Consider the following 57,238-nt stretch of genomic DNA (forward strand, 5'->3'; position numbering starts at 1 on the left):
CGGCTGGTCATGATCGAGCACTCGATCTTCGCGCTGCCGTTCGCGTACCTTTCGGCGCTGGTCGCGATCGACCGGGACGGTAGCGGGCGGCACTGGGGCGACCTGGTGCTGGTCACGATCGCGATGGTGTCCGGGCGGACGTTCGCGATGGCCGCGAACCGGATCCTGGACCGCAAGATCGACGCGCTCAATCCCCGTACCCAGAATCGCGAACTCGTCACCGGTGCGGTGAGCGTCCGGACCGCCTGGACCGGCGCGGTCATCTCGCTGGTGGTCCTGGTCGTCGCGGCCGGCCTGCTCAACCCGCTCTGCCTGGTGCTGTCGCCGCTCGCGGTGGTCCCGCTGGTGATCTACCCGTACGCGAAGCGGTTCACGAACTTCCCGCACTACGTGCTCGCGCTCGCCCAGGCGGTCGCCCCGGTCGGCGCCTGGCTGGCGATCACCGGCACGTTCAGCGGCTCCGGCCCGGCCTGGGTGCTCGGCGTCGCGGTCGGCCTCTGGATCGGCGGCTTCGACATCATCTACGCCTGCCAGGACGTGGAGGTGGACCGGAAGATCGGTGTGCACTCCACGCCGGCCCGGTTCGGGGTGGCGACCGCGCTGCACATCTCCACGGTCACGCACGTGGTCACGTTCGCGCTGTTCGTCACGTTCGGGCAGCTGGTCGGTCTGGGTTGGCTGTGGTGGATCGGGCTCGCGGTGACCGCGGCCGGCCTGATCTACCAGCACGTGGTGGTGACCGCGAATGATCTCTCCAAGGTCAATCGGGCGTTCTTCACGGCGAACGGCTTCATCGCCATCGCGCTGTTCGGCTTCGCGTTGCTCGATCTGATCCTGCTGTAACCGGATCGACGATCGCCTCCGTCTTATCCGCGTGAGCGATAGAGAGGCCGACTTCCGGACGTTCGTCGCCGCGCGGATGGAACCGCTGCGTGGTCTGGCGTTCCTCACGTGCGGCGACTGGCAGGCCGCCGAGGACGCGGTGATGTCCGCCTTGTCGAAGCTGTACGTGAAGTGGAACGGCATCGACAACCATGACGCCTACGCGCGTACGGCGGTGGTCCGCGCGGCGATCGACGAGACCCGCCGTCCGTGGTGGCGGCGGGAGCGGGCGCACAGCCACGCCATGCCGGACCGCACGGTGCCGGACGGCACGCACGACGTCGACGACCGCCTCCGGATGCGCGAGGCGCTGAGCCATCTGCCGGCCCGTCAGCGCGCCGTGATCGTGCTGCGCTTCCTGGAGGGTCTCAGCGTCCAGGAGACCGCGATGGCTCTCAAGTGCCCCGAGGGCACCGTCAAGGTGTACACCTCGCGGGGTCTCGACACGCTCCGGCAGATGTTCGGTACCGAGCTGGAGGCTCGTCATGAAGCAGCTTTCTGACCTGCTGTGGGAGGCGAAGGCGGACGCGCCGCCGATGCGCTACGACGTCGACGACGTGGTGGCCGCGGGCCGCCGGAGAAGGTATCGCCGGACCGCGACGTGGGCGGTCGCCGTGGCGGTGGTGGTGGCGACGGCCGGGGTGGCGCTGGTCGTGCCACGGGGGCCGGCCGCCGTCCCCACCCCGCCGGTGGCGACCTCGCCCGCGCCGTCCGCGGTCGGGTCGTTCTACGACTACTCGTTCCGGGGTTTCAGCGCGGCCGGCTACCAGGTCACTCCCGATCGACTGCTGTTCGGCGTCAACATGGCGGAGATCTACACGGCCGGATCGCACGATCTCGCGGGATTCATCCTGGCCTACCAGCCCGGTGTCGAGCCCGGGAAGGGCGAGGGACCGATCACCGACACCGAGCCGATCAACGGCCATCGGGCGTACTGGGTGGGCAGCGTGCTCCACTGGGAATACGCGGACGGCGCGCTGGCCGTGGTGGCCAGCGGGCATCGCGGGGCGACCGACGAAATAATCTCCCGGGCGGATCTTCGGAGCCTCGCCACCGCTTTCGTGCCCGGAGGCGGGCCGTCCTCGCGGGTGGCGATGCGGGTCGGCTACCTGCCGGCGAAATACCGACTGGTTACGGTCTGGGAGCCGAGCAGCGGCTCCTGGGTGGAACTCGTGCCCGAGTCGGATATCGGGACGCCGTCGGGTCTCCAGACTCCGGCCATGTCCGCGGTGAACGTCCCGGGCGTCATCACGATCACCGTCATGAGGCCGGATGGCCTGCCCCATCCGAAAAAGCTGACCTGTGGCGGCAGGAATAGGTGCGAGGTTGTGGTGGGCGGTGGCTATCACCTGACCGTGCAGGGGCCCCGCGTGGCGATGGCGGAGATCGAGAAGGTGGCCAAGGCCGTTACCACCGTCGCCGATCCCGGAAACAGGGACACCTGGCTCACCCCAGGTGAGGCGTTCCCCACCTCGGCGCTGCTCACCGGTATCAAGTAGCACACTTGACGCATGCGCGAACCCTGGATCGTCGGCGTCTCCGGAGCCTCCGGCACCCCGTACGCGAGAGCGGTCATCACCGCCCTGCTGGACGCCGGTGAGTCCGTCGACCTGGTCGTCTCCCGCGCGGCCAGGTTGACGCTGCTGGACGAGACCGGTGCCACGATCCGGGACGCGCACTGGAAGGACGACGTCGCCGCCTGGCTGGGCCGTGACCTCGGCGATCTGGCCTACTGGCCGGCTGGTGACCTGGCCGCCGGCCCGAGCAGCGGGTCGTACCCGGCTCGCGGGATGGCGGTGGTGCCGGCCAGCACGGCCGCCTGTGCCGGGATCGCCATCGGGCTCTCCAAGGATCTGCTGCAGCGGGCCGCCGAGGTCAGCCTGAAGGAGCGCCGGCGGACCGTGGTGGTGCCGCGGGAGACCCCGGTGACCCGAAGCCACCTGGAGCATCTGATCGCCCTGCACGACGCCGGTGCGGTGGTGCTGCCGGCCAGCCCCGGTTTCTACGGGTCCGGGGCAGACGCCACCGCACGGCAACTCGTCGACTTCATAGCGGGCAAAGTGCTGGACTCGCTGGGCGTTGAACACACCCTGATGCGGCGATGGAACGGACGGCTAGGTGAACGCTAGCGAAGTGAGCGTTAGCGCAGACCGTTCGGCGGGCCGTAGCCCGCGCCCGGGTTGGCCGGGCCGTTGTTGCGCGGCTTGTTCGCCGCGTCGTCCTCGCGCATCTCCTCGATCACGCCGTCGCCCTCAAGAAGGGCCTTGACTTCGGATTCGCGGAATCGGCGGTGTCCACCCGGAGTACGGATGCTGCCGATACGCCCGGCTGCAGCCCAGCGCGTGACCGTTTTCGGATCGACGCGAAACAATGCGGCTACCTCGCCCGGCGTCAGCAGACGGTCTCCAGTGTCCACAACCCCCTCCTCGGTTCTGTTTTCTGGAGCGGCCGGTGGTCACACTGAGTGTCGGCATGCTCGATCGGGACGTAAAGCCATTAGAGCACCGCCCCTGAACCAAGTCCGTGAAATGCGGAAAAAGCCCCGATTGCGACAACGATCATTATCCTGCCCCCCATTCGCCGCTACCGGGCGTGAGTAGCGGCGAGCCACCCGATTAGGGTTTCAGACATGGACTCCATCGACCTCCGCCTGATCGACCTGCTACGGGAGAACGCGCGCTCGTCGTACGCCGAACTGGCCCGCAAGGTCGGGCTCTCCGCCCCCGCGGTGCACGAGCGTGTGGGTAAGCTCGAAGCCGCGGGCACCATCCGGGGCTACCGGGCCGACGTCGACCACGAGGCGGTCGGGCTGGGTGTCACCGCGCTGATCGGCATCATCGAGGATTCCGGCGCCGACACCGACGACGTGCTCGCCGCGGTGCGGGCCATGCCCGAGGTGGAGAGCTGCTATTTCATGGCCGGCGTGGAGTCGTATCAGCTGATCGTCCGGGTCGGCACGATCGCCGAGCTGGAGCAGTTGATCGTCCGGATCAACCGCACCCCCGGGGTCGCCTCCACCCGGACCGCCATCGCCCTCTCGACGAAATGGGAGAACCGGCCGCAGCCCGGCGTAGGCTGACCGTCGGCGGGGGTGGCCGGCATCGACGCGCCATGATTAGATCCCGCGCGTGGAAGATCTTTCGCCTTCGGCGATGCCGGAAGCGGCGCTTGGAGCGGTGCCGGAAGCGGCGCTTGGACCGGCACCCGAACCAGGCGCGATGCCGCCGGAGCGATCCCGGAAAGTCCTGCTGCTCGCCGCCTTCGTAGCGCTTCTGCTCGTCGCGGCCGGCGGTGCCGTGGTCTTCTGGCCGGCCCGGAACGAGCCGGGCGTGGACACCGCCACCCCGAAACCGAGCCGCCCGCTCACGCCGTTCGAGCAGACCCTGCAACTGCTGGAGGCCCAGGCCGCGGCGTTGACGAGCGGTGACGAGAAGGGCTGGCTCGCCCCGCTCGACCCGGCGAACAGGAAGATGACCGCCCGCTACAAGATCATCTATCGAAACCTGCGCGCGCTCGAGATCAGCCACGCCGAGTTCCACGCCGAGAAGCAGCCGGAGGCGAGCTCCGGCGACACCGTGGTGGCCGACGCCGCACTCGCCTACTGCCTCAGTGGCGTCAGCTGCCCCAGCTGGCGACGGAGCTCGTGGGTCGAAGGGCCGCCGCAGGCCGCGTACCGGGTGACGGTCAAGCGGGTCAACGGTGCGTACCGGATCACCGCGATGACCGACAAGGGCGCCGCCGACGACAACTACCTGCAGCCGGCCCCGTGGGACAACCGGGCGCTCACCGTGCTCAAGGGCAAGCGCGTGATCGTGGCCGGCCCGAGCAGCCAGGCGAAGCGCCTCAAGCAGGTGCTCGCACTGGCCGAGAAGGCCGCCAAGGCGGTCGACAAGTACGCGGGTTACATCAGGAACCCACAGCGCCGCTACCGCGTCTACGTCGCCGACGAGAGGGGCTGGAAGGACTGGTACGGCGGCGTCGACGAGGACTGGATCATCGGATACGAGATCCCGTTGAACGCCACCGGCGGCGACGTCATCCTGCGCGCCAAGTCCGCCGGCGACCTGCGCCAACTGGCCGTCACCGTCAAGCACGAGCTCGCGCACGTGGTGACCCTGGCCAGCGGGCACTGGGAGACCGGCGACGATCAGTGGCTGGTCGAGGGCATCGCCGAGTACATCGGCGCGCTGCCGCGCAAGCCGCAGGAGACCGGCAACCACGACGTGCTGGCCGAGACGTTCCGCAGGCGTGGCGTGCCCAAGAGCATCGCCGTGCCGTCCCTCACGGCGAAGGCGGACGATCTGACGGTCAACACGCTCTACGCGATGGGGCATTACGCGACGGCGTGCATGGCCGACAAGTTCGGCGAACGCAAGCTGATGAGGTTCACCGACATGGTGCTGCGCCAGGCGAAGAAGCCGGACGAGGCTTCGCGGAGCGCGTACGGCAAGCCGTTCGCCACCGTCGACCGGGACTGCCTCAGCTGGATTCGGAAGCGGGTCTGAGATCCGGATCGATCCGCCGGGCGAGGCCCGGGTAATCGAGCACGAGGCCCTCGGCGTCGACCGTCAGGTCAGCGGCGAAGGTCTCGCTCGCATACCGGATCCGGTTGTCACCCAGCGGCGTGTAGATCTGGTCCGCCTGGATCACCTCCAGGCTCGGGACCAGGACCCACGCCACGCTCAGCCGGTGTGACAGGCCGGTCTCGCTGTTCAGCAGCCCCAGGCGGCGGATCGGCAGCGTATTGGTCAGCGGCGACCCGCTGAGGTCCACGTCGAACGCCCCGTAGAGCAGGTCCGGGTCCTCGATGCCGGGCAGCCCGGCCCGGGCGTGTCCGGCCGCCACCAGCGCCGCGTCCAGGTCACCCTGCTCGGAGGTGGTCGCCCGCCAGCGCCCGGCGGCCAGTTCCAGCCGGACCCCGCGAGCCCAGCCGGCGCCCTCGGTTCGCACGTCCAGCCGCGCGGTCGTCCAGCCCGGATCCGTCTGGATCTCATATCGGCACACGTGACCCACGGGCTTGGCCGCCAGCGTGGTGCCCTGGGCATACAGCCCGTTCCGTATGTCCAGGCGCACATACTCACTACCGGCGACATCCCGGCGTTCCCAGAACAACCCCGCGGAAAGAACGCCCATACCGGCAAGCTACTCGGGTTTGCCGCCGCGGTGACGCGGGTTTCGATCCGCGATCACCGGTCTTCCGCGCGACGCGGGCCTCGGTCCGGGCCGCTACCGCGGCTCCCGGCACGTTCATTTTTCCCTCAGTACGACCTACGCGCCCCCACCACAGGCAGAGCCAAGCCCCGCCCGCCGGGCGGTCATCCTGTGGACGTGCCTGTGGAAAACCACCGGCGAAAGCCGGGAGGTCCCCACCGCGGAAACGCCGAAGACCCCGGCTCGCGGCAGCGAACCGGGGTCTTCGATCAATCGTCAGTAGCTACGAGCCGGGCGGGACGAGTTGAAGCGTCCACCCGGGCCCTCACGGCGCTCGGTGCGCTGCCCGTCCCGGCGCTGTCCACCGGACGGCCGGTCACCGCTGCGGACCGGACGGTCGCCGAAGTGGCGCTCGCCCCGCGGCCGGTCACCGAACCCGCGGCCGGCCGGCTCACCCGTGCGCTCACCCGTGCGCTCACTGGGGCGCTCGCTCGTGCGGTTCTCGAAGGTTCCACGCTCGCGGTTCGGGCGGTCGAAACTCCGCTCACCCGCCGGCCGGTCACCACGGTACCCACCCCGGTCCGACCGGTCGCCGAAGCGCTCGTTCCGGTCGCCGTAGGAACGCTGCGGCCGGTCGCCGTACCGCGGCCGGTCGCCGAAGCGGCCACGGCCACCACCGGACCGCTCACGGCGCGGCTCCGGCTCCTCGACCACCGGCACGCCGCTCGGCTCCTGGGCGCCGGTGATCTCCGCGAGCTTCTCGTCGCCGACCCGGACCCGGACCTCGGCCGGCGCCACGCCCGCCTTGGCCATCATCGCCTGGGTGGTGCGGCGCTGCTTCGGCAGCACCAGGGTGACGACCGCGCCGGACTCGCCGGCCCGCGCCGTACGCCCGGCCCGGTGCAGGTAGTCCTTCGGGTCCTTGGGCGGGTCCACGTGCATGACCAGGGAGACCCCGTCGACGTGGATGCCACGGGCGGCCACGTCCGTGGCGACCAGGACGTTCGTCCGGCCTTCCTTGAACTCGGCCAGGGTCCGGGTGCGCACCCGCTGGGTCTTGCCGCCGTGCAGCGCGCCGGCCCGCACACCGACCGCCGCGAGCTGCTCGGCCAGCCGGTCCACGCCCATCTGGGTGCGGGCGAAGACGATGGTCTTACCGGCCCGGTTGGCGATCCACGAGGTGATCGGGAACTTGTCGGCCGGCGGGATCAGCAGCAGGTGGTGATCCATCGTGGACACGCTGGCCTCGGCCGGCGCGGTGGAGTGGGTCACCGGGTCGTGCATGAAGCGCTTGACCAGCGCGTCGACGTCACCGTCCAGAGTGGCCGAGAAGAGCAGGCGCTGCGCGTTCTCCGGGGTCTTCGCGAGCAGGTCGGTGACCTCGGGCAGGAAGCCCATGTCGGCCATCTGGTCGGCCTCGTCGAGCACGGTGATCTCGACGTCGTCGAGGCGGCAGGCGCCCCGCTCGATCAGGTCGGCGAGCCGGCCCGGGGTGGCCACGATGACCTCGACGCCGCGGCGCAGGGCGTCCATCTGCCGGTCGTACGGAACACCGCCGACGGCGGTCTTCAGGAAGACACCGACCGCGCGGCCGACCGGCATCAGCGAGTCGGCGACCTGCATCGCCAGCTCACGGGTCGGCACCAGGATCAGCGCCTTGGGGTAGTGCGGGCGGGCCTTGCCACCCTGAGCGATGCGCGCGAGGACCGGCAGGCCGAAGGCGAGCGTCTTGCCCGAACCGGTCTGGCCACGGCCCAGAACGTCGCGTCCGGCCAGGGCGTCCGGAAGGGTCGCGGCCTGGATCTCGAACGGGGTGGTGATGCCCTCACGGTTGAGGACGCGCACGATCTCGGACGGCAGGCCCAGAGCGGCGAAGGTGGGAACCGGCGCGGCGGCGGTCTCAACCGCGGCGGTCTCAACCGCGGGGGTCTCCGCTGCCGCGGTGTCCGTCACGACGGTGGTCTCGGCCGCCGGGGTTTCGGTCACGGGGGTCTCATCGGCGACGGTGTTGTCGAAAACGGACGGGAACGTGCTGGGGTCAGCGAAAGTGGTCAAGAGAACCTCTCTACGGGGGCGCATGCTCGCGAATGGCCCGCCGCGGAGGTGATGTTGAAACCGCCCGCTGAAATGCCCGCAAGAACGCCCATGGCGCGCACCGGGTGGGCGCGCCGCTTCAATAACTGCGATAAGTGTACGGGTGAACGCCGGGTCCACCGACCGCATTCCCGTCGGGTAGTGGGCAGGCTCACCTCAGCGCACAACCTCGCCAGCTTAGGGCACTCTCGGCCGAGCGGCAACGACGCGGGGCCGTGGCCGCCCGGTCCCTGGTCAGCCCGAGACGCCCTTGAGCATGTCGGTGAAGCTGCTGCCGACGGTCAGAACGAAGACCAGGCTCACCGTGACCAGCAGTCCGAGAACGACCAGCATGGCCAGCACCACTTTGAGGTTGCCGCGCCGCTCGTCCACCGGCGCGTCGTGCCAACCCTGGGCCAGGATGTGCCCGGTGAGTGAGCCGGAGTTCTCCACCGGGTCATTCACCGGCATGGTCATGTCGATCGCCGGGTAGCCGCCGGTGCTGCCGTAGAGCTGGCCGCCCGAGCCGCGCTGCGGGGACGTTGGCCCCGGCTGCGTCGGCACGACGTTCACCGGCATGGTCGCGTCGATGTTCGTCGCGGTCGCGAGGTTCACCGCGATCGTCACGTCACCGGCGCCGGGCGCGGCGAGGTTGACCGGCATGGTCAGGTCACTGCCGTCCGTCAGATCGATCGGCATCGTCCGGTCGCTGCTGGCGTCGTTCGCGATTGTCAGCGGCGCGGTCAGGTCGACGTTCCCGGCGGCCGTGATGCGGACCGGCTGGGTCATGTCGGAGTCTCCCGGTGCTGGTGGAAAGCCGGGGGTGCCGTAGGACATGGGCGGAAGGACTCCCGTCGGGCCGCCGCTCTCCGGCGGCATCGTGTACGAAGGCAGACCGTTCCCGATCACCGGGGGTGGCGGGAACACCGGGCTCGGTGCCGGCATCGGCGGCACCGGTGAGGGACCGGGACCAGGGGGAATGGGGCTCGGCGGGTACGGATCCGGCAGGGGGCCGGGAGGCGCGGGGACCGGACGCGGCGGGGGCGTCGGCGTGGGGAACGGCCCGGGCTGAGGCCCCGGGATCGGCCCCGGTGCGGGCTTGATCGGCCCCGGAGGTACCGGCTCGGGCTTCTTCGGCTTCGGCTCGCCGGGCCTCGGTTCCGCAGGCTTCGGTTCGTCCGGTTTCGGCTCGTCCGGCTTCGGTTCGTCAGGCTTCGGTTCGTCGGGTTTCGGCTCCGAGGGCTCGGCCGGCTTCGGGTCGGCCGGTTTCGGGTCGGCGGGCTTCGGGTCGGCCGGCTCCGGGGTCGGCTCGCCGGCCTTCGGCTCGGACGCGGTGCCGTAGACGGTCGACGACTTCCGCTCGGCACCGCTCGTCGGCGCCGGCACACTGGCCCGCGCCACGCCGCCGCCCGGAGAAACCGGCACCGGCGCGGGGGAGACGGAGGCGGAGACCTTCGCCGGCTGCGGGTCGGACCCGGCCCACAACGCTCCCGGTGCGGGAGGTGGGGGTGGCGAGTAACCCTCGGCGTCGTCCGCGGGCGGCCGGACGGCCGGCGACGTGGAACTATCGCCGTCCCTGGTCGCCTGCTGCTCGTCCATGGATCCTCCCGACCGCCGCTGCCGACGGGTCTGGACGTCGGTGCTGACCTAACCGTGCCACATCAGGCGGTAGGAGCACACCCGACATCGAGCCGATCAGCCCTTCGACGAAAGGGCCGAGGGGCTGATGACCGGTTCGGATCGTTCCCTATTCCGTCCCGCCCGATTTCCAGACTAGAGGTCAGTTGCCATCGGACGAGGCCGTGGACGAGGCGGAGGCCACGGACGACTTCGACGTCGTGGCCGTCTCCGAGGCGGAGTCGGTCACGGTCGCCGAACTCGAGGTCGAAGTCGAGGTCGAACCGCCGGTGGGAGTCTCCGAGGTGGTCTCCACCGGGTCCGGCGACTTGCTCGTGGCCGTCGGGTCCGGGGTATTGCTCGGGGTCGTCGGCGCCGTCGAGGTCGGTGTGCTCGGCTGTGTGCTGGGCGGCGTGGTCGGAGTGCTCGGCTTGGTGCTCTTGGACGGTGACGGCGATGCCGGCGGCTTGGTCGTCTTCGTCACGGTCGGCTTCGGCGTCTTGGTCGGCTCCACCTCGGAGTCGGGGGTGCCGAGATCGATGTCGTTGGTGCCGCCCGGGACCGCGCCGTACACCCGGGTGGCGCCGAAGAGCGTGCCCCACCGGACCGGGACGAGCCGCACGTTCAGGCCGGTGCGCGGCGCCTCGACCATCATGCCGTCGCCGGCGTACATGGCGACGTGGTGGATGCCGGTCCAGCTGTTGGTGTAGCTCCAGAACAGCAGGTCGCCGGGGAGCAGCGAGTATCGGTCGACAGCCTTGTTGCGGGTCTGCCAGTACTGATCGCGGGAGACGCGGGCCAGCGGGAAGCCCGCGCCGGTCGAGCGGTACGCCCGGTACATCAGGCCGGAGCAGTCGTACGCGTCCGGGCCCTCCTCGGACCAGACATACGGATCGCCGCGCTGGGCGAGCGCGAACTGCAGCGCCAGGATCGCGTTCGGGTCGGCGCCGCGGCCGTTCGTACCGTTCAGGTACTGCTGGCCGAGGGCCTGGTCGGCCGCGTTCGCGAGGGCCTCGGCGGCGGCCAGCTCGTCGGCGTGCTCCGCCTCGAGCTTCGCCTGGGCGGTCTGCTTCGTCGTGAGCTGGGTGTTCAGCTTGCCGTATCGCGAGACCAGGCCGGTGTACTTGTCGGCGGTGAGGGTCTGCTCGTCGAGCGCGATCTGCGCGGCGATCTGCGCGGACTCCAGGTGGTTGATCGCCGAGGCGTCGGTCGGCCGCTCACCACGCTCCAGGCGGGCGAGCTGGTCGAGGCCGAGGAGACCGGAGTCGAGCGCGCCGGGCGGGACCGCGGCGGCCTGCTGCATCGCCTGGCTGGCGGCGGTCACCGCGTCGGTCTGCGCCGTCTGCAGGTTGGCCTGCGCGTCGGTGACCTTCTGCTGGGCGGTGGTGACCTGGGTCTGGGCGAGGTCGCGGTCGGCCTCCAGCATGAGCAGCTGGTCGCCGAGCTCGTCGACCGCGATGCGGCCCTTCTCGATCTGCTGGAGCACCGGGTTGGTCGCGGAGCCGGGGATCGTGCTGACGGTGGTCGTGTTGACCGGGGTGTTGGGCAGCACGAGGGCGCCGAGCTGGGTGGGGCGCGAGCCGGAGTCCGGCACACCCGCGGCCGCCGGCTGACCGGTGGGCGGTGCCGCCAGCGCCGGGACAGGCTGGAAGAGCGCGGCCAGAGCCGCTGCGACCGCCGCCGACAGGGTGAGGGGTCGCAGTCGGGCATACACGGATCGTGATGTAGCCGGTCCGTGTCGTGACGCCATCGACATGAGCTCCCCGTCCGGGACGATCGATCAGACCGTCACTAGTCGTTCCCAAAGGTTCATACCCCAGGCGGCCTACCGCTGTCGATCGAAAGAAGATGAAAGGACGCTGAGAGTTTCTCGACCTGTCGGCGCCTGGGATCGTACGAGCTGGTCAACCTAGTGCCGGCGGGTGGGTTGGGACACCCCGGCGCCCCACGTCGTGTTCGCTGTCATAGCCGGCACGTAGTCTCGACGGCGAGCACAGGAAAGGGGCGCACATGGACGCCGGACTGAAGCGTGACCTCGAGGCGAAGGTCTACGCGGGTGAGCGGCTCAGCCGTGAGGACGGCATCGCGCTCTACGCGAGCGACGATCTCGCGTGGCTCGGCCGGCTGGCGCACCACAAGCGCACCGAGCTGAACGGCGACCGGGTGATGTTCAACGTCAACCGGCACCTCAACCTGACGAACGTCTGCTCCGCCAGTTGTGCGTACTGCTCCTTCCAGCGCAAGCCGGGGGAGAAGGACGCCTACACGATGCGCATCGACGAGGCCGTCCGCAAGGCCAAGGAGATGGAGGACGAGCACCTCACCGAGCTGCACATCGTCAACGGCCTGCACCCCACCCTGCCCTGGCGTTACTACCCCAAGGTCCTGCGCGAGCTGAAGGCCGCGCTGCCCGGCGTCAAGCTCAAGTGCTTCACCGCCACCGAGGTCCAGTGGTTCGAGAAGATCAGCGGACTCTCCGCGAGCGAGATCCTCGACGAGCTGATGGACGCCGGGCTGGAGTCGCTGACCGGCGGCGGCGCCGAGATCTTCGACTGGGAGGTCCGGCAGCACATCGTCGACCACGCCTGCCACTGGGAGGACTGGTCGCGGATCCACCGGCTGGCCCACCAGAAGGGCATGAAGACGCCGGCCACCATGCTCTACGGCCACATCGAGGAGCCGCGGCACCGCGTCGACCACGTCCTTCGCCTGCGTGAGCTGCAGGACGAGACCGGCGGCTTCGCGGTCTTCATCCCGCTGCGCTACCAGCACGACTTCGTGGACTCCCAGGATGGCAAGGTCCGTAACCGGATCCAGGAGCGCACGACGATGGCCGCGCCCGCCGAGTCGCTCAAGACGTTCGCCGTCTCCCGGCTGCTGTTCGACAACGTGCCGCACGTCAAGTGCTTCTGGGTGATGCACGGCCTGTCGGTCGCCCAGCTCTCGCTGAACTTCGGCGCCGACGACCTGGACGGCTCGGTCGTGGAGTACAAGATCACGCACGACGCCGACTCCTACGGCACGCCGAACACCATGCACCGCGACGACCTGCTGCACCTGATCTGGGACGCGGGATTCCAGCCGGTCGAGCGCGACACCCGCTACGACGTCGTTCGGGAGTACGAGCAGCCGCCCATCCTGGCCGAGCGGCGCAGCGAGCCGCAGCAGGTCTGGGCCTGAGGCTCGGCCTAGGGTTGTCGGATGACCCAGCAACGGAGCAAAGGCGGGCTGCGGCCGGACCGCGGTCCGGTCACGAGCGTCGGTGACCTGCTCGGAGCGGCGTTCGCCGGCCTGGCGGTGGGCATCGCGGTGGTGCTCGTCCTGGACGGCATCCTCGCGCTGACCGGGACGGCCGAGTTCGGCCGGACCAACGGCTGGATGATCGTGATCCTGCCGGTGTGGCTCTTCGTCGAGCAGTTCCGGGCCGAGGGGTTCGGCGCGGAGCGGGTGCTGGCGGCGGTGCTCGGCATCGGGTTCTGCGTCGCCGCCGGGCTGACGATCGCCGGCCTGGTCGCGCCGTACACTCCTGTCCTGGTGAGCGGCGGTGCCGGCGCCCTCATCGGTACGGTCGTGTACTGCTTCGTCTGGTTCTACGGCCTGCGCTGGCTGCGTCAGCGCGCGGGCTGAGGGAGAGAGATCATGAGTCCCGCCGTCAAGTACACGCTGGGCCGGTTCGGCCTGTTCGTGGTGGTGTTCGCCGCGCTCTTCCCGACGCCGCTGAACATCCTGGTCAAGGCGATGATCGCGTTCGTGGCCTCGGCCGGTTTCGCGTTCTTCCTGCTGCGCAAGTGGCGCGACGAGATGGCCGAGCAACTCGGCTCGGCGGCTCAGCGACGCTCCGCGGAGAAGGCGCGGCTGCGCTCCGCCCTGGCCGGCGACGACGATGCCGCCGAAGCCGGTGACCGGGTGGCCGCCGCCGACGCGAAGAACGAGGCCGCTGCCGACGTGACGGACGCGGCCGCCGCCGATGTGAAGGAAGCGGCCGCCGCCGATGTCAAGGGCGAGGCCCCGGCCGACGTGAAGGACGAGGGCGCCGCCGCGGGCGAGCAGGAGGCCGAGAAGAAGAGCGAGGCCGGTAAGTGAGAGGCTGGGCGAACACCTGGTTGACCGTGGGATAGCGTTTCAGTGACCGGCCCTGTCGGCATAAGCACCGATATCTGACCGACAAGAGGACCTCTTGATGAAACGCGTGTTCTTCGCCGCCACGACGGCGGCCCTCCTGCTGCTCGCCGGTTGCGGCGAGAAGACCGACGAGACGTCGACGACGCCGAGCGCGGCAGCGACCGGCTACCCCGTCACCGTCGGCACCCTCACCCTTGCCGCCCGGCCCGAGAAGATCGTCTCGCTGAGCCCGACGGCCACCGAGATGCTCTTCGCGATCGGCGCGGGCCCGCAGGTCACCGCCGTCGACAGCGAGTCGGACTACCCGGCCGACGCGCCCAAGACCGACCTCTCCGGCTTCAAGCCGAACGCCGAGGCGATCGCAGCCAAGGACCCCGACCTGGTCGTGATCTCCGGTGACACCGACCAGATCGTCGCCCAGCTGGGCAAGCTGAAGATCCCGGTGCTGCTGTCCCCGGCCGCCACGACCCTGGACGACACCTACCGGCAGATCGGCGAGCTGGGTGCCCTGACCGGGCACACCGCCGAGAGCACCAAGCTCAACGAGCAGATGAAGACCGAGATCGACCAGATCGTCAAGGCGGTCCCGGCGCGCACCAAGCCGCTCAGCTACTACTACGAGCTCGACCCGTCGCTGTACTCGGCCACCTCGAAGACGTTCATCGGCGGCGTCTTCAACCTGTTCGGGATGACCAACGTGGCGGACGCCGCGGACGCGGACGGCAGCAAGGGCGGATATCCGCAGCTCTCGGTGGAGACGCTGGTCAAGGCGAACCCCGACACGATCTTCCTGGCCGACACCAAGTGCTGCCAGCAGTCCGCCGAGACGGTCAAGGCGCGCAAGGGCTGGTCCTCGGTCACCGCGGTGCAGAAGTCCCAGATCTACGCGCTCGATGACGACATCGCGTCGCGCTGGGGCCCGCGTACGGTCGATCTGGTCAAGGCCGTCGCCGACGCGGTCAACAAGGCTTCATGAGGCCGGCCGGGCTGCGCCCGGCCTGGTTCGTGGCCGGTGTGCTGGCCGTGCTGGTCGCGGTCACCGCCGGCCTCGCCTTCGGCTCGATCTCGATGCCGCCCGGCGACGTCGCGATCGAGCTGCTCAACCTCATTCCGGGGGTGCACCTGCGGAGCGGCCTCTCCGAGCGTGAGGTCGCCATCCTCACCGAGCTGCGACTTCCCCGCGTCGTGCTCGGTCTGCTGGTCGGCGCGATGCTCGCCCTGGCCGGCGCCGCGTACCAGGGAGCCTTCCGCAACCCGCTGGCCGACCCGCACCTGCTCGGCGTGGCCGCCGGGGCCGGGCTCGGGGTGACCGCGGTGATCGTGCTGCGGCCGGCCGGGGAGGCCTCGGCGGGTCTGCCGATCGGCGTACCGATGGCGGCTTTCGTCGGCGCCCTGGTCGCGGTGGCCCTCACCTGGGTGCTGGGCGCCGCCGGTGGCCGTGACCGGTCACCCGCCGCACTGATCCTGGCCGGGGTCGCGGTCGCCGCGTTCCTCTCCGCGCTGCAGACCTTCCTGCTGCAACGGCACGTCGAGTCGCTGCGCGAGGTGTACTCCTGGCTGCTCGGCCGCCTGGGCACCGCCGGTTGGCACGACGTGCTGGTGGTACTGCCGTACACGGTGCTGACCGCCGCGATCATGCTCACCCAGCGCCGCGAGCTGGACGTCCTCACCGTCGGCGACGAGGAGGCGGCCAGCCTCGGCCTGCATCCGCAGCGCAGCCGCTACATCCTGATCGTCGCCGCTTCGCTGGGCACCGCCGCGGCCGTCTCGGTCTCCGGCCTGATCGGCTTCGTCGGCATCATCGTGCCGCACACGTTGCGCCTGCTGGCCGGTCCGAGTCACCGGTCACTGCTTCCCCTGTCGCTGCTCTTCGGCGCGGCTTTCCTGGCGTTGACCGACCTGCTGGCCCGGGTCGTGGGCGGCGCGGCGGAGATTCCGATCGGCGTGGTCACGGCGTTCCTCGGTGCCCCGTTCTTCATCGTGGTGCTCCGCACCACCCGATCGGCGGTGACATGAGCTCCGAGCCGGCTCAGGGTCCCGGAGCCACCCCGGCCCGGGCCGGCGTGGCTGTCGCGGTGGCCGATCTGACGGTACGACTCGATGGCGCCCTGATCGTCGACAGCGTCGACCTCGACGTGGCCGAGGGCGAATGGGTCACCGTGATCGGCCCGAACGGCGCCGGCAAGTCCACCGCCCTGCGCGCCGTGGCCGGCCTGCTCCCCTTCCAAGGCTCGGTCCACCTGCACGGCCACCCGCTCGACAGGCTGCACCGCCGGGAACGAGCCAAAGCGATCGCCGTGGTCGTGCAGAACCCGGTCGTACCCGTCGGGATGACCGTTTTTGACTACATCCTTCTCGGGCGTACGCCGTACATCCCGCCGCTCGGCCGGGAATCCGCCACCGACCTGGCGGCGGTCGACGAGGAGCTGACCGCCCTCGACCTGGTCCCGTTCGCCGGCCGGCGCCTGGACACGCTCTCCGGCGGCGAGCGGCAGCGGGTCTTCCTCGCCCGGGCCCTGGCCCAGGGCGCGCGCATCCTGCTGCTCGACGAGCCGACCAGCGCCCTGGACATCGGCCACCAGCAGGAGGTCCTCGAACTGGTCGATCACCTGCGCGCCGAGCGCGGCCTCACCGTGCTCGCCACCATGCACGACCTCTCCACCGCGGGCGAGTACGCGGACCGCATGGTCCTGCTCTCCGGTGGCCGGGTGGTCGCGGCCGGCACCCCCACCGAGGTGCTCACCGAGGCGAACCTGGCCGAGCACTACCGGGTCAAGGTTCGGGTGATCCCTGGCGGTCACGGCCCTCTGGTCGTCGCGGTCCGCTCCTGATCGAGCGCCGCGCGGCAGCCGCGGCCGCCATGTGAGGGATCCCGCCGGGTGAACCGAACGGCAACCTGGGTGCGACCGGTCTGCACTCCGTGGCCCCGGGAATCGCCCGAACTGAGGGGCATGACGGACACGATGGTGGTTGAGCTGGGACTGCAGGCGATGACGATCGCGGCGAAGATGGCCGCGCCGATCCTGCTGACCGCGCTGGCGATCGGGTTCGCGATCTCGTTGTTCCAGTCGGTGACCCAGATCCAGGAGGCGACGCTCTCGTTCGTGCCGAAGGCGATCGGGATCGGTGTGATGCTGCTGCTCTGCGGCAACTGGATGCTGCACGAGATGATGACGTTCACCGTGCAGCTCTTCGACCACGTGCCGAAGCTGCTCAGCTGACGCCGGACCGCGAAAGAGGCCGCCCCTCCGGGCGGCCTTTTCGTTTACCGCCGACCGGCCAGGACGGCGAATATCGCGCCCTGCGGGTCGGCCAGCACCGCGTACCGCCCGATCGCGATCGTGGTCGGCGGACTCAGGATCCGGCCGCCCAGAGCGAACGTGTGGTCGGCCGCGACATCACAGTCGCCGACCGCGAAATACACCAGCCAGTACGGCGAGACGTCGTCCGTCCAGCCCGCGCCGATCATCGGCTGCACGCCGGCGACCGGCTGGTACAGGTTGTCGCAGAGCAGGTACGGCAGCCCGCCCACCGCTGTCTCCCGGAACGTCCAGCCGAAGACCGCTCCGTAGAAGTTCAGCGCCCCGTCCACGTCCCGGGTGTTCAACTCGTTCCAGGTGAGCGCCCCGGGCACGTCGAACACCTCGGCGCCGCGCATCATCCCGCCCTCCCAGACGCTGAACGGTGCCCCGGACGGGTCGAGGAACGCCGCCATCCGCCCCTGATCCATCACGTCGAACGGCGCCACCAGCACTTTCCCGCCCGTCGCCGCCACCCGCGCGGCGATCAGGTCCGCGTCGTCGGTCGCGATGTACGTGCTCCAGGTGGTCGGCTGCCCCTCGCCGTACAGCGGCCCGGCTCCGGCCACCGGCAGGCCGTTGAGCAGGAACGTCGTGTAGCCGCCGAAGTCGTCACCGGAAACCTCGGCGGTCCAGCCGAACAACTCCGTGTAGAACCGGATCGCACCGCCGAGGTCGGACGTGGCCAGATCCACCCAGTTGGGCACGCCGGGTGTTGGAACGGTCATAGCCGCATGGTCGCATCCGGACATCGGCGCCAGCACGAAACTGTCAGGCTTCTAGCCGAACCGGGCGGAACTTAAGGTATCGGCTGTGGAAGATGCGATCTTGCGGGTGGCGCAACCGTCCGATCTGGCCCATGTCCTGGAGTTCTGGCAGACGGCGGCGGAGAACGACAGCCGCCCGGTGGACACCCCGGCAGCGATCGAGGCGCTGGTCCGCCGGGACCCGGAGGCGCTGATCCTGGCCGTTGAGGACGGTCGGGTGGTCGGCACGATCATCGCCGGCTGGGACGGCTGGCGCTGTCATCTCTACCGGCTCGCGGTCGCGCCGGACCGCCGGCGGGCCGGCCTCGGTGGCCGCCTGATCAACGCGGCCGAGCAGCGCCTCCGCAACCTGGGCGGCACGCGGGCGGACGCCATGGTGCTGGATGCCAACGAGCGCGCCCACGGCATCTGGGCCGCGCACGGCTACCACCCACAGAACGAATGGTCTCGCTGGGTGAAGCCGCTGACCTGAAGATTTGCCCGCCTCGTCACGGGCGGCCCACAGAGTGAGATCCAGCCGCAACAGAACAAGACTTCCGGCCGGCCGTTAGAACGGCGAAGATGCTCGATCGTGGATGACCTCCTGGTGGCGCTGGCCGGTAATCCGGCCCTGCCGGCTGCTCTGGTCGACCGCCTGATCGGGCTGGCCGACGAGGACCTCGCGCAAACTCTCGCCGGCCGATCCGATCTGACCGTCGAGCAGATCCGCAGGCTGGTCGGTCGCTGCAAGGGTGCCGCCGTCATGCTGGCCTACGACGGTCGCCTTTCGGCGGAGGATCTGGAGGCGGCGTTCGGACTGGGCGAGGAGCCGGACTCGCCCGATTCGACGTACGCCCGATTGGCCCTGCTCGATGAGGGTCGTGGCCGGCCGGAATGGGCGAGGCGGCTCGCCGCCGAGCCGGGGTCGGAGATCCGGCAGAAGCTGGCCGCCTGCCCCGGCCTGCCGCTGGACGTGTGCGAGGTGCTCGCCGCCGACCCGGATCTGGAGGTGGTCGCCGAGCTTGCCGCGCACGTAACCGACCCGGTGCTGCTCGCCCGCCTGGCCGGACACCGGCACGCCGACGTTCGGATCATGGTCGCGGCGAACCGGGCCGCGCCACCGGAGCTGCTGGCCGCCCTGATCGCCAACGATCCGCCGCCCGAGGTCTGCCGCGTCTGCGACCAGAGGCCGGTCCCGTTCGTGCACGGCTCCGACTGTGCCCTGCCGGACTGCGCGCTGTTGCCCGGCGATGCCTGCGACGGCAGCCACGAATCCGCTATCCACAGGCTGCGGTGCCTGGCTGTGGATAACCCGGCTACCTCGACATCTTCCCTGGCCAAGATCGCCGATCGGCCCGAGAAGGAGCTGCGTTGGGGACTCGCGGAACGACCCGATCTGCCGCCCGAGGTGGCTGAGCGGTTGGCCGGCGACTCGACCTCCGGTGTCCGGCACAGCCTGGCCGAGAACCCGGGGCTGCCGGTCGAGCTGATGCGGCGGCTGGCCGACGATCAGACGCACGAGGTCCGGCGGCGGCTGGCCTACAACCCCGGTCTGCCGCTCGACGTGCTGGACCGACTGGCCGCCACGACCAGGATCGGTCCGGCGTTGCTGCCACGGATCGCCGCGGCGACCGCCGAGGAGGTCCGGCGGCTGGCGACGAGCGATATCCCGGAGGTACGGATGTTGCTCGCGACCCGCCGTGACCTGCCCGCCGACGTGCGGGACGGGCTGGCCGCCGACCCGGACGCGAAGGTCGTCGCCGCGGTGGCCGGACATCCCGGCCTGAGCGGGTCGCTGCTGGCCGGGATGGTGGCGGTGCACGGCGTACGCGTGAAAAGCAATGTCGCGGCCAATCCGGAAGCGCCCAGCGACCTGCTCCTCGATCTCGCTCGCGAGCAACCGCGGGTGCCGAAGGCACTCCGCGAGATCGCCCGGCATCCGAACGCCTGCGCCGAGGCCCTGGAGCACTGCCTCGCGGACGAGACCGGCGAGCGGGCCAGGCCGATCGCCGCCGCGCATCCGGCGCTGTCGCCGGACCGGGTCGCCGAGCTGCTCGCCGACCCGAATCCACAGGTCGCCGAGTCGGCGGCGGGCAACCCGTCGCTACCGAGGGCCGAGATGATCCGGTTGATCGAGCAGGTCAGCGCCCGAGGGCGCTGAGCGCCGCCTTGACCTGGGGGACCGGGTCGGGGCCGAGCGGGCGCAGCACGATCGTCCTGGCACCGGCCGCGGTCAGCGCCGCGACCTTGCCGGGCACCTCGGCGACCGGGCCGATCAGCGAGAACACCTCCTCCGGCGGTACGCCCAACCAGCCCGCCTGGCCCGCGACCGTCGTCCCGGTCACCTCCGCGGCGTTCTTCAGATCGTCGTTGACGTGCAGGAATGTAAAGACGATCAGCTCGTGCGCGTCGGTCGCGCCACCCCGGCGGATGTGTGTCAGCGCGTCACCGAGCTGCTCGGGGCCGTTGCCCTCGGCGATTATCGTGCCGTCCGCGACCCGGCCGGAGAGCTCCAGCGAGCGCGGCCGCACCACGCCGGTGACGATCGGCGGGACGACCGCGGGCGGGTGCACCAGCCGGACGCCGTCGATCCGCACCTCGCGGCCGTCGAGCGTGACCATCTCGCCCTGGAGCAGCCCCCGCACCGCGAGGATCGTCTCCTCCAGCATCGCCAGCTTCGACTTCGGCTCCACGCCGACCTGGCGCATCCACTCGGCCACGCCGTGCCCGAGGCCGGCCACCACCCGGCCCGGATGGACCCGGGCGAGCACGGCCAGCTCCATGGCGAGCAGGGCCGGGCTGCGCAGCGGGGCCGGGGTGATGCCGATGCCGATCCGGATCCTCGAGGTGGCGGCCAGGGCCAGCGCGACCGAGCTGATCGAGCCCGCCCAGCCCAGGTCCTCGACCACCCAGAGGTCGTCGGCGCCGGCCTCTTCCACGGCGGCGGCGAAGGCCGGCAGGTCTTCGGGGGACAGATCGCGGTCGAACATCACTCCGATGCGAGACATCAGTCGATCTTAATCGGTTCAGGAAGCGGCCGGGCGTGCAGCACGGAGAGCCGGGTGACCGCCCGGGTGAGCACCACATAGAGGCGGTTGAGCCCGCGAAGCTCGGCGGCCACGATGTCGGCGGGCTCGTGGACGATGACGTGGTCGTACTCCAAACCCTTGACGAGCGTGGCCGGCACGACCATGACCCGCGCCTCGCTCTCGACGTCGTCGGGCGTCGCGTGCTCGATCCCGGCGGCCGTGAGATGCCCACGCAGCCGGTCCACCGCGGCGTCCGCCGCGATCACCGCGACCGAGCCCTCGTGCGCCAGCGCCGCGGTGACCTCGGCGAGGGTGCGGGCGTCCAGGTCGGCGGGCTCGGCGACGGGGATGACGGCGAGGTCGCCGTCGCGGCGCAGCGACACCGCCTCCGGCACATTGACGCCGAGCGCCGGCAGGAGGCGGTTGGCCAGGGCCACCACCGCTTCCGGTACGCGGAAACCGACGGTCAGCGGCACCACCGGGGCGTCCGGCTTGCCGAGGTGGCCGAGGATCTCGCGCCAGTCCGTCGCGGCCCAGGGCGCGGTGCCCTGAGCGAGATCGCCGAGCAGCGTGATCGAGCCGTGCTCGCTGCGCCGGGCGATCGCCCGGGCCTGCATGGGCGACAGGTCCTGGGCCTCATCGACGACCACGTGACCGAAACTGTTCTCCCGCTCCAGCAGCCCGGCGGCCTCGTCGAGCAGCACCAGGTCGGCCGCCGTCCACTTCGCTGACTTCACCGCCTTGGGCGGCTTGACCCAGCGGATCGCCTCCTGCTCCTGCTCGGTGAGCAGGTCACCGGCCACCGACGGATCGGTCAGCAGCTCCGCGACCAGGGACTCCGGGGTGACGGCCGGCCAGCAGGCGTCCAGGAAGCCGGTGACCGGGCCGATCTTGCTCATCTTGCGAAGCCAGGACTCGCTCGGTGAGTTGCCGCTGCGGTACTCCGACTGGCGCTGGAGCAGGCCGACCACCCGGGCCCGGACACGCTCGCGGCCGACCGAATACGGCAGCCCCTCGCGGCGGGCCTCGTCGACGGTCCGGCGCAGCGGCTCGAGATCGATCCGCCACCGGTACGAACCGTCCGGCACCATGATCGGCTCGCTGGGTTTGGCCAGGCGGCTCCAGAGCACCTTGCGGAGCACCTCGGCCATCCGCACGTCATGCTTGACGGCCGCGGCCGGCGGCGGATCGACCGCCTTGACCGGGGCCCGCCCGATCAACTCGTCCAGCGTGGACTGCTGCACCTCGACCTCGCCCAGGGTGGGCAGGACCGCCGAGATGTACGAGAGGAACGCCGTGTTCGGGCCGACGATCAGCACCCCGGACCGGCGCAGCCGCTCGCGGTGCAGGTAGAGCAGGAACGCCGCGCGGTGCAGCCCGACCGCGGTCTTTCCGGTGCCGGGCGCGCCCTGCACGCAGATCGAGTCGCTCAGCTCTGCCCGGACCAGCTCGTCCTGTTCCGGCTGAATGGTCGCGACGATGTCCCGCATCGGTCCGACGCGCGGCCGCTCGATCTCCGCGGTCAGGATCCGGCTGCTGGTGCCGAGCTCCTCGCCGCGATCCAGGTGCTCGTCCTCGAAGCTGGTCAGCTCCCCTTTGACGAAGCCGAACCGGCGGCGGGTGGAAACGCCCTGTGGATCGCGGACGCTGGCGCGATAGAACGAGCGGGACAGCGGCGCCCGCCAGTCGAGCACCATCGGCTCGCCGGCGTCGTCGGTGACGTGCCGCCGGCCGACGTGGTAGGCGTTCTCCTCGATGTCGAGGCGGCCGAAGAAGAGCGGGGTGTCCGGGTCGTCGGCGAGTTCCTTCACCCGGCGGGCCATGTGCCGGCCCAGCTGCTCGGCGGTGTAGGCGTCGCCGGCGACCTTGTCACCGGTGGAGAAGAGGGCCTCGGCCCGCCCGCGCATGCGGCGCAGAGCGGCCCGGGACTCGGTGAGGTGGGTTCGTTCGGTGGAGAGTTCGGTGTCCAGGTCACTGACGGGCACGGCTCATCCTCGGCAGGCTGCTCAGGGCTGCGCTCGCGTATCCGGAAGGCGGGTCGGCCGCCGCCGGCGCGGGGACGTCCGCTGCGGTGCTTGTTCACCACGGCCGTCGAGCGGCCCTCCACGTTACGCCCCCTCCGGCCGGTGTCCACCGATTTTCTGGCGGCTTTCGTGGTGGTGAGAATGGAGCCATGGCTGAGCAAGAACCGGAGCGGACGAACGTGCGGGTGACGGATGCGCGCGCGTTGCGGGCGCTGGCCCATCCGGCTCGGATCGAGATCGTGGAGCAGCTCAACGTCAACGGGGCGAGCGTGACCGCGACCGAGATGGCCGGGTCGGTCGGGCTCTCGCCCAGTGCGACCAGCTATCACCTGCGGGAGTTGGCCAAGTACGGCCTGGTGGAGCAGGCGCCGAGCCAGGGGGACGGGCGCGAGCGGCGGTGGCGGAGCACCGGCAGCAGCCTGTGGATCGACAGCGACACCGACCAGCCGGAGGCGGTGGCCGCCGAGCGGGCGCTGATCGATCTCTACCTGAACCGGGATCGCGAGCGGGTCTATGAGTGGCTGGATCGGCAGCACGGCGAGCCGGTGCAGTGGCGGGAGGCCAGCTCCATGATGGGGCAGCATCTGCTGCTCACCGCCGAGGAGCTCGGCGAGGTCAACGAGAAGATCCGGGCGTTGATGGAGCCGTATCGGGTGCGGGAGCGGCAGGATGATCCGCCGGTCGGGGCCCGGCGGGTGGTCGTTCAGTACCTCGCGTTCCCGGCGGAGTAGCGGCCCACCGCGTTCCTGACGGTTTGGCGGCGCGGCCTTGCCTTCAGCAGATGTGAAGGATTACTTTCGAAGTATGTCTTTCACATCTGTCGAATCGCGCTGGACGGACGTGTACCTGGTGGCCGGCGGGCGGGCGATCTCCGTCTGCGGCGACTTCCTCGCGGCGACCACGCTCGCCCTGGTCCTGCAGCAGACCGGGCACGGTGGGCTGGCCGTCTCCGGGCTGATGCTGGCGGCCGCCCTGCCGCTGGCGCTGCTCACCCCCTTCACCGGGCGGCTGGCCGACCGGGCCGACAGCCGAACGCTGCTCGTCTCCGTCGGCCTCGGGCAGGCCGTGGTCTGCGGGGTCCTTGCCTACGTCACCCACCCGGTCGTGATCATCGCGCTGGTCGCGCTGCTCGCCGCCGGACTCGCGATCACCCAGCCGACCATGCAGGCGCTGCTGCCGCGGATGGTGGCCCGCGAGGACCTGGCCAAAGCCGGCGGCATCAGCCTCACCGCATCGCAGGTGGGCATGCTGGTCGCCCCGGCACTCGCCGGCTTCCTGGTCGGGCAGACCGGCCCGCGCGTCCCGCTGCTGCTCGACGCGGTCAGCTATCTCGCCCTGGTCGGCATGGCGCTGCTGATCCGCACCCGGCGGCACGGCGCGGCCACCGCGGCTGCCGCGGACCCCGTTCCGTTCCGGCTGCGCGCCGACCGGTCGTTGACGGTGATGACCGTGGCGATCGCCGCCGTCGTCGCCGGGGTCGGCGCGGTCAACGTGTTCGACGTGTTCTTCCTGCGGGAGACGCTCGGGGCCCCGGCCACCATGTTCGGTCTCGTCGCCGCCGCGTGGACGGTCGGGTCCGTCCTGGTCACCCCGTTCTTCGGGCGGATTCCCCAGCACCGGCTCACGATCAGGGTGGTGCTGGCGGTGCTGGCCGGCGCCTGCGCCGCGATCCTCGCCGGCGCGACGGTCGGTGCCGCCGGCTGGCTGATCCCGCTCTGGATCTTCGGCGGGGCCTGCAACGGCGCCCTGAACATCTGCATCACCGTCATCGTCGGTACCCGGGTGCCGTCCGAGGCGCACGGCCGCGCCTTCGCGACGGTCACCGCGGTCGTTCAGGGTGCCGGCCTGCTCGGTTACCTGATGGCCGGGCCGTTGATCGAGCAGGTCGATCCGCGCGTGCTGGTCGCCGGCACCGGAGCCGCTGGGCTGCTTGCCGCGCTCGCGTGTGTTCCGCTGGTGCGCCGTTCGGAATCCCGGTCCGAGAGCCTTCCGCAGGAGTCTTTTGTATAGGGGCCCGGCTGGTGACGCGCGGCAGTGGCCCGGGGGCGCGCGGGCCTCGCGCGAGCCAGTCACGGGGCTTGGCTCGAGCCTTGCCACGGGGCTCGATAGGTCGTACTGCGGAAATGGGGGGTTTGAAGTCATTTGCCTGGCGAGGGAAGTCTTCCGCAAGCTTTTCGTGCGATGTTGGCCACCATGACGTCGCTCGCGGCGCGGGCGACAACGGATCGGGGGCTAACGTCGCTGCATGAGCGACAGCGTCAGTCGGCCCAGGGTCGGGCACATTCAGTTTCTCAACTGCCTCCCGATCTACTGGGGGCTGATGCGTTCGGGTGCATTGCTCGACGTCGATCTGCACAAGGACACCCCCGACCGCCTCAGCGCCGCTCTCGTCGCCGGTGACCTGGACATCGGCCCGATCACGCTGGTCGAGTACCTGAAGCACGCCGACCAGCTGCTTCTGCTGCCCGACCTGGCGGTCGGCAGCGACGGCCCGGTGCTCTCGGTCAACCTGGTGTCGACCCGGCCTCCGGCCGAGCTCGACCGCAGGCCGGTGGCGTTGGGCTCCACTTCGCGGACCGGTGTCCTGTTGGCGCAGATGCTGCTCTCCGAGCGGTACGGCGTCGAGCCCACCTACTTCAGCTGCCCGCCCGACCTCTCGCTGATGCTGCGCGAGGCCGACGCCGCGGCGCTGATCGGCGACCCGGCGCTGCGCGCGCTCTACGAGGCGCCCGCCCTCGGCCTCCAGGTGATCGACCTGGCGGATGCCTGGCGCGAGTGGACCGGCCTGCCGATGGTCTTCGCCGTCTGGGCGGTCCGTAAGGACTACGCGGCCGCTCACCCGGGGCGGGTCAAGGACGTGCACGAGGCGTTCCAGCGCTCCAAGGAGCTGTGCCTGGGCGAACTGGACGCGGTGGCCGAGGCGGCGGCGCGCTGGGAGCCGTTCGACGCGGCGACGCTCGCGAACTACTTCCGGGCGCTCGACTTCTCGCTCGGCGAGCGTCAGCAGCAGGGGGTGCGGGAGTTCGCCCGGCGCGCGGCGAACCGTGGCGAGGTGCCGCACCTGCCGGGCGAAGGCTTGCTCTTCGCCGAGGTCTGACGCCACCACCGGGCTCAGCCCGCCTCTGGCGGCTGGGCCCAGCGGTGGTGACGCCAGCCCGAAGCGGCCCGGGCTCTGTCGTTCGGGCCGGCGTTCGGGTGGTGTGATCCGGATCGAAGTGATCCGGGTTTGTCGCCTCGGTCAGGCGCTGAGGATGCCGTCGAGTGCGGCCAGGTCGGCGGCGCTCAGGCTCCAGGTCGCGGCCGCGGCGTTGGCCTGGACCTGTTCGGGGGTGGTCGCGCCGGCGATCACGCTGGCCACCGCAGGGCGAGCCGCGAGGCCGGCGATCGCCACATCGAGCAGGCTGTGTCCCCGTTCGGTGCCGAACGCGGTCAGCGCCTCGATGGTGTCCCAGTCCGCGTGGTCCAGCCAGGGCCCGTACCGCTCCTGGGACAGCCGGGTGCCGGCGGTCGGCTTCTCGCCGCGGCGATACTTGCCGGAGAGCAGACCGGAGTCGAGCGGGAAGAACGGCAGCAGGCCCAGCCCGTAGTGCTCGCAGGCCGGGACGACCTCGATCTCCACGTCCCGGTGCAGCAGGCTGTACCGGTTCTGCGCGCTGATGAACGAGGTGAGGTTCGCGGCTCGGGCGGTCCAGTCGGCGTCCGCGATCTGCCAGCCGGAGAAGTTCGAGTTGCCCAGGTAGCGCACCTTGCCGGAGCGGACGAGGTCGTCCAGCGCGCTCAGGGTCTCCTCGATCGGGGTGGCCGGGTCAGGCTCATGGAGCTGGTAGAGGTCGATGTAGTCGGTTTCCAGCCGGCGTAGGGAGGCCTCGACCGCGCGGGTGATGTAGCGCCGGGAGCCGCGGGCGCCGAAGTCCCGCCCGTTCAGCCCTTCCATGTTCATGCCGAACTTGGTGGCCAGCACGACGTCGTCACGGCGCCCCTTGAGCGCCGCGCCGAGCAACTCCTCCGAGCTGCCGTGCGGGGTGCCATAAATGTCCGCGGTGTCGAACAGCGTGATGCCGGCGTCGAGCGCCGCGTCGACGACCTCGCGGGTGCCGTCCGCGTCGAGCTTCCGGCCGAAGTTGTTGCACCCGATGCCGACCACGGAGACGACGAGGCCGGATTCGCCGAGTCGTCGGTACCTCATCTCAGTCATGAGCCAAACGTAGTCCCGCGTGCGCGCCGGGTTCCCGGGGACTCGCATATCGCCTGTCGTCTATTGATACGGGCTGTTACTCCTCGCATGCCTTTGGGTACTCTTCGAGAGGCGAAATCGCCTCAAGCCGGGTATCGTCCAAGCCGCCGCGTCCATCGTGGACTCGCCCACGATCGGTCCACGATGGGCGCGGCCCTGGCGTGAGCCCACCCCGTTCCGGCGTCAGGTTCACCCCGGCCTCCCGATTCACCTCAGCCCGGACACACCCTGGCCCGGGCTCGTTCTGGCCCAGGGATCGTTTCGGCGCCCGGGGTTGGTGTCGGTCCGAGGCGCACTCAGCTCCGGACTGGTCTCGGTCCGAGGCGCACTCAGCTCCGGACTCGTCTCGGTCCGGGGCACACCCAGCTCGGGGCTCACCCAGCTCGGGGCTCGTCCCGGCTCCTGCTTTGGGTTTACTCCTCTGGTGGGGCTGCCAAGTCGCGGTAGATCGGGCGCAACAGGTCGATTAGCGGGATGTGGCGGACCTTGACCGGTGGTGGGTCCAGGGCGCGTAGCAGCAGCTCAGGGGGCGTGCCGCCGCGAGCAGGGCGCTCACGGAGGCGGCCGAGGCTGATCGCGGGGGAGTAGTAGTCGACCAGGCGGTCGGCCAGGGGCTCCTCGTTCACCGCGAGCGGGTCGATGACCTCCCCAGGGTCGGCGGTGCCGCGAAGAGCGTCCAGCAAGGGTTCGCGGGCTCGGCCGCGCCAGGCCAGGACCAGGAACGGATCGTCGTCGAACGCTTCGGCCAGCACGTACAGCGCGGCGGAGCCGTGCTTGCAGGGGACGCCCCAGTCGGGGCAGGAGCAGTCGATGTTCAGCTCTTCCGGGAAGAGGGGCAGGCCGAGATCGCTGAACAGGTCGACAATCTCGCGCGGCATCTCGCCGGCCAGCAGCGCGGCCCGGTAAAGCGCCTGCGAACCGAGCGCCTCGGTGATCTCCGTCCACTGCGCGTCATCGAAGGCGGCGATACGGATCGTCACCCGGTAGGGCGTCGGCCGCGAGCCCTGCACCCGGGCCACCATCTGCCCCGGGCTCAACGTGAAGTCGATGACCTGGCCCTTGCGGGCGTAGGTCCGCCCGCGGGCGAGCCGCCCCGGATCGCAGATCCCCTCCAGCACGTCGACGAAGCGCCGCGACCACCACTGCTCACCGATTTTGCCCCGTTTTGATCGAACGGCGAGCCCGCCGTCGACCCCGATGGGACGCGCGGCCTCGTAAAAGCGGCCCGACTTGTCGACTGGCATCTCAACCCACCGCCGCCGGGTCGAGCGCGAACAGCTCGCGCAGCTGGTCGGTGCTGAGGTCGGTGATCCAGTCCTCGCCGGTGCCGACGACCGCGGAGGCCAGGGCCTTCTTCCGCTCGATCATCGCGTCGATCTTCTCCTCGAGCGTGCCGGTGCAGATGAACTTGCGAACCTGTACGTCGCGTGACTGCCCGATGCGGAATGCCCGGTCGGTGGCCTGGTCCTCGACCGCCGGGTTCCACCACCGATCGAAGTGGACGACGTGGTTGGCCGCGGTCAGGTTGAGACCGGTGCCGGCCGCTTTCAGCGAGAGCAGGAAGAGCATCGGCTCGTCCGCGTTCTGGAAGCGTTCGACCAGCTCGTCGCGGCGGGACTTGCTGAGCCCGCCGTGCAGCCAGAGCACCGGACGGTCCAGGTGAGCCGCCAGATGGGGCTGCAACAGCGAGCCCCACTCCGCGTACTGCGTGAAGATCAGGGCCTTGTCGCCATCCTCGATGATCTCCTCGGCCAGCCCCTCCAGCCGGGCCAGCTTGCCGGAGCGGTCGGGCAGCCGGGAGCCGTCCTTGAGCAGGTGCGCCGGGTGGTTGCAGACCTGCTTGAGCTTCATCATCGCGGCCAGCACGTTGCCCCGCCGCTGGATCCCCTCGGTGCTTTCGATCTCGGCCATCATGTCCTCGACCACGGCCTGATAGAGGGTCGCCTGCTCGGGAGTGAGCGTGCACCAGACCTTCATCTCGTTCTTTTCCGGAAGGTCGGAGATGATGGTCTTGTCGGTCTTGAGGCGGCGCAGCACGAACGGCCCGGTCGCTCGTTTCAGGGCGGCGGTCGCGTCCTCGTCCTGCCGGACCTCGATCGGCTCCTGAAATCGGCGGCGGAATCGTTTCGCCGACCCGAGCAGGCCCGGGTTGCAGTAATCCATGATTGACCAGAGTTCGGCCAGGTGATTCTCCACCGGGGTACCGGTCAGGGCCAGCCTGGTGCGCGCCGGGATGGCCCGGACGGCCTGGGACTGGCGCGTCCCGCTGTTCTTGATCGCCTGCGCCTCGTCGCACGCGACCCGGTTCCAGCCGATCCCGCGCAGCGACTCCAGGTCACGCAGCGCGGTCCCGTACGTCGTCAGGACCAGGTCGGCCTCGGCGACCGCGGCGAGGAACTCGTCACCACGTTGCCGGGTGGCGCCGTGATGCACGTAGACACGCAGGCTCGGGGCGAACCGGGCGGCCTCCTTCCGCCAGTTGGTGATCAGGGACATCGGGCAGATCAGCAGGGTCGGCAGGACCTCGCCCGGCTCGCGACCGACCCGCTCGGTGAGCAGCAGCGAGATGGTCTGCGCGGTCTTGCCCAGGCCCATGTCGTCGGCGAGGATCCCGCCCAGCCCGAGCCGGTTGAGGAAGTGCAGCCAGGAGAGGCCGCGCTCCTGGTACGGCCGGAGCGTGCCCTGGAACCCGGCCGGGGTGGGCATCGGGTCGAGCCGCTCCGACGCCTGCCCGGAGAGCAGGTCGCCGAGGGTCCCATCGGCGTCGACCTCGATCAGCGGCAGATCCTCCTCGCCGCCCTCGACCACCTGTTGCAGCACCTCGCCGGCGGTGAGCTCGCCCTCGCGGCGTTGACCGACCGCCTTGAGCGCGGCCTTGAGCTGGCGATCGTCCAGCTCGACCCACTGCCCGCGAACACGGACCAGCGGCACCTTGAGCCGGGCCAGCTCGGCCAACTCCTCGGCGCTGACCATGCCGTCGCCGATCACAAGGTCGATCCGGAAGTCGACGATCTCGGTCAGGCCGAACCCGGAGTCGGCCACCGCTCGCGAGCCACCGGACTTGGACCGGGACCGGGTGGTCAGCTTGAGGCCGACACCCTTGCGTCCGGCCCAGGCCGGTAGCTGCACCCCGAAGCCGGCCGCCTGAAGCAACGGCGCGGCCTGGCGCAGGAAGTCATAGGCCTCGGCGGTGTTCAGTGTCATTGCCGAGGGCTCCTGCTCGCGCAGGGCCTCGTGCAGCGCCGGGAACAGCCGAACCGCCCGGCCGAGCCCGGCCAGCAGCGCCTCGTCGGGCCGCCGTGGCAGTCCTGGGAATCTCTCGCCCGCCCAGACGGCCTCGGCGGGCAGGTAGAGCCCGGAGTCCTCGGCGGACTGCAGGGCGAACTCCAGGTCCCACTTGTCCTCACCCGGCTCGGGCTCGATCAGGCGGAAGCTGACCCGGATCGGTTCGTTCGCCGCTTGCGCCGCGTGCATCCAGTCGTCCAGCGTCTTGCGCAGGTCACGCAGCTCGCCGGCGGGCGCACGGGGCAGGGTCGGGTCGGATGCGGTGAGCGCGCCGACCCAGCGATCGGGGAGCGGCGCTTTCGGCCCGGCGCGGTGCCCGCCGAGGATCTTCTCCGGCAGGATCGACCGGGCGGCCGTGTCGAGCAGCGTCTCGAGCGCGTCCCGCAGGGTCCGCCCGGTCTCGTGTCCGTCGGTGCTCGTGGTGGCGGCCGATCGGCCGCCGGTCGGGGGCGCGCTGAGAGCCCGCACCACCGGGGGCATCCCGGCGGCGAAGTCACGGTAGGTGGCCAGATCGGTCCCGGTGAGGACGGAACGCCAGCGTGCGGCCGGCACCCCGTCCTCGATCACCAACTGCGGCAGCATGCGGCCGTGCTGGGCCAGGTCACAGGCCCAGCCGGCGAGCAGGCACAGGTATCGCAACGAGGCCCCGGCGACCCATGGTGCGGCCGGATCGGGCTCGGTGAGTGTGGCCAGCAGCGCCAGCGCGGACTCACCGGGAACGGCGAGGGTGGGGACCGTCCAGGTGGCGAGCCGGACGCCGCGCGGTGAGGCTGTCTCGATGCCGGTCTCGGGCGAGGGCACCGGTCCTCGCGGTGTCGCGGGTAGCTGGACCGAGAAGATCCCGGCGACCGCTTCCTCCGCGAGCCCGAGGGCGGCGGTCAGGGCCTCGGTGCCGGCCGCGAACGGATGAGGCCGGACCCGGGCCCTGGATGTCGAGGACCCCTGGACCGCCGAGTCCTCGGCCCAGAGCAGCAACCGGCCGGACCGCCCGGAACCGGGCACCCAGCCGCCGTGAACGACGAACACTTTCAACCCCCTGAGCAGTCCGTCGAGATTATCGGCCGGACGGAGCCTCGGCCCACTCCGCCAGCTCGTAAACGACCCCATTGGGGTCGGTGACGAGTAGCAGCCGCTCGCCCCAGGGCTCCTCGCGGATCGGCAGGGACGGCTCGACCCCCTCGGCTCGCAACCGATCCTGCTCCGCGTCGAGATCGTCCACCACGAAGGCGACGATCGTGCCGGCGACCCGCACATCACGTAGCTCCGGCGGCAGCACCTCCAGACCACGGGCGTGGAAGACCACGTCGACCCCGCCGTCCTCCCGGGCGAGCGACGCGAAACCGGCAGCCGACATCTGCTCGACGTAGCCGAAGTGATCCGCGAGAAACTTGCTGGAGGTCGGGACGTCGTCGACGGTGAGACAGACTACGGACGACTTGATGCGCATGGCGCCTCCCCAAGGCAAGTTAGTTGTACGCCGTACAGAATACGCCGTACAAGAAAGGAGTGCCACCGCGATGGCCGAAGCGCGCCGCACCCTCGACCTTCTCTGGTTTCCGGAGGCGGCCGAGCGCAAGCGAGGCCGCCGTCCGGGCCTGACCGTCGCCCGCGTCGTCGAGACCGGCATCGCCCTGGCCGACGCCGAGGGGCTGGACGCGGTGTCGATGCGCCGGGTCGCGAACGAGCTCGGCGTGGTGCCGATGACGCTGTATACCTACGTGCCGGACAAGGCGACCCTGCTGGAGCTGATGCTGGACCGGGTCTACCTGGCGATGCCCCGGGTGGCGCTCCCGGACCGGCCGTGGCGTGAGCGGCTGGCGGCGATCGCCGGGGAGAACCGCCGCCTGGTCGAGGAGCATCCGTGGGTGACCGGGTTGCCGGCCAGCCGGCCGCCCCTCGGGCCCGGTCTGATGGCGAAGTACGAGCACGAGCTGCGCGCCTTCGACGACTGCGGGCTGGACGACGTGGCACGGGACTCGGCGCTGACCTTCCTGATCGGCTTCGTGCAGTCCTCGGCGCGGGCCGCCGTGGAGGAACGCGCCGCGGCCGGGCGCGGTCACGAGACCGACTGGGAATGGTGGCAGGAGCGTGGCCCGGCCCTCGAGGTGATCTTCGACCAGCACGCCTATCCCACGGCGGCGCGGGTGGGCGCGGCGGCCGGGGAGGCTCTCGGCACCGCCTACGACCCCGATCACGCGTACGTCTTCGGTCTGGAACGGGTCCTGGACGGGCTCAGCATCTTGATCAACACGGAGAGTGGCCGTGACGCGGGCCGCTGACGGCGGCCGGAGGGTGGACGTACGCTTCCTGTCGTGACGGCGAATCGGGAGATCGACAGCATCCTGCAGCGTGGCGCCGACGGTGGGCGGATCACCCCCGACGAGGCGCTGCTGCTCTACACGGAGGCCCCGTTCCATGCGCTGGGCGAGGCGGCCGACACCGTCCGCCGCCGGCGCTACCCGGACGGCATCGTCACGTACCTGATCGACCGCAACATCAACTACACCAACGTCTGTGTGACGGCGTGCAAGTTCTGCGCGTTCTTCCGGGCCCCCAAGCACAAGGAGGGCTGGTCGCACCCGACCGAGGAGATCCTGCGCCGCTGCGGCGAGGCGGTCGAGCTCGGCGCCACCCAGGTGATGCTGCAGGGCGGCCACCACCCGGACTTCGGTGTGGAGTACTACGAGGAGCTCTTCTCGTCGGTCAAGGGCGCCTACCCGCAGCTCGCCATCCACTCGATCGGCCCGAGCGAGATCCTGCACATGGCCAAGGTCTCGGGTGTCTCCATCGAGGAGGCGATCATCCGGATCAAGGCGGCCGGGCTGGACTCGATCGCGGGTGCCGGTGCCGAGATGCTGCCCGAGCGGCCGCGCAAGGCGATCGCCCCGCTGAAGGAGAGCGGCGCGCGCTGGCTCGAGGTGATGGCGGTGGCGCACCGTAACGGCCTCTCCTCGACCGCGACCATGATGATGGGCACCGGCGAGACCGCCGCCGAGCGCGTCGAGCACATCCGGATGATCCGCGACGTGCAGGACCTGGCGGTGGCGAACGGTTACCGCGACGTCGCCGTCGAGGAGTCGCAGGAGATCGGCGGCTTCCGCGCCTTCATCCCGTGGACCTACCAGCCGGAGAACAACCATCTGAAGGGCCGCACCCAGGCCACCACGATGGAATATCTCCGGTTCATCGCGGTCTCCCGGCTGTTCTTCGACAATGTCGCGCACCTGCAGGCGTCGTGGCTGACCACCGGCAAGGACATCGGCCAGCTCTCGCTGCACATGGGCGTCGACGACCTGGGCTCGATCATGCTGGAGGAGAACGTCATCTCCTCGGCCGGCGCCCGGCACCGCTCCAACCTGCAGGAACTCATCTCGATGATCCGTACCGCGGACCGGATCCCGGCATGGCGCGACACCTGGTACCGGCGTCTCGCCGTGCACCACACGGCTGCCGACGACCCCACCGACGAGCGTGTCGTCTCGCACTTCTCGTCGATCGCGCTGCCCGGTGGTGGCGCGGGCCGCACCCAACTCCCTTTGGTTGAGGTCAACTAGGACCGAACGATCGACAGACGTGGGTGTGTCTGTCGATGCAGAGTGTCACGCATGTTGAACAGCAGCGTGTCACTGCTGACCGCCATCCTGACCGCGATCGTGGTGTTCTTCTTCACCGCGGCCTGGATGAAGATGAAGAGTGCCCGGGACGGCTACCGCACCGCGAAGGCCGCGGTCGCCCCGGCGCGCAAGACGATGTGGTCCAAGATCGGATCGTTGCTCAAGGTCGCCGTCCTGGTCGTCATCTTCGCGCTTCTCCTGGTCGCCTGGCAGGTGAGCGATCTGGCGGATGCCGCGGACGGGAAGCCCTCACCGAGCCCTTCGGTGAGTCACGATTGACCGTTCGGTCAGATGGGCATCGGCGGACCGGTGAGGGCTGTATTGCTCCTTCGTAACGAGCCCGCCTGTTGCCTGTACCGGCTCGTTCCCGCTGGTTACGTTGCCTGCGTAAGGCATCGGAAAAACCTCATGCGTCGCCAGGCGGTCAGCGTCGGTGACGAGCATTCGGACCCGACCGATGGCGGTCGTATATATAACGCACAAGGCACGGGCGGGATGGGACACCATCCCGCCCGTTCTGTTGTGCGGGGTGGCAGAGTGTGTTGCTGTGACGCGCGCAGATCTGAACAAGCAGCCGCACGAGGTCGCCGAGATGTTCGACGGCGTGGCCAAAAGGTACGACCTCACCAACACCGTCCTCTCCTTCGGCCAGGACCGCGGCTGGCGACGGGCGACCCGGGCGGCGCTCGGCCTGCGGCCCGGTGAGCGGGTGCTGGACGTGGGCGCGGGTACCGGGATCTCGACCGACGAACTCGGCCGCTCGGGCGCGTTCGCGGTCGGCGCCGACCTCTCGGTCGGGATGCTGCAGGCGGGCCGGCGGGTGCGTCCGGACGTGCCGCTGCTGGCCGGTGACGCGCTGCGGCTGCCGTTCCCGGACGCCACCTTCGACGCGGTGACGATCTCTTTCGCGCTGCGGAACGTGGTGGACACCGAGGCGGCGCTGCGTGAGTTCGGCCGGGTCACCCGTCCGGGCGGGCGGTTGGTGGTGTGCGAGTTCAGCGCGCCGACGAACCCGGCGTTCCGGACGGTCTATCTGCAGTACCTGATGCGCTCGCTGCCGGCGGTGGCGCGCGGCGTGTCGAGCAACCCGGAGGCTTACGTGTACCTGGCCGAGTCGATCCGGGCGTGGCCGGATCAGGCCGGGCTGGCGGCACGGATCGCCGAGTCGGGGCCGTGGGACCGGGTCGGCTGGCGGAACCTGACCAGCGGAGTGGTGGCTCTGCACAGGGCGATCCGGCGCTGACTCGCCGCACTAGCGCGTGCCGGTGACAAATTGGGCGTTTTCCGTACATAGGTCGGGCTGGCTGTTTAGCTCGAAGGCATGACGGAAATCGGGCAAATCGACGACACCGATATCGACATCGCGATCGACGAGGGTGAAGCCGGCGAGCGGCGTGCCGGTGAGCTGGCCAACCGCATCCGGATGGTCGCCGCCCAAGATCCTTTACTGGCACAAGACCTGGTAGAGGAGCTGATCGTCGCTCTGGACCGGGCGATGGACGGCACCATCAGAGATCATCTTGAAGGTCCGGCTCGTGGCATGGCGGAACGCGTTTTGGGCCAATCTGACCCCATTCGGTAGCCGCGCCAAAACAATTAGGCCGACCTGAACGCAAAGATCGTCGATAGTCGGCCTAGACTCCGATCGAGGCATGCTTGTGAACTAATTCACGAGCACTGCGGATCGGAGGCTGCACCGTGAACGACCACTCGCCATCCACTGTCGCTGACGAAGCGGACGTGATCGTGGTCGGGGCCGGCCCCGGTGGCAGTGCAGCGGCCTACCACCTCGCCCGGCACGGTGTCCGGGTGCTGCTCCTGGAGAAGACCGAGTTCCCGCGCGAGAAGGTGTGTGGCGACGGTCTGACCCCGCGTGCCGTCCGCCAGCTGGTCCGGATGGGCATCGACACCTCGGAGAAGGCCGGCTGGCTGCAGAACCGGGGTCTGCGGGTGATCGGCGGCGGAGTCCGCCTCGAGCTGGACTGGCCCGAGCTGGCCAGCTTCCCCAACTACGGCCTGGTCCGTACCCGCCTGGATTTCGACGACATGCTGGCCCGCCGGGCGGTGGAGGCCGGTGCCCTGCTGCGCACGAGTGTGAACGTGACCGGCCCGGTCCTGAACGAGGACGGGCACGTGATCGGCGTCGAGGCCAAGGCCGGCCCGGGCAAGGAGCCGGTCCAGTACCGCGCCCCGCTGGTGATCGCGGCGGATGGTGTCTCCGGCAAGTTCCCGCTGGCGCTGGGGCTGGCCAAGCGCGACGACCGGCCGCTCGGGGTGGCCGTCCGGCGTTACTACCGCTCCGCGGTCAAGGCGGACGACAACTACCTGGAGTCCTGGCTGGAGCTGCGCAGCGCGCAGGACCCGAGCCGGTTGCTTCCGGGCTATGGATGGATCTTCGGGCTGGGCGACGGCCGGGTGAACGTGGGCCTCGGCATCCTGAACTCGTCCAACGCCTTCGGCAAGACGAACTACCGGCACCTGCTGACCGACTGGCTCGGCTCCACCCCGGAGGACTGGGGGATGCGGGACGAGGCGAACGCGGAGGGCCCGACGCTCGGCGCGGCGCTCCCGATGGGCTTCAACCGGGTGCCGCATTACACCCGCGGGGTAATGCTGGTCGGTGATTCGGGTGGCATGGTCAACCCGATGAACGGCGAGGGCATCGCCTACGCGATGGAGTCGGGCGAGCTGGCCGCCGAGGTGGCGGTGCAGGCGTTGGCCCGCCCGGCGGGACCGGAGCGGGAGCGGGCGCTGCGGGCGTACCCGACCGAGTTGAGCCTGCGGTTCGGTGGTTACTACCGACTCGGTGGCGTGTTCGTGAAGCTGATCGGCAATCCGCAGGTCATGCGGCTGGCCACCAAGCACGGCATGCCGCACCCGACGTTGATGAAGTTCGTCCTCAAGCTCCTGGCCAACCTCACCGATCCCCGCGGTGGCGACGCCATGGACCGCATCATCAACGGCTTGACCAAGGTGGCGCCCGCCGTCTGACGGCAGATTCGGGCACCCCCGACCAAAGGACCACAAAAGAGAAAAACTAGTGTGAAGCGGCTAACAGTCGTACGGGAGTGAAGATGACGCTCAACCCATACGTCCCGATCGTCGGGTTGCTGATCCTCGGCTTGCTCTTCGCGTTGTTCTCGGTGTCTGTCGCACCGATCGTGGGGCCGAAGCGCTACAACCGGGCAAAAATGGACGCCTACGAGTGCGGTATCGAGCCGGCTCCACAGCCGGTCGGTGGCGGCCGGTTTCCGGTGAAGTTCTATCTGACCGCGATGCTCTTCATCATCTTCGACATCGAGACCATCTTCCTGTACCCGTGGGCCGTCTCGTTCGAGGCGCTGGGCCTGTTCGGATTCGTGGAAATGGTCCTGTTCATCGTCACCGTGTTCATCGCCTACACGTACGTGTGGCGGCGCGGCGGCCTCAACTGGGACTGATAACCATGGGAATCGAAGAGAAGCTACCCAGTGGGATCCTTCTGACCTCGGTCGAGAAGCTGTCGAACTGGGCGCGTAAGTCGTCGTTCTGGGGCGCGACCTTCGGTCTGGCCTGCTGCGCGATCGAGATGATGGCGGCCGGCGGCCCGCACTACGACCTGGGTCGCTGGGGCATGGAGGTGTTCCGCGCCTCGCCCCGCCAGGCCGACCTGATGATCGTCGCGGGCCGGGTCAGCCAGAAGATGGCCCCGGTGGTCCGGCAGATCTACGACCAGATGCCGGAGCCCCGCTCGGTGATCTCGATGGGCGTCTGCGCCTCGTCCGGCGGCATGTTCAACAACTACGCCATCGTGCAGGGCGTGGACCACATCGTCCCGGTCGACATCTACCTGCCCGGCTGTCCCCCCAGGCCGGAGATGCTCATCGACGCGATCCTGAAGATGCGCGAGAAGGTGATGGCCCAGCCGCTCGGCCCGAACGGGCGCAAGATGCTGGAACAACGCCGCGCCGAGGGAAAGCTGCCGATCGTCGCGCCGGGCGCCATGCCGTCGTCGTACCGCGTCGACAAGGCCCGTCGCGCGGAATGGACGCAGGCAGTCAAGGAAGGCCGCGAGGAGCAATTGCGGATCGAGAACTGGATGAAACTCCAGCCGCATTTGCGGGAGAGTGACAAATGAGTATTCGACCCGGAACCGAGGGTGACATTCCCGTTGCCGTGCCAAGGGGTGCGGAGCTGGGTGCACCCGCACAGACACCGCCCAGCCCGGATAAGGGCATGTTCGGCGTCAAAGGCACCGGAGACGTCTCCGGTTTTGGCCGCCTGGCCCGCCCGCGACCTGCTGTTTCTGACAGCCCACGGCCGTACGGCGGGTATTTCGACGACGTCTATGACGCGTTGGAGGAAGCTTATCCGGCCTTCTCCGAAGCCATCGAGAAGGTGGTCGTGGATAGGGCGGAGCTCACACTTCACATCAGGCCCGAGAGAATCATGGACGTCTGTCGGGTAATGCGTGACGACGAGTCTCTGCGGTTCGAGTTGTGCTCCTCCGTCGACGCGGTCGACTACCTGGGTAGCGACGAGCGGCGATTCCACATCGCTTATCAATTGACCTCGATGACGTATCGCCGGAGGGTGCGTCTCGAGGTGGCCGTCGCGGACGGTGTGCCCGTCCCGACCGTCACCAGCGTCTACCCGACCGCTGACTGGCAGGAGCGGGAGGTCTACGACATGTTCGGCGTCGTCTTCGCCGGCCACCCCAACCTCACCCGGATCCTGATGCCGGACGACTGGGAGGGCCATCCCCAGCGCAAGGATTACCCGCTCGGCGGGGTTCCCGTGGAATACAAGGGCGCCGAGATCCCGCCGCCCGACCAGCGGAGGGTCTACCAGTGACCACGCCTGAATACGCGAGCGAGCGCGAGACCACCGAGGGCCGGGTCTTCACGGTCACCGGCGGCGACTGGGACAGCGTCACGTCCAGCATCGACCCGCTCAGCAACGAGAAGATCGTCGTCAACATGGGTCCTCAGCACCCGTCCACGCACGGCGTGCTCCGGCTGGTGCTGGAGCTCGAGGGCGAGACGGTGACCGAGTGCCGCCCGGTGGTCGGTTACCTGCACACCGGGATCGAGAAGAACCTGGAGTACCGCACCTGGACCCAGGGCGTCACGTTCGTGACCCGGATGGACTACCTGTCCAACATGTCGAACGAGGCGGCGTACTGCCTCGCGGTGGAGAAGCTGCTCGGGATCACCGATCAGATCACCGAGCGGGCCAGCACGATCCGGGTCATGTTCATGGAGCTGCAGCGGATCGCCTCGCACCTGGTCTGGCTCGCCACCACCGGCATGGAGCTGGGCGCGATCTCGATGATGCTGTACGGCTTCCGGGAGCGTGAGTACATCCTCGACATCTTCGAGGAGACCTCCGGACTGCGGATGAACAACGGGTACATCCGGCCTGGCGGCCTGGCCCAGGACCTGCCCGAGTCGGCGGTCAAGAAGATCCGGGACTTCCTCGTGTACCTGCCGAAGAAGCTCAAGGAATACGAGGCGATGCTCTCCGGCCAGGTGATCTGGCAGAAGCGCACGCAGGGGGTCGCCGTCCTGGACGTGACCGGCTGCCTGGCGCTGGGCGTCACCGGGCCGGTGCTGCGGGCCGCGGGTCTGCCCTGGGACCTGCGCAAGACCATGCCGTACGCCGGTTACGAGACGTACGAGTTCAACGTCCCGACCGCGACCACCGCCGACGTCTGGGGTCGTTACCTGGTGCGGCTGGCGGAGATCCGGGAGTCGCTCGGCATCGTCGAGCAGGCGCTCGACCGGCTCAAGCCGGGACCGATCTGGGTCGCGGACAAGAAGATCGCCTGGCCCGCCCAGCTCGCCCTGGGCGTCGACGGTCTCGGCAACTCCTTGGAGCACGTCGCCAAGATCATGGGCCAGTCGATGGAATCGCTGATCCACCATTTCAAGCTCGTGACCGAGGGCTTCCGGGTTCCGCCTGGTCAAGTCTACGTAGCGGTCGAGCATCCGCGTGGCGAACTCGGCGTACACGCGGTTTCTGACGGCGGCACCCATCCCTACCGGGTGCACTACCGCGAGCCGAGCTTCGTCAACCTTCAGGCCATCCCCGCGATGGCCGAGGGCGCCCTGCTCGCCGACGTGATCGCCGGCGGCGCGTCCCTGGACCCGGTGATGGGTGGGTGTGATCGCTGATGACCGATATCGCCATCGACTTCTCCCCGGCGGCTGCCCCGCTGGCGGAGAAGCTGCTCGGGGCCGCGCAGGAGGTGCTGGCCCGCTACCCGGTCGGCCGGGAACGCTCGGCGTTGCTGCCGCTGCTGCACCTGGTGCAGACCGAGGAGGGTTACGTCAGCCCGGCCGGGGTGGCCTTCTGCGCGGAGGTCCTGGGCATCAACAAGGCCCAGGTCGGCGCGGTCGCCACCTTCTACACCATGTACAAGCGCCGGCCCACCGGTGAGTACCTGGTCAGCGTCTGCACCAACACGCTCTGCAACGTGATGGGCGGGCAGGAGGTCTACGACCGGCTGACCGAGCACCTCGGCGTCGGTCACGACGAGACCACCGCCGACGGCCGGATCACGCTGGAGCACGCCGAGTGCCTGGCCGCTTGCGACTACGCGCCCGTGGTGACGGTCAACTACGACTTCACCGTCGACCAGGCCACCCCGGAGTCCGCGGTGGAACTGGTCGACAACCTGCGCAGCGGCGAGCGGCCGACGCCCGCCCGGGGCGCCCGGATCTGCTCGCTGAAGGAGATGCAGTACCAACTGGCCGGCTTTGCCGACCCCAGGGACGGAGCGGTCGGTGACGGGGTCGCCGGCGCGCCCACGCTGCGCGGCGTCCGCCTGGCGCAGGAGCACGGGATCGCGGTCGCCGGATTCGACCCGGAGACCCCGATCACCAAGACGAAGCCGGCTCGTGCGGAGGAGGAGAAGTGACTCGACCCCGGCCGGAGGTGCTCCAGAAACTCACCCCGGTACTCACCAAGCGCTGGCTCTCGCCGGATGCCTGGCAGATCGGCGTCTACGAGCGGCTCGACGGCTACCAGGCGGTCCGCAAGGCGCTCGACGTGCACCCGGACGACCTGATCCAGCTGATCAAGGACTCCGGGCTGCGCGGCCGCGGTGGCGCCGGCTTCCCCACCGGCTTGAAGTGGGGCTTCATCCCGCAGGGCGACGGCAAGCCGCACTACCTCGTGATCAACGCGGACGAGGGCGAGCCGGGCACCTGCAAGGACCTGCCGCTGATGACGTACGACCCGCACTCGCTCGTGGAGGGTGCGATCATCGCCTCCTACGCGATCCGCGCGAGCCGGGCGTTCATCTACATCCGCGGCGAGGCGGTGCACGCCGCGCGGCGGCTGCGCAACGCGGTCAAGGAGGCGTACGCCGCCGGTTACCTCGGCGAGAACATCCTCGGCTCCGGGTTCGACCTGGACCTGGTGGTGCACAGCGGCGCCGGCGCGTACATCTGCGGCGAGGAGACCGCGCTGCTCGACTCGCTGGAGGGCTTCCGCGGGCAGCCGCGGCTGCGTCCGCCCTTCCCGGCCATCGCCGGTCTCTACGCGAGCCCGACCGTGGTCAACAACGTCGGCACCATCGCCAGCGTGCCGTACATCGTGCTGGGCGGCGCGGACTGGTGGAAGAGCATGGGCACGGAGAAGTCGGCCGGACCGATGATCTACTCGCTCTCCGGCCGGGTGGTCAACCCGGGCCAGTACGAGTGCGGCCTCGGCATCACCCTGCGCGAGCTGATCGAGCTGGCCGGCGGGATGCAGCCCGGCCACAACCTGAAGTTCTGGACCCCGGGTGGCTCGTCCACGCCGCTCCTGACGGCCGAGCACATCGACACCGCGATGGACTTCGAGGGTGTCGCGGCGGCCGGTTCGATCCTCGGCACCACGGCGATGCAGATCTTCTCGGACCAGGACTGCCCGGTCTACAACACGTGGCGGTGGCTGGAGTTCTACCACCACGAGTCGTGCGGCAAGTGCACCCCGTGCCGGGAGGGCAATTACTGGATGGTGCGCACCTACCGGCGGATCCTCGCCGGTCAGGGCACCTACGCCGACCTGGACACGCTGCAGGACACCGCGGACAACATCTTCGGCCGGTCCTTCTGCGGTCTCGGTGACGGCGCGGCGACGCCGGTCATCTCGACGCTGAAGTGGTTCCGGGACGACTACCTCGGCTACATCGAGGGCCGCACGGCGCCGCGGCTCTCCGAGAAGTCCCTCGTAGGAGCGCACTGATGACCGACGTAGCAAAGAGGACCGACACCGTCACACTCACCATCGACGGGGTAGAGGTCACCGCGGAGAAGGGCGAGCTCCTCATCCGCGTCGCCGAGCGGATGGGCACCGCGATCCCGCGGTTCTGCGACCACCCGCTGCTGGCCCCGGCCGGCGCCTGCCGCCAGTGCCTGGTGGAGGTGGAGGGCCAGCGCAAGCCGGTCGCCTCGTGCACCCAGACGGTCGCCGAGGGCATGGTGGTCAAGACGCAGCTCAGCTCGCCGGTGGCGGCCAAGGCCCAGGCCGGCGTGATGGAGCTGCTGCTGATCAACCACCCGCTGGACTGCCCGACCTGCGACAAGGGCGGTGAGTGCCCGCTGCAGAACCAGGCGATGAGCACCGGCCGCGCCGACTCCCGGTTCCACGAGCACAAGCGCGAGTACGAGAAGCCGATCCACATCTCCAGCCAGGTGCTGCTGGACCGGGAGCGCTGCGTGCTCTGCCAGCGCTGCACCCGGTTCTCCGAGGAGATCGCCGGGGACAAGTTCATCGACCTGATGGACCGCTCCTCGGGCGAGCAGATCAACGTCTACCGCGACGACTTCTTCGGCGGCGCGGGCACCGGGGACGGGCAGGTCGGCGAGGGCGAGGGGGACGTCGCGTTCAACTCGTACTTCTCCGGCAACACCATTCAGATCTGCCCGGTCGGCGCGCTCACCGGCGAGCAGTACCGGTTCCGTGCCCGGCCGTTCGACCTGGTCTCCTCGCCGACCGCCTGCGAGCACTGCGCGGCCGGTTGCTCGATGCGGGCCGACCACCGGCGCGGGAAGGTGCTGCGCCGGCTGGCCGGTGACGACCCGGCGGTGAACGAGGAGTGGAACTGCGACAAGGGCCGGTGGGGCTTCCGCTACACCACCGCCACCGACCGGCTCACCACGCCGCTGGTCCGGGACTCGGGGACCGGGCAGCTGCGCGAGGCGTCCTGGAGCGAGGCACTGCTGGCCGCGGCCGAGGGCCTGCGCGCGGCACGTGAGCGGGGCGTCGGGGTGCTCACCGGCGGTCGGCTCACGGTCGAGGACGCGTACGCGTACGCGAAATTCGCCCGTGTCGTCCTGGGCACCAACGACATCGACTTCCGGGCCCGGCCGGTGCGAGCCTCCGGCTCGCCGGCCGAGGTCGCCGAGGAGGCGGAGTTCCTCGCCGCCGCGGTGGCCGGGATCTCCGAGGTGACGTACGCCGAGGTCGAGGACGCTCCGTCCGCCCTGATCGTCGGGCTGGAGCCGGAGGAGGAGTGCCCGATCCTCTTCCTGCGCCTGCGCAAGGCCCACAACAGGAAGAAGCTGAAGGTCACGGCCGTCGCGCCGTACCTCTCCCGAGGTTTCGAGAAGCTCGGCGCCACGCTCGTCCCGGCGGTGCCGGGTGACGAGGCCCGGCTGCTCGGCACCGACCCGGCGGTGGCCGCGGCGCTCAGCACGCCCGGCAGCCTGCTGCTGGTCGGCGAGCGCCTGGCCACCGTGCCGGGTGGACTCTCGGCGGCCGCGGCGCTGGCCGCCCGGACCGGAGCACGCCTCGCCTGGGTGCCCCGCCGGGCCGGCGACCGGGGCGCGCTGGACGCGGGCTGCCTGCCGAACCTGCTGCCCGGCGGCCGTCCGGTCGGTGACCCGGCGGCTCGTGCCGAGCTCTCGATCTCCTGGTCCGTGGACGCCGGCGTGCTGCCCAGCAAGCTGGGCCGGGACGTCGACGCGATCATCGCGGCGGCGGCCGACGGGACGCTCGGCGGCCTGCTGGTCGGCGCGGTGGACCCCGGCGACCTGGCCGATCCGGTCCTCGCCGAGCAGGCGCTGGACGCGGTGCCCTTCCTGGTCAGCCTGGAGCTGCGGAAGAGCGCGGTGACCGAGCGGGCCGACGTGGTGCTGCCGATCGCGCCGGCGGTGGAGAAGTCCGGTACCTACATGGACTGGGAGGGCCGGCTGCGGTCCTTCGGCACGGTCCTGCGGGGCAGCACGGCGATGACCGACGGCCGGGTGCTGGAGGCGATCGCCGCGCTGCTGGAGGTCACCCTGAACACCGGGGACGTCCAGGCGGTCCGCCGCGAGCTGGGCGCCATGCCGGCCAGCACGGCCCGCTCGGAATCGCCGTCGGTCGCCGCCGGGGCGCGCACCGAGCCGGGCGAGCGGGAGGCGGTCCTGGCCACCTGGCACCAGCTGATCGACCTGGGCACGCTGCTGGACGGCGACGCGGTGCTGGCCGGGACGGCCCGCCCGCCGGTCGTCCGGCTCGGCAAGGAGCTGGCCGAACAGTTGCGGGTCGCCGACGGTGACCTGATCACGGTACGTAGCGACCGCGGCTCGGTGACTCTGCCCGCCGCGATCACCGACCTGCCCCGGCAGGTGGTGTGGCTGCCGACCAACTCGCCGGGCTCGACGGTGCGCCGCAGCCTCGGCGTCACCGCCGGTGCGGTGGTCCGGTTGTCCGCCGGTCTGCCCGGGCCGATTCTCGCCGAGGGAGTTGACCGATGAACCTCCTGCTAACGGCGCACGCGGAGGATCCCACCCTGCAGACGTTCGAGCAGGACGTCTGGTGGATCACGCTGATCAAGCTGGTCGGGCTCTTCGTCATGCTCCTGCTGCTGACGTTGTTCACGATCAACTACGAGCGCAAGGTCGTGGCCCGGATGGCGGTCCGGCCCGGCCCCAACCAGGTCGGCTGGCGCGGCTATCTGACCTCCCTGAGCGACGGCCTGAAGCTGCCGTTCAAGGAGGAGATCATCCCGAGGACCGCCGACAAGTTGGTCTACTTCCTCGCCCCGGTGATCTCGGCGACGACGGCGTTCACCGCGTTCGCGGTGATCCCGTTCGGTGGCGTGGTGACCATGTTCGGTCACCGGACCGCGCTGCAGCTCACCGACGTGCCGGTCTCGGTGCTGGTGCTGCTGGCCTGCTCGTCGATGAGTGTCTACGGCGTGGTGCTGGCCGGCTGGGCCTCCGGGTCGACGTATCCGCTGCTCGGGGCTCTGCGGTCAAGCGCGCAGATGATTTCGTACGAGGTCGCCATGGGTCTCTCGATCGTCGCGGTCTTCATGACCGCGGGGTCGATGAGCACCTCGGAGATCGTGAAGGCGCAGGCGTCCGGCGATCCCACCACGATCTTCGGCACGGAGATCACCATGCCCGGCTGGTACTGCCTGCAGCTGTTGCCGAGCTTCCTGATCTACATGATCTCGGCGGTCGGTGAGACCAACCGGGCCCCGTTCGACCTGCCCGAGGCGGAGTCCGAGCTGGTCGGCGGCTTCCACACGGAGTACTCGTCGTTCAAGTTCGCGCTCTTCTTCCTGGCCGAGTACATCAACATGATCACCGTCTCGGCGTTCTGCACCACGCTGTTCCTGGGCGGCTGGCGGGCTCCGTGGCCGATCACCGCGATCTGGGCCGGAGCCAGCTCCGGCTACTTCGCCCTGATCTGGTTCTTCCTCAAGGTGTTCGCGCTGCTCTTCGGCTTCATCTGGCTGCGGGCCACGCTGCCCCGGCTGCGCTACGACCAGTTCATGCGGTTCGGCTGGAAGGTCCTGATCCCGATCAACCTGGTCTGGATCCTCCTCCTGTCCTACTTCAAGATCGCTCGCAGCGGAGCGCTCTCCACCGAGGCCCGGTGGATCTCCACCGGAGCGGTCGCGATCGTCGTGCTGGTCGTCGCCTGGGCCTGGCCCTCGCCCGAGAAGCCCAAACAGCTCTCCATCGAGGAGGAACTGGCTCGCCGCCCACCGGGCAGCTTCCCGGTTCCGCCGATGGATCTGCAGGTCCCCCCGAGCCCGCGTGCCCGCCGCGCGGTCGCCGAGCGTGCCCCGGCCGCCCTGGGCGGCGACTCCGAGTCGAAGGAGGTGTGACGTGAACACCGTGACCGGTTCCTTCAAGGGCTTCGGCGTGACCTTCGCGCACATGTTCCGCAAGGTGGTCACCACCGACTACCCGTTCTCCCCGCCCAAGCCGGCCCCGCGTTATCACGGGCGGCACATCCTCAACCGCCACCCGGACGGGCTGGAGAAGTGCATCGGCTGCGAGCTGTGCGCCTGGGCCTGCCCGGCGGACGCGATCTACGTCGAGGGCGGCGACAACACCGACGAGCAGCGGTTCTCGCCGGGTGAGCGGTACGCGAAGATCTACCAGATCAACTACACCCGGTGCATCTTCTGCGGACTCTGCATCGAGGCCTGCCCGACCCGCTCGCTGACCATGAGCAACGAGTACGAGCTGGCCCGGGACAGCCGCCAGGACCTGATCTTCACGAAGAAGGAGCTTCTGGCGCCGCTCCTGCCCGGGATGGAGCAGCCGCCGCACCCGATGCGCCTGGGCGAGACCGACAAGGACTACTACATCGGCGCGCTGACCAATCCGGGCACCTCGGCCGGCGCTGAGCGGGCGCCGTGGGCCGAGGGTCCCGACGCGGCCAAGGGGAGTGCGGAATGACGCACGTCTCCACCGGTGAGCAGGTCGCCTTCTGGATCCTCGGCTCCCTCGCGGTGCTCGGGGCGCTCGGCATGGTGCTGGCCCGCAACGCGGTGCACTCCGCGCTGTGCCTGGCCGTCACGATGCTGAACCTCGGCGTCATCTACGTGATCAACGAGGCGCCGTTCCTCGGCTTCGTGCAGATCATCGTCTACACCGGCGCGATCATGATGCTGTTCCTGTTCGTGCTGATGCTGGTCGGCCGGGACGCCTCGGACTCGCTGATCGAGACGCTGCGCGGGCAGCGGGTCGCGGCGATCCTGCTCGGGATCGGTTTCGCCGGTCTGGTCGGCACGGGCCTGGCCCGCGGCCTCCAGGACACTCCGACGGCCGGCCTCGAAGCGGCGAACCAGCACGGGAACGTGCCGGCCCTGGCGGCGCTGCTGTTCACCAAGTACGTCTTCGCCTTCGAGGTCACCTCGGCGCTGCTGATCACGGCGGCCGTCGGGGCGATGATCCTGGCCCACGTCGAGCGGGCCGCGGGCGAACGGGCCGACCAGGTGACCCGGATGAAGGAGCGGTTCCGGCCGGGCAACTACCCCGGGCCGAAGCCGGGCCCCGGCGTCTACGCGAACACCATGTCGGTGGCCGCGCCGGCCCGCCTGCCGGACGGCAACGGGACCGAGAACAGCATCTCGCCGATCCTGCCGGTCCGGGAGCTGACGGCTTCCGAGGCCGCGCCGAAGGGAACCGAGAAGTGACCCCCGACTACTACCTGATCCTGGCGTCGATCCTGTTCACCATCGGGGCGGCCGGCGTGCTGGTCCGGCGCAACGCGATCGTCCTGTTCATGTGCATCGAGCTGATGCTGAACGCGGCGAACCTGGCGCTGGTCACCTTCAGCCGGATCAACGGTGGCCTGGACGGGCAGATCATCTCGTTCTTCGTGATGGTCGTCGCCGCGGCGGAGGTCGTGGTCGGCCTCGCCATCATCATGTCGATCTTCCGTACGCGACGCTCCGCGAGCGTCGACGACGCGAACCTCCTGAAGTACTGAAGGGGCCTGTCGTGGAACACACAGTGGACTACGCCCCGGCGACGGGAGTGCTGAGCGGCATCTGGCTGCTCGTGGCCATCCCCATGGTCAGCTCGGCGATCCTGCTGCTGCTCGGCAAGCGGGCCGACAAGTGGGGGCACTGGCTCGGCGTCCTGTCGGTCGCCGCGTCGTTCGTACTCGGGCTGATCTTCTTCATCAAGCTGGGCGGCCTCGCCGCCGACCAGCGGTCGGCGGAGCTGAGCCTCTTCGACTTCATCGACGTCGGCAGTCTGAAGGTCGACTTCGGGTTGCTCTTCGACCCGCTCGCCGGGGTCTTCGTCCTGTTGATCACCGGCGTCGGCTCGCTGATCCACCTGTACGCGGTCGGGTACATGGACCACGACCCGGGCCGGCGGCGCTTCTTCGCCTACTTCAACCTGTTCGTCGCGGCGATGCTGCTGCTCGTCCTCGGCAACAACTACGTGATGCTGTACTTCGGCTGGGAGGGCGTCGGTGTCGCGTCCTACCTGCTGATCTCGTTCTGGTACACCCGGCCGTCGGCCGCCACGGCCGGCAAGAAGGCGTTCCTGATGAACCGGGTCGGCGACGCCGGCCTGGCGATCGGCGTCTTCCTGATGTTCACCACGCTGGGCAGCACCCAGTACGCGGACGTCTTCAGCGGGGTGAGCTCGCTGAGCGCCACCACGGTGCTGATCCTCGGCCTGCTCCTGCTGCTCGGCGCGTGCGGTAAGTCCGGTCAGTTCCCGCTTCAGGCGTGGCTGCCGGACGCGATGGAGGGCCCGACCCCGGTGTCGGCGCTGATCCACGCGGCCACCATGGTGACCGCGGGCGTGTACCTCATCGCCCGCTCGAACCCGATCTTCACGGCGAACGAGACGCTGCAACTGGTGGTGGTGAGCGTCGGTGCGCTGACGCTGCTGATCGGCTGCATCATCGGCGCCGCGAAGGACGACATCAAGCGGGTCCTGGCCTGGTCGACGGTCAGCCAGATCGGCTACATGTTCCTCGGTGTCGGGCTCGGCGGCGCGGCCTACGGCCTGGCCATCGTGCACCTGCTGGCGCACGGCTTCTTCAAGGCCAACATGTTCCTCGGCGCGGGCTCGGTCATGCACGGGATGAACGACCAGGTGGACATCCGCAGGTTCGGCGGGCTGTCCAAGTACATGCGGATCACCTGGCTCACCTTCGCCACCGGCTGGCTCGCGATCATCGGCATCCCGCCGCTGTCCGGCTTCTTCTCCAAGGAGCCGATCATCGCGGCCGCCTTCGAGCTGGAGACGACCTGGCAGGCCTGGGTCTTCGGCTCGGCCGCGCTGGTCGGGGCGGGGTTGACCGCTTTCTACATGACGCGGCTGTTCGTCCTGACCTTCCACGGTCCGGAGCGGTACACCGAGGAGATCAAGCATCCGCACGAGTCGCCGGCGATCATGACGATCCCGCTGATTCTGCTGGCGATCGGCTCGATCGGGGCCGGCTGGGTGATGAGCACGTCCGTCCCGGAGTGGCTCAGCCCGGTCTTCGGTGCGGAGCAGGCCGAGGCGCACGGCGTCCTCTCGCACAACATGATCACCATCTTGTCCCTGGTGGTCACCGTGCTCGGCGCGGGTCTGGCCTGGGCGCTGTTCCGCAAGGGCACCGCGCTCGAGCCGCAACCGGCCGGGATCGTGGTCACCGCGGCCCGGCGCAACCTCTACACCGACGCGATCAACGAAGCGGTGTTCGAGCGGCCCGGCATCTACCTCACCCGGGCCCTGGTCTACCTGGACGGCAAGGGCATCGACGGCCTGGTCAACGGATTGGCGGCCGGTGTCGGCGGCGGCTCCGGGCGATTGCGGCGACTGCAAACCGGGTTCGTCCGCTCGTATGCACTCTCCATGCTCACCGGCGCGATGCTCGTGGTCGGCGCCTTCCTCGCGATCCAGTTGGGGTGGCTGGCGTGACCGATTTCCCGTTCCTCTCCGTTCTCACGCTGCTGCCCCTGGCCGGCGCGATCTCGGTGGCCTGCATCCCGCGGGCCCGGGCCGAGCTGGCCAAACTGGTCGCGCTGGGCTGGTCGCTGGTGGTCCTGGCGCTCAGCATCGTCATGTGGGTGGCCTTCACGGTCGACAGCCAGGACCGCTTCCAGTTCCACGAGAAGTACGCCTGGATCCCGTCCTGGAACGCGAACTTCACCTTCGCCGCCGACGGCATCGCGCTGGTCATGCTGATGCTGATCGCGGTGCTGTTCCCGGTGGTGATCCTGGCGTCGTGGCACGACGTGGACCAGAGCCGGCGGTCCGCGCCGACCTACTTCGCCCTGCTGCTGGCCTTCGAGTTCACCATGATCGGGGTGTTCGCCGCGGCGGACATCTTCCTGTTCTACGTGTTCTTCGAGGTCATGCTGATCCCGATGTACTTCATCATCGGCTCCTTCGGCAGCGGCCAGAAGCAGTACGCGGCGGTGAAGTTCTTCCTCTACAGCCTGGTCGGCGGTCTCTTCATGCTGGCCGCGATGATCGGTCTGTGGGTGATCGGGGGACACACCTTCGATTTCGCGGCGCTGGTCGAGGCCGGCAAGTCGTTCGACCAGGACACCGCCCGCTGGCTGTTCCTCGGCTTCTTCGTGGCGTTCGCCATCAAGGCGCCGTTCTTCCCCTTCCACACCTGGCTGCCGGACTCCGGTGGTGCCGCACCGGCCGGCGCGGCCGCGCTGCTGGTCGGCGTGATGGACAAGGTCGGCACGTTCGGCATCCTGCGCTACTGTCTCCCGCTCTTCCCGGAGGCGTCGCGCTGGTTCGCCCCGGCCGCCCTGGTCCTGGCCGTGGTCGGGATCATCTACGCGGCGCTGCTCGCGGTCGGCCAGAACGACCTGAAGCGCCTGGTGTCGTACACGTCGATCGCCCACTTCGGCTTCATCGGCATCGGCATCTTCGCCTTCACCACGCAGGGCGGCACCGGATCGGTGCTCTACATGGTCAACCACGGCCTGGCCACCGGCCTGCTCTTCATCGTGGTCGGCATGTTCGTGGCCCGGCGCGGGTCCTCGCTGGTCAGTGACTTCGGTGGGGCCGGCAAGCTGGTTCCGGGGCTGGCCGGGGTGTTGTTCTTCGCCGGCCTGGCCTCGCTGGCGCTGCCCGGCACCGCCCCGTTCGTCAGTGAGTTCCTGGTGCTGCTGGGCACGTTCAGCACGCACAAGCCGTACGCGGTGATCGCCACCGTCGGCATCGTTCTGGCCGCCGCCTACGTGCTCTGGATGATCCAGCGGACCACTCAGGGCACGCTCAACCCCGTCCTGGACGAGGTACCGGCCATGAAGAAGGACCTCAGCCTGCGGGAGAAGGTCGTGGTCGCACCGCTGATCCTGCTCCTGCTGGTGCTCGGCTTCTATCCGAAGCCGGTCACCGACGTGATCAACCCGGCGGTGCAGGCGACCCTGCAGGACGTCGGCACGCAAGACCCGACCCCGACCGCGGTCGCGGATGGAAAGGCTGGCCGGTAGCCATGGGAGAGCTGAAACTACCCCCGATCGACTACGGCGCACTGGCGCCCATGTTGATCCTCTTCGGGGTGGCCTGTGTCGGGGTCCTCGTCGAGGTGCTCGTCCCGCGCAAGTCCCGCAACGTGGTCCAGTTGGCGCTGACCCTGCTGGGCGTGGTGGCCGCGTTCGTCGTTCTGGTGATCAACCGGGACATCCGGGTCGTCACCATCGGCGGTGCGGTCGCGATCGACGGCCCGACGATCTTCCTGCAGGGCGCGATCCTGGTACTCGGTGCGATGTCGCTCCTCCTGATCGGGGAGCGGCAGGTGGAGGCGGGAGGCGCCTTCGTCGCCCAGGCGGCGGTCGTCGTCGGCTCGGAGAAGGACAACCGGCAGTCGGTGAGCCAGCCCGGCCTCACCGAGGTGTTCCCGCTGACCGCTTTTGCCCTCGGCGGCATGCTGCTCTTCGTCGCCGCGAACGATCTGCTCACCATGTTCGTGGCGCTGGAGGTCTTCTCGCTGCCGCTGTACCTGCTCTGCGCGCTGGCCCGCCGCCGGCGGCTGCTCAGCCAGGAGGCCGCGCTCAAGTACTTCCTGCTCGGGTCGTACGCCTCGGCGTTCTTCCTGTTCGGCATCGCCCTGCTGTACGGCTTCGCCGGCGGCGTGCAGCTCAGCGTCATCCACGAGGCCGTCGCCGCCCCGCAGCGCAGCGAGCTGCTGCTCTACGGCGGTCTCGCGCTGGTCGCGATCGGACTGCTCTTCAAGAGCGCCCTCGCCCCGTTCCACGTCTGGACGCCGGACGTCTACCAGGGCGCGCCCACGCCGATCACAGCGTTCATGGCGGCCTGCACCAAGGTCGCCGCGTTCGGTGCCCTGCTCCGGGTGCTCTACGTGGCGTTCGAGGGGGTGCGCTGGGACTTCCAGCCGGTGCTCGGCACGATCGCGGCGCTCACCATGCTCACCGGCGCGATCCTCGCGGTCACCCAGACCGACATGAAGCGGCTGCTGGCCTACTCGTCGATCGCCAATGCCGGCTATCTGATGGTCGGTGTGCTGGCGCTCAGCGAGGACGGCCTGAGCAGCACGATGTTCTACCTGGTGGCGTACGGCTTCGCGGTGCTCGCCGCGTTCGCCATCGTCAGCCTGGTGCGGGACTCGGACGGCGAAGCCACCCACCTGTCCCGCTGGGCCGGCATCGGCCGGAAGAGCCCGCTGCTCGCCGGGGTCTTCACGTTCATCCTGCTCGCTTTCGCCGGTATTCCGTTGACCAGCGGTTTCACCGCCAAGTTCGCGGTCTTCGGGGCGGCGGTCGAGGGTGGGCAGACCTGGCTGGTCATCTTCGGTGTGGTCACCAGCATGCTGATCGCCTTCCCGTACCTGCGGGTGGTCGTGCTGATGTGGCTCTCCGAGCCGGGTGAGAGCACGCCGGCGGTCTCCATCCCCGGCTTCCTCACCTCGGTGGCCCTGGGCGTCGGGGTGGTCGTCACGGTGGCGCTCGGCGTGGTGCCGGCGCCGCTGATCGACCTGACACGTGAGGCGTCTCAATTCATTCGCTGAACGACAGTTGCTCAGTACTGAGACAGCGGCCCCGGCGCAGAGCGCCGGGGCCGCTGCCGTATCGGTTTCCCGGTGTAGCTTCCGTCACAACGTGACTGATTTTCATTACCAAGGGCGTCCATCCCGTGGGACGTCCATCGCATCATTCGGGCGAGCTGGCCGAGAAACCGAGACCTTTTCCCGTACGTCGTCGGCCGGCGCGGCGCAATGTCATGTGTCGTACCCGGTCTGTCCGGTTTTTGATCTTGTGGCGGATACCCCTGGGACTGAATCCGGTGGGCCGGTATGGCATCGTGGGAGCGTGGTGAGCACCGGTGATCTGACGCTGTCGTCGCTGGGCCTCGACGTCGATCCCGTGATGGACGCGTCGGTGTCGGCGACACTGGCTGCCGTGGAAGAAGCGCTGCGCGTTCACGTGGCGAGCGCCGACCCCCTGGTGACCGAAGCCGCGCGTCACCTCGCCGACGCCGGGGGCAAGCGGCTGCGGCCGATCCTGGTGGCGCTGAGCGCGCAGTTCGGCGATCCGACCCGCCCCGAGATCATCGACGCGGCCAACGTGGTCGAGCTGACCCACCTCGCGACGCTCTACCACGACGACGTCATGGACGAGGCGCCGGTCCGGCGCGGCACCCCGAGCGCGAATGCGCGCTGGGGCAATTCGGTGGCCATCCTGGTCGGCGACTACCTCTTCGCCCACGCCGCGGAGCTGGCCGCCAAGCTCGGCACCGAGGCGGTGCACCTGCAGGCGCAGACCTTCTCCCGCCTGGTGCACGGGCAGATCGCCGAGACCGTCGGCCCACGCGGCTCCGACCCGATCGAGCACTACCTGCAGGTCATCGCGGACAAGACGGGTTCGCTGATCGCCACCGCGGCCCGTTTCGGCGGCCTCTACTCCGGTGCCCGGCCCGAGGTCGTCGAGGCGCTCGCCGGCTACGGCGAGATCATCGGCCTGGTGTTCCAGCTCTCCGATGACCTGCTGGACATCGCTTCCGAGTCGGTGCAGTCCGGCAAGACGCCCGGGACCGACCTGCGCGAGGGCGTGCCCACGTTGCCGGTGCTCTACGCGCTGGCCGGGGATGACGCGGATCCGGCCGCGGTGCGGCTGCGGGAGCTGCTCTCCACCGGGCCGATCACCGATGACGTGCTGCACACCGAGGCGCTCACGCTGCTGCGTGAGTCGGCCGCGATGAAGCAGGCGCGGGAGACGGTGCGCGGCTATGCCGAGGAGGCGCGGGCGCGACTGGCGCCGCTTCCCGACGGCGAGGCGAAGCGTGCGATGGAGTCGCTCTGCGACTACATCGCCGACCGCACGAACTGACCTTCCGAGGCGTCGCTTCCGGAGGGTCCTTCCGGGGCCCTCTCCGTACGTGGTCAAAGGCTTCAGGCTCGAACCGGGATCGTTCGGGTCGAAAAGGGCTTCTCGTCCATCTGCTCGGGGAATCCGCGACCAGGAAGACCGATTTCGAAACAGAAGCGGTCCTGGTAAGGCCCCGGGTTGTGAATTGGACGCCGTTTTGCCTGGTAGATGTCGTTAATGATGGGTGATTCACGACTGCTCGCAGCGGTCGCATACTGAGTCAATTCGGGCGCGCTCGGACACGCCCCGCTCTATTGATCACACCCGCTGTGCAAATCGATCGTGATCCACATGCTTTTGGCATTCCGTCGCCGGACGTTTCTTCATATGGTGTAAGTCCCTGGCCTCGGAGGTAGCTGTGCGTGACCCCCTAGCGGAGCCGTCAGATCTCATCCGGAGCGTGTCGCGTGCCCTGCGCGTCCTGGAATCGGTCGGCCGGGCTCCGCGCGGGCTCACGGTGAAACAGATCGCCCGGCGCTGCGAGCTGACCGTCGCGACGACCTATCACCTGGTGCGCACCCTGGCCTATGAGGGCTATGTGATCCGGCGCGAGGACGGCACCTACATCGTCGGCCTGGAGATCGCCGACCGGTACCGCGAACTCGTCTCAGCGTTCCGTGGACCGCCCGCCGTCGGCGACGCGCTGCGGCGTGCCGCGCTCGACACCGGCTACAGCCACTATCTGGGCCGGTTCGTCGGCGGCCGGATCGCGGTGACCGCCTCCGCCGAAGGGGCACGCTCGCCGTTCCTGGACGATGTCGCGCCCGGCTTCGACGAGGGTGGACACGCCACCGCGCTGGGCAAGGCGCTGCTCGCCACGCTCACCCCCGACCAGCGCTCGCGATACCTGCGCGACTACGGGATGCGGGCGTTCACGCCGACCACGATCACCACGCCGGAAGCCCTCGAGGCGGACCTGGCCGCCGGAGAGCGGCGCGGCATGCAGATCGAGATGGGGCAGTTCCGGCAGGGACTGGCCTCGGCGGCCGTGGCCGTGGTCGCCGACCGGGACATGGAACGGCGACTCGTGCTCGCCTGCTCGATGCCGGCCGCCGAGATGCTCACCTCGGCGCGAGTGGTGCGGGCCAAGCTGACCGCCGCCCGGAACGTGGCCGAGGCGCTCTCCGGTGGCGAGTCCGCCACCGCTTAGGGTCCGCCCTCAGTTCGGATTTCCTCTTCGGACACGTTTTCGCAGCCCCGGCATTGTTGCGTGACCGAATCGCTACAGCTTGAGGTGCGGCTTTAAGAGATATTTGAACCTCCACGCCGGTTGTCGCGTACCAAAGTGCGGATGACATGAAGCCGGCTGGAGGCGGGGCAGATGCGGTGTGAGGACGGGCACGACGACGCCGCCTACGTCCTCGGTGCGCTGTCACCGGCGGAGCGCGCGGCCTACGAACATCACCTGGCGACCTGCTCGTTCTGCCGGGAAGCGGTCGCCGATTTGTCCCGCGTGCCGGACATGCTGGACCGGCTCGACGCGGACGAATTCGCGAAGCTGCTGGACCCGTCGCTGACCTCCAGGCCCGCCGCGCCCGCCGCGCGGTCGGCCCGTCCGGTCCGGGCTTTCCCGGTACGGATGGTGAGCACGCTCGCGGCGGCCCTGCTCATCGTCGTGCTCGGCGGTGGGGTGGTGTGGCTGATGAACCGGCCCACGCCGAGTGGCGCGGTGAGTGGTCCGGCAGTGGCGATGCTGGCGGTCGAGGCGCAGTCGCCGATCTCGGCCACGATCCGGCTCGCCGGGACCGGGGGCGGGACCAAGGTGGAGATGCTCTGCCGGTACGCCGATTCGGCGAAGCCGTACACATTCCGGCTGGTCGCGTATGGGCCCGATGATCAGAACGAGCAGCTCGGGTCGTGGATGGCGCAGCCGGGGGCGGAGTTCCGGATGCAGGGGAGCACCCACTTCTCGGTGGAGAGCCTGGACCGGGTGGAGCTGGTTCGCTTCGACGGCAAGGTCATGCTGACGTACCAGCCGCGCTGATCTTTCGCCTTCGACAGGTGCTGATCTTTTCGCCTTCGGCGGGCAAGGTCCTGCTGACCTGCCAGCCGCGCTGAGGTTCTTCGCTTTCGGCAGGCAAGATCTGCTGGTCTACCAGCCGCGCTGAGCTTCTCAGTTCTTGTGGGCGGGGTCAGGCAGGGGCGGCGGTCGCCTCGGGTGCGGCCGCCTCGCTGCGAGTGCGGGCGCCGGTCCGCGCGCTACGGATCCCGTCCGCGGTAAAGATGATCAAGGCGAGCCAGACCAGGCCGAACCCGGCGAGGCGGGCGGCCGGCATCGGCTCGTGGTAGATCAGGATGCCGCAGGCCAGCTGAAGGATCGGCGCGACGTACTGGAGGATGCCGAGGCCGACCAGCGGCACCCGGTTCGCCGCGGCGGCGAAGAGCAGCAGCGGTACGGCGGTGGCCACGCCGGAGAACAGCATCAGCACCGTGTGCAGCGCGGAGACGTGCCCGAACTGCGCGCCACCGGTCAGGTTGAGCCAGCTCAGATAGCCCAGCGCCGGCAGGGCAAGCACCGCCGACTCGACGAACAGCCCCTCGGCCGGCGGCAGCGACATCCGCTTCTTGATCAGGCTGTAGGAGCCGAACGAGGCGGCCAGGGCGAGCGCGATGTACGGCAGTCGTCCGTAATCGACGGCGAGGATGGCGACCGCCACTCCGCCGACGCCGACCGCGATCCACTGCCAGGAACGAAGGTGTTCCCGCTGGACGGTCACCCCGAGCAGGACCACGAACAGTGGGGTGATGAAGTAGCCGAGCGCGGTCTCGACCACCCGGGACGAGTTCACGCCATAGATGTAGGTCGCCCAGTTCACGCCGATCAGCAGCGCCGCCGCCGAGATTCCGCCGAGCAGGCGGGGTGTGCGCAGCACGCGCCCCAGGAATTTCCAGTTCCGCATCACGGTGAGCACGAGCGCGACGAACGTAACGGACCAGATCACCCGGTGCGCCAGAATCTCCAGCGGCGGCGAGGGGCGCAGCAGCTTGAAGTAGATCGGGAAGAAGCCCCACATCACGTACGCCGTCAGGCCGTACAGATACCCGCGCCGCTCGTTGCTCATGACCTCACGGTAAGGGCCGCAAATCGATGTGGTCCTTG

The 57,238-nt window shown here is 69.5% G+C and carries 53 protein-coding genes and 1 pseudogene (1 of these 54 running past the window's edge); 41 read left to right on the plus strand and 13 right to left on the minus strand.

Annotation, left to right across the window (positions count from 1 at the left end; translation table 11 throughout):
- The 4 genes in view from mqnP to CHC09_RS26490 are tightly spaced (at most 31 nt apart) and all read left to right on the plus strand, a layout consistent with a single transcriptional unit that may run on beyond the window.
- On the plus strand, positions 1-843 hold the 3' portion of the coding sequence (gene mqnP / locus CHC09_RS26475; RefSeq protein ID WP_089295915.1) for a menaquinone biosynthesis prenyltransferase MqnP. 48 nt of this gene lie to the left of the window's left edge; the window shows 843 of its 891 coding nt (coding positions 49-891); the start codon falls outside the window, past its left edge; it ends in the stop codon at positions 841-843.
- Positions 844-874: 31 nt separating this feature from the next.
- On the plus strand, positions 875-1,384 hold the full coding sequence (locus CHC09_RS26480) for a SigE family RNA polymerase sigma factor (protein WP_089295916.1): 510 nt from the start codon (positions 875-877) through the stop codon (positions 1,382-1,384).
- A complete protein-coding gene (locus CHC09_RS26485; RefSeq protein WP_089295917.1) occupies positions 1,368-2,381 on the plus strand; it encodes a hypothetical protein in 1,014 nt (337 codons plus the stop codon). The genes CHC09_RS26480 and CHC09_RS26485 overlap by 17 nt, the downstream gene beginning before the upstream one ends.
- Before the next feature lie 12 nt (positions 2,382-2,393).
- Positions 2,394-3,011 carry a UbiX family flavin prenyltransferase gene (locus CHC09_RS26490; RefSeq protein ID WP_089295918.1) on the plus strand — a complete coding sequence of 206 codons (618 nt, stop codon included), beginning with the start codon at positions 2,394-2,396 and terminating at the stop codon, positions 3,009-3,011.
- 11 nt (positions 3,012-3,022) lie between these two features.
- Here the strand turns inward: CHC09_RS26490 and CHC09_RS26495 are convergent, their stop codons facing one another.
- On the minus strand, positions 3,023-3,298 hold the full coding sequence (locus CHC09_RS26495) for a BldC family transcriptional regulator (protein ID WP_089295919.1): 276 nt from the start codon (positions 3,296-3,298) through the stop codon (positions 3,023-3,025).
- A 213-nt stretch (positions 3,299-3,511) separates the two neighbouring features.
- Here CHC09_RS26495 and CHC09_RS26500 point away from each other — a divergent pair, with 213 nt between their 5' ends.
- Both CHC09_RS26500 and CHC09_RS26505 read left to right on the plus strand, forming a co-directional pair.
- Positions 3,512-3,961 (plus strand): Lrp/AsnC family transcriptional regulator, encoded by a 450-nt coding sequence (locus CHC09_RS26500; protein WP_089295920.1) that lies wholly within the window; start codon positions 3,512-3,514, stop codon positions 3,959-3,961.
- Positions 3,962-4,100: 139 nt separating this feature from the next.
- The gene (locus tag CHC09_RS26505) at positions 4,101-5,387 is read left to right on the plus strand and encodes a hypothetical protein (protein ID WP_089295921.1); all 1,287 of its coding nucleotides are present in this window, start codon (positions 4,101-4,103) and stop codon (positions 5,385-5,387) included.
- Here CHC09_RS26505 and CHC09_RS26510 read toward each other — a convergent pair.
- From CHC09_RS26510 to CHC09_RS26530, 4 genes are all read right to left on the minus strand, one after another.
- On the minus strand, positions 5,362-6,015 hold the full coding sequence (locus CHC09_RS26510; RefSeq protein WP_089295922.1) for a putative glycolipid-binding domain-containing protein: 654 nt from the start codon (positions 6,013-6,015) through the stop codon (positions 5,362-5,364). The genes CHC09_RS26505 and CHC09_RS26510 overlap by 26 nt on opposite strands.
- Positions 6,016-6,309: 294 nt before the next feature.
- Positions 6,310-8,088, minus strand: coding sequence for a DEAD/DEAH box helicase (locus CHC09_RS26515; protein ID WP_089295923.1), 1,779 nt, complete (start codon positions 8,086-8,088; stop codon positions 6,310-6,312).
- 273 nt (positions 8,089-8,361) lie between these two features.
- Positions 8,362-9,705, minus strand: coding sequence for a hypothetical protein (locus tag CHC09_RS45440; RefSeq protein WP_143232567.1), 1,344 nt, complete (start codon positions 9,703-9,705; stop codon positions 8,362-8,364).
- 181 nt (positions 9,706-9,886) lie between these two features.
- Positions 9,887-11,437 carry a C40 family peptidase gene (locus tag CHC09_RS26530; RefSeq protein ID WP_239138624.1) on the minus strand — a complete coding sequence of 517 codons (1,551 nt, stop codon included), beginning with the start codon at positions 11,435-11,437 and terminating at the stop codon, positions 9,887-9,889.
- 296 nt (positions 11,438-11,733) lie between these two features.
- Here CHC09_RS26530 and mqnE point away from each other — a divergent pair, with 296 nt between their 5' ends.
- From mqnE to fliQ, 7 genes are all read left to right on the plus strand, one after another.
- Positions 11,734-12,903: an aminofutalosine synthase MqnE gene (gene mqnE, locus CHC09_RS26535; RefSeq protein ID WP_089295926.1), complete on the plus strand. Its 1,170-nt coding sequence runs from the start codon at positions 11,734-11,736 to the stop codon at positions 12,901-12,903.
- A 21-nt stretch (positions 12,904-12,924) separates the two neighbouring features.
- Positions 12,925-13,350, plus strand: a complete 426-nt coding sequence (locus CHC09_RS26540; protein ID WP_089295927.1) for a hypothetical protein — start codon at positions 12,925-12,927, stop codon at positions 13,348-13,350.
- 12 nt (positions 13,351-13,362) lie between these two features.
- A complete protein-coding gene (locus CHC09_RS48730) occupies positions 13,363-13,806 on the plus strand; it encodes a DUF4229 domain-containing protein (protein WP_089295928.1) in 444 nt (147 codons plus the stop codon).
- A gap of 97 nt (positions 13,807-13,903) precedes the next feature.
- Entirely contained in the window at positions 13,904-14,821 is a 918-nt protein-coding gene (locus CHC09_RS26550; protein ID WP_089295929.1) for an ABC transporter substrate-binding protein, read from the plus strand.
- Entirely contained in the window at positions 14,818-15,861 is a 1,044-nt protein-coding gene (locus CHC09_RS26555; RefSeq protein WP_089295930.1) for a FecCD family ABC transporter permease, read from the plus strand. The genes CHC09_RS26550 and CHC09_RS26555 overlap by 4 nt, the downstream gene beginning before the upstream one ends.
- Complete coding sequence (locus tag CHC09_RS26560) at positions 15,858-16,676, plus strand: ABC transporter ATP-binding protein (RefSeq protein ID WP_089295931.1); 819 nt, start codon at positions 15,858-15,860, stop codon at positions 16,674-16,676. Before CHC09_RS26555 ends, CHC09_RS26560 begins: the two co-directional genes overlap by 4 nt.
- 120 nt (positions 16,677-16,796) lie before the next feature.
- The gene (fliQ, locus tag CHC09_RS26565; RefSeq protein WP_089295932.1) at positions 16,797-17,066 is read left to right on the plus strand and encodes a flagellar biosynthesis protein FliQ; all 270 of its coding nucleotides are present in this window, start codon (positions 16,797-16,799) and stop codon (positions 17,064-17,066) included.
- Positions 17,067-17,110: 44 nt separating this feature from the next.
- Here fliQ and CHC09_RS26570 read toward each other — a convergent pair whose 3' ends face one another.
- Positions 17,111-17,872 (minus strand): VOC family protein, encoded by a 762-nt coding sequence (locus CHC09_RS26570; protein WP_089295933.1) that lies wholly within the window; start codon positions 17,870-17,872, stop codon positions 17,111-17,113.
- Between the two features lie 85 nt (positions 17,873-17,957).
- On the opposite strand from CHC09_RS26570, the gene CHC09_RS26575 reads away from it, so the two are divergent.
- Both CHC09_RS26575 and CHC09_RS26580 read left to right on the plus strand, forming a co-directional pair.
- Positions 17,958-18,383, plus strand: coding sequence for a GNAT family N-acetyltransferase (locus CHC09_RS26575; RefSeq protein WP_089295934.1), 426 nt, complete (start codon positions 17,958-17,960; stop codon positions 18,381-18,383).
- 99 nt (positions 18,384-18,482) lie between these two features.
- Complete coding sequence (locus tag CHC09_RS26580; protein ID WP_089295935.1) at positions 18,483-20,051, plus strand: hypothetical protein; 1,569 nt, start codon at positions 18,483-18,485, stop codon at positions 20,049-20,051.
- Here the strand turns inward: CHC09_RS26580 and CHC09_RS26585 are convergent.
- Both CHC09_RS26585 and CHC09_RS26590 read right to left on the minus strand, forming a co-directional pair.
- Positions 20,032-20,898 carry an LLM class flavin-dependent oxidoreductase gene (locus tag CHC09_RS26585; protein WP_089295936.1) on the minus strand — a complete coding sequence of 289 codons (867 nt, stop codon included), beginning with the start codon at positions 20,896-20,898 and terminating at the stop codon, positions 20,032-20,034. The genes CHC09_RS26580 and CHC09_RS26585 overlap by 20 nt on opposite strands.
- Entirely contained in the window at positions 20,898-22,904 is a 2,007-nt protein-coding gene (locus tag CHC09_RS26590; protein WP_089295937.1) for a HelD family protein, read from the minus strand. The genes CHC09_RS26585 and CHC09_RS26590 overlap by 1 nt, the downstream gene beginning before the upstream one ends.
- A 188-nt stretch (positions 22,905-23,092) precedes the next feature.
- On the opposite strand from CHC09_RS26590, the gene CHC09_RS26595 reads away from it, so the two are divergent.
- The 3 genes from CHC09_RS26595 to CHC09_RS26605 all read left to right on the plus strand — a co-directional run bounded on the left by CHC09_RS26595 (position 23,093) and on the right by CHC09_RS26605 (position 26,040).
- The gene (locus CHC09_RS26595; RefSeq protein ID WP_089295938.1) at positions 23,093-23,674 is read left to right on the plus strand and encodes an ArsR/SmtB family transcription factor; all 582 of its coding nucleotides are present in this window, start codon (positions 23,093-23,095) and stop codon (positions 23,672-23,674) included.
- A 73-nt stretch (positions 23,675-23,747) separates the two neighbouring features.
- On the plus strand, positions 23,748-24,953 hold the full coding sequence (locus tag CHC09_RS26600) for an MFS transporter (protein WP_089295939.1): 1,206 nt from the start codon (positions 23,748-23,750) through the stop codon (positions 24,951-24,953).
- Between the two features lie 235 nt (positions 24,954-25,188).
- On the plus strand, positions 25,189-26,040 hold the full coding sequence (locus CHC09_RS26605) for a menaquinone biosynthetic enzyme MqnA/MqnD family protein (protein ID WP_089295940.1): 852 nt from the start codon (positions 25,189-25,191) through the stop codon (positions 26,038-26,040).
- Positions 26,041-26,181: 141 nt separating this feature from the next.
- On the opposite strand, the gene CHC09_RS26610 is transcribed toward CHC09_RS26605, so the two are convergent.
- From CHC09_RS26610 to CHC09_RS26625, 4 genes are all read right to left on the minus strand, one after another.
- Positions 26,182-27,138, minus strand: coding sequence for an aldo/keto reductase (locus CHC09_RS26610; protein WP_239138623.1), 957 nt, complete (start codon positions 27,136-27,138; stop codon positions 26,182-26,184).
- A gap of 452 nt (positions 27,139-27,590) precedes the next feature.
- The gene (locus CHC09_RS26615) at positions 27,591-28,421 is read right to left on the minus strand and encodes an SWIM zinc finger family protein (RefSeq protein WP_089295941.1); all 831 of its coding nucleotides are present in this window, start codon (positions 28,419-28,421) and stop codon (positions 27,591-27,593) included.
- A 1-nt stretch (position 28,422) separates the two neighbouring features.
- Positions 28,423-31,488 (minus strand): DEAD/DEAH box helicase, encoded by a 3,066-nt coding sequence (locus tag CHC09_RS26620; protein WP_089295942.1) that lies wholly within the window; start codon positions 31,486-31,488, stop codon positions 28,423-28,425.
- Between the two features lie 28 nt (positions 31,489-31,516).
- On the minus strand, positions 31,517-31,909 hold the full coding sequence (locus CHC09_RS26625; RefSeq protein WP_089295943.1) for a VOC family protein: 393 nt from the start codon (positions 31,907-31,909) through the stop codon (positions 31,517-31,519).
- Positions 31,910-31,979: 70 nt separating this feature from the next.
- Here CHC09_RS26625 and CHC09_RS26630 point away from each other — a divergent pair, with 70 nt between their 5' ends.
- The 23 genes and pseudogenes from CHC09_RS26630 (at position 31,980) to CHC09_RS26740 (ending at position 56,122) form a co-directional block, all read left to right on the plus strand.
- Positions 31,980-32,741, plus strand: coding sequence for a TetR/AcrR family transcriptional regulator (locus CHC09_RS26630; protein ID WP_089295944.1), 762 nt, complete (start codon positions 31,980-31,982; stop codon positions 32,739-32,741).
- A gap of 33 nt (positions 32,742-32,774) precedes the next feature.
- Complete coding sequence (gene mqnC, locus CHC09_RS26635) at positions 32,775-34,016, plus strand: cyclic dehypoxanthinyl futalosine synthase (protein ID WP_089295945.1); 1,242 nt, start codon at positions 32,775-32,777, stop codon at positions 34,014-34,016.
- A 51-nt stretch (positions 34,017-34,067) separates the two neighbouring features.
- Complete coding sequence (locus CHC09_RS26640) at positions 34,068-34,355, plus strand: hypothetical protein (RefSeq protein WP_089295946.1); 288 nt, start codon at positions 34,068-34,070, stop codon at positions 34,353-34,355.
- 268 nt (positions 34,356-34,623) lie between these two features.
- Entirely contained in the window at positions 34,624-35,319 is a 696-nt protein-coding gene (locus CHC09_RS26645; protein WP_089295947.1) for a demethylmenaquinone methyltransferase, read from the plus strand.
- Between the two features lie 78 nt (positions 35,320-35,397).
- Entirely contained in the window at positions 35,398-35,658 is a 261-nt protein-coding gene (locus CHC09_RS26650) for a hypothetical protein (protein ID WP_089295948.1), read from the plus strand.
- Between the two features lie 116 nt (positions 35,659-35,774).
- Positions 35,775-37,067 (plus strand): geranylgeranyl reductase family protein, encoded by a 1,293-nt coding sequence (locus CHC09_RS26655; RefSeq protein ID WP_089295949.1) that lies wholly within the window; start codon positions 35,775-35,777, stop codon positions 37,065-37,067.
- Positions 37,068-37,150: 83 nt separating this feature from the next.
- Entirely contained in the window at positions 37,151-37,516 is a 366-nt protein-coding gene (locus CHC09_RS26660) for an NADH-quinone oxidoreductase subunit A (RefSeq protein ID WP_089296095.1), read from the plus strand.
- 5 nt (positions 37,517-37,521) lie between these two features.
- Positions 37,522-38,193, plus strand: coding sequence for a NuoB/complex I 20 kDa subunit family protein (locus CHC09_RS26665; RefSeq protein ID WP_089295950.1), 672 nt, complete (start codon positions 37,522-37,524; stop codon positions 38,191-38,193).
- Complete coding sequence (locus CHC09_RS26670; RefSeq protein WP_089295951.1) at positions 38,190-38,909, plus strand: NADH-quinone oxidoreductase subunit C; 720 nt, start codon at positions 38,190-38,192, stop codon at positions 38,907-38,909. Before CHC09_RS26665 ends, CHC09_RS26670 begins: the two co-directional genes overlap by 4 nt.
- Positions 38,906-40,231, plus strand: a complete 1,326-nt coding sequence (locus CHC09_RS26675; RefSeq protein WP_089295952.1) for an NADH-quinone oxidoreductase subunit D — start codon at positions 38,906-38,908, stop codon at positions 40,229-40,231. The genes CHC09_RS26670 and CHC09_RS26675 overlap by 4 nt, the downstream gene beginning before the upstream one ends.
- A 41-nt stretch (positions 40,232-40,272) precedes the next feature.
- Positions 40,273-40,938, plus strand: a pseudogene (gene nuoE / locus CHC09_RS26680) (NADH-quinone oxidoreductase subunit NuoE); the annotation flags it as partial.
- 35 nt (positions 40,939-40,973) lie between these two features.
- Positions 40,974-42,290 (plus strand): NADH-quinone oxidoreductase subunit NuoF, encoded by a 1,317-nt coding sequence (nuoF, locus tag CHC09_RS26685; RefSeq protein ID WP_089295954.1) that lies wholly within the window; start codon positions 40,974-40,976, stop codon positions 42,288-42,290.
- The gene (locus tag CHC09_RS26690) at positions 42,290-44,788 is read left to right on the plus strand and encodes an NADH-quinone oxidoreductase subunit G (RefSeq protein ID WP_089295955.1); all 2,499 of its coding nucleotides are present in this window, start codon (positions 42,290-42,292) and stop codon (positions 44,786-44,788) included. Before nuoF ends, CHC09_RS26690 begins: the two co-directional genes overlap by 1 nt.
- Positions 44,785-46,152: an NADH-quinone oxidoreductase subunit NuoH gene (gene nuoH / locus CHC09_RS26695; protein ID WP_089295956.1), complete on the plus strand. Its 1,368-nt coding sequence runs from the start codon at positions 44,785-44,787 to the stop codon at positions 46,150-46,152. Before CHC09_RS26690 ends, nuoH begins: the two co-directional genes overlap by 4 nt.
- A gap of 1 nt (position 46,153) precedes the next feature.
- Positions 46,154-46,732: an NADH-quinone oxidoreductase subunit NuoI gene (gene nuoI, locus CHC09_RS26700; protein ID WP_089295957.1), complete on the plus strand. Its 579-nt coding sequence runs from the start codon at positions 46,154-46,156 to the stop codon at positions 46,730-46,732.
- Complete coding sequence (locus tag CHC09_RS26705) at positions 46,729-47,472, plus strand: NADH-quinone oxidoreductase subunit J (RefSeq protein WP_089295958.1); 744 nt, start codon at positions 46,729-46,731, stop codon at positions 47,470-47,472. Before nuoI ends, CHC09_RS26705 begins: the two co-directional genes overlap by 4 nt.
- The gene (gene nuoK, locus CHC09_RS26710; protein ID WP_089295959.1) at positions 47,469-47,768 is read left to right on the plus strand and encodes an NADH-quinone oxidoreductase subunit NuoK; all 300 of its coding nucleotides are present in this window, start codon (positions 47,469-47,471) and stop codon (positions 47,766-47,768) included. Before CHC09_RS26705 ends, nuoK begins: the two co-directional genes overlap by 4 nt.
- Positions 47,769-47,851: 83 nt before the next feature.
- Positions 47,852-49,708, plus strand: a complete 1,857-nt coding sequence (gene nuoL, locus CHC09_RS26715; protein ID WP_239138626.1) for an NADH-quinone oxidoreductase subunit L — start codon at positions 47,852-47,854, stop codon at positions 49,706-49,708.
- Positions 49,705-51,246, plus strand: a complete 1,542-nt coding sequence (locus CHC09_RS26720) for an NADH-quinone oxidoreductase subunit M (RefSeq protein ID WP_089295961.1) — start codon at positions 49,705-49,707, stop codon at positions 51,244-51,246. The genes nuoL and CHC09_RS26720 overlap by 4 nt, the downstream gene beginning before the upstream one ends.
- Positions 51,247-51,248: 2 nt before the next feature.
- Positions 51,249-52,781 (plus strand): NADH-quinone oxidoreductase subunit NuoN, encoded by a 1,533-nt coding sequence (gene nuoN / locus CHC09_RS26725; protein ID WP_089295962.1) that lies wholly within the window; start codon positions 51,249-51,251, stop codon positions 52,779-52,781.
- A 358-nt stretch (positions 52,782-53,139) separates the two neighbouring features.
- Positions 53,140-54,099, plus strand: a complete 960-nt coding sequence (locus CHC09_RS26730; RefSeq protein ID WP_179277299.1) for a polyprenyl synthetase family protein — start codon at positions 53,140-53,142, stop codon at positions 54,097-54,099.
- 397 nt (positions 54,100-54,496) lie between these two features.
- The gene (locus tag CHC09_RS26735; RefSeq protein WP_089295964.1) at positions 54,497-55,288 is read left to right on the plus strand and encodes an IclR family transcriptional regulator; all 792 of its coding nucleotides are present in this window, start codon (positions 54,497-54,499) and stop codon (positions 55,286-55,288) included.
- Between the two features lie 171 nt (positions 55,289-55,459).
- On the plus strand, positions 55,460-56,122 hold the full coding sequence (locus CHC09_RS26740; RefSeq protein ID WP_089295965.1) for an anti-sigma factor family protein: 663 nt from the start codon (positions 55,460-55,462) through the stop codon (positions 56,120-56,122).
- A 148-nt stretch (positions 56,123-56,270) separates the two neighbouring features.
- On the opposite strand, the gene rarD is transcribed toward CHC09_RS26740, so the two are convergent.
- Positions 56,271-57,200, minus strand: coding sequence for an EamA family transporter RarD (gene rarD, locus CHC09_RS26745; protein ID WP_089295966.1), 930 nt, complete (start codon positions 57,198-57,200; stop codon positions 56,271-56,273).
- Between the last annotated feature and the right edge of the window lie 38 nt (positions 57,201-57,238).

Source organism: Actinoplanes regularis, assembly GCF_900188005.1.
Lineage (GTDB): Bacteria > Actinomycetota > Actinomycetes > Mycobacteriales > Micromonosporaceae > Actinoplanes > Actinoplanes regularis.

Coding starts and splice junctions, on each gene's coding strand:
- CHC09_RS26485 (WP_089295917.1), top strand. CDS start 1,368: ATGAAGCAGCTTTCTGACCTGCTGTGGGAGGCGAAGGCGGACGCGCCG.
- CHC09_RS26490 (WP_089295918.1), top strand. CDS start 2,394: ATGCGCGAACCCTGGATCGTCGGCGTCTCCGGAGCCTCCGGCACCCCG.
- CHC09_RS26500 (WP_089295920.1), top strand. CDS start 3,512: ATGGACTCCATCGACCTCCGCCTGATCGACCTGCTACGGGAGAACGCG.
- CHC09_RS26505 (WP_089295921.1), top strand. CDS start 4,101: ATGCCGCCGGAGCGATCCCGGAAAGTCCTGCTGCTCGCCGCCTTCGTA.
- CHC09_RS26510 (WP_089295922.1), bottom strand. CDS start 6,015: ATGGGCGTTCTTTCCGCGGGGTTGTTCTGGGAACGCCGGGATGTCGCC.
- CHC09_RS45440 (WP_143232567.1), bottom strand. CDS start 9,705: ATGGACGAGCAGCAGGCGACCAGGGACGGCGATAGTTCCACGTCGCCG.
- mqnE (WP_089295926.1), top strand. CDS start 11,734: ATGGACGCCGGACTGAAGCGTGACCTCGAGGCGAAGGTCTACGCGGGT.
- CHC09_RS26540 (WP_089295927.1), top strand. CDS start 12,925: ATGACCCAGCAACGGAGCAAAGGCGGGCTGCGGCCGGACCGCGGTCCG.
- CHC09_RS48730 (WP_089295928.1), top strand. CDS start 13,363: ATGAGTCCCGCCGTCAAGTACACGCTGGGCCGGTTCGGCCTGTTCGTG.
- CHC09_RS26550 (WP_089295929.1), top strand. CDS start 13,904: ATGAAACGCGTGTTCTTCGCCGCCACGACGGCGGCCCTCCTGCTGCTC.
- CHC09_RS26555 (WP_089295930.1), top strand. CDS start 14,818: ATGAGGCCGGCCGGGCTGCGCCCGGCCTGGTTCGTGGCCGGTGTGCTG.
- CHC09_RS26560 (WP_089295931.1), top strand. CDS start 15,858: ATGAGCTCCGAGCCGGCTCAGGGTCCCGGAGCCACCCCGGCCCGGGCC.
- fliQ (WP_089295932.1), top strand. CDS start 16,797: ATGACGGACACGATGGTGGTTGAGCTGGGACTGCAGGCGATGACGATC.
- CHC09_RS26570 (WP_089295933.1), bottom strand. CDS start 17,872: ATGACCGTTCCAACACCCGGCGTGCCCAACTGGGTGGATCTGGCCACG.
- CHC09_RS26585 (WP_089295936.1), bottom strand. CDS start 20,898: ATGTCTCGCATCGGAGTGATGTTCGACCGCGATCTGTCCCCCGAAGAC.
- CHC09_RS26595 (WP_089295938.1), top strand. CDS start 23,093: ATGGCTGAGCAAGAACCGGAGCGGACGAACGTGCGGGTGACGGATGCG.
- CHC09_RS26600 (WP_089295939.1), top strand. CDS start 23,748: ATGTCTTTCACATCTGTCGAATCGCGCTGGACGGACGTGTACCTGGTG.
- CHC09_RS26605 (WP_089295940.1), top strand. CDS start 25,189: ATGAGCGACAGCGTCAGTCGGCCCAGGGTCGGGCACATTCAGTTTCTC.
- CHC09_RS26610 (WP_239138623.1), bottom strand. CDS start 27,138: ATGACTGAGATGAGGTACCGACGACTCGGCGAATCCGGCCTCGTCGTC.
- CHC09_RS26615 (WP_089295941.1), bottom strand. CDS start 28,421: ATGCCAGTCGACAAGTCGGGCCGCTTTTACGAGGCCGCGCGTCCCATC.
- CHC09_RS26625 (WP_089295943.1), bottom strand. CDS start 31,909: ATGCGCATCAAGTCGTCCGTAGTCTGTCTCACCGTCGACGACGTCCCG.
- CHC09_RS26630 (WP_089295944.1), top strand. CDS start 31,980: ATGGCCGAAGCGCGCCGCACCCTCGACCTTCTCTGGTTTCCGGAGGCG.
- CHC09_RS26640 (WP_089295946.1), top strand. CDS start 34,068: ATGTTGAACAGCAGCGTGTCACTGCTGACCGCCATCCTGACCGCGATC.
- CHC09_RS26650 (WP_089295948.1), top strand. CDS start 35,398: ATGACGGAAATCGGGCAAATCGACGACACCGATATCGACATCGCGATC.
- CHC09_RS26660 (WP_089296095.1), top strand. CDS start 37,151: ATGACGCTCAACCCATACGTCCCGATCGTCGGGTTGCTGATCCTCGGC.
- CHC09_RS26665 (WP_089295950.1), top strand. CDS start 37,522: ATGGGAATCGAAGAGAAGCTACCCAGTGGGATCCTTCTGACCTCGGTC.
- CHC09_RS26670 (WP_089295951.1), top strand. CDS start 38,190: ATGAGTATTCGACCCGGAACCGAGGGTGACATTCCCGTTGCCGTGCCA.
- CHC09_RS26690 (WP_089295955.1), top strand. CDS start 42,290: ATGACCGACGTAGCAAAGAGGACCGACACCGTCACACTCACCATCGAC.
- nuoH (WP_089295956.1), top strand. CDS start 44,785: ATGAACCTCCTGCTAACGGCGCACGCGGAGGATCCCACCCTGCAGACG.
- CHC09_RS26705 (WP_089295958.1), top strand. CDS start 46,729: ATGACGCACGTCTCCACCGGTGAGCAGGTCGCCTTCTGGATCCTCGGC.
- nuoL (WP_239138626.1), top strand. CDS start 47,852: ATGGTCAGCTCGGCGATCCTGCTGCTGCTCGGCAAGCGGGCCGACAAG.
- nuoN (WP_089295962.1), top strand. CDS start 51,249: ATGGGAGAGCTGAAACTACCCCCGATCGACTACGGCGCACTGGCGCCC.
- CHC09_RS26730 (WP_179277299.1), top strand. CDS start 53,140: ATGGACGCGTCGGTGTCGGCGACACTGGCTGCCGTGGAAGAAGCGCTG.
- CHC09_RS26740 (WP_089295965.1), top strand. CDS start 55,460: ATGCGGTGTGAGGACGGGCACGACGACGCCGCCTACGTCCTCGGTGCG.
- rarD (WP_089295966.1), bottom strand. CDS start 57,200: ATGAGCAACGAGCGGCGCGGGTATCTGTACGGCCTGACGGCGTACGTG.